The sequence below is a fragment of the Corallococcus sp. AS-1-12 genome (genome assembly GCF_020036995.1).
GTDB lineage: Bacteria > Myxococcota > Myxococcia > Myxococcales > Myxococcaceae > Corallococcus.
Genome location: NZ_JAIQDD010000021.1, coordinates 1 through 57,671, shown reverse-complemented (window position 1 = coordinate 57,671; position 57,671 = coordinate 1). Strand labels below are relative to the sequence as shown.

The following is a 57,671-nucleotide window of genomic DNA, read 5'->3' as shown; positions in this document are numbered from 1 at the left end:
CCTGGCGTGCCTCAACCCGCTGTGCCCCACGGACATCATGCTGATCGCCGGGGCCGCGAGCGGCGCGCGCTTCTGGCCGTCCGTGCTGGGCGTGGTGCTGGGCACCATCCCGGGCACCTTCCTCACCGCGCAGTTCGGCAGCGGCCTGGCGCAGGGCCGCACGGTGATGACCGTGGTGTCCGCGGTGGGCATGGTGGTGTCGCTGGTGCTGGGCGTCATCTTCGGCCGCCGGTTCTACAAGGAGGTCCACGAGGCGTCGGTGGAGTCCAACACCTCCGAAGCCGAGGCCACGCGCGGGCTGCCCGCCACGAAGCAGGCGCTCACCACGCCGTGACGCGAGGGGACGCAACTTCCGGGGCCGGATGGGGATAACCTCCCCAGACCCACTTCCCCCGGTGGTTGGAGGTTCCCATGAGCACGATCGACCGCACCCGCTCCCTCGCCGTGCCGTCCTCCACCCCGAAGACGGCCGCGGAGCCGCTCGGGAAGAAGCCGGCGGCGCATCAGCCCGCGTTCCAGAAGTCCTCCTTCGAGCAGCCGGCGCAGCGGAAGAACCTGCTGGGCGGCCTCATCGACGCGGCGGTGGGCGGCATCAAGGACATCCCCCGCTTCGTGGAGATGGGCGCGAACGTCTTCAACGCCACCACGGTGCGGGAGATCACCAGCCTCTTTGGCGGCGCGAAGCCGGACCGCGCGCAGGACGGCATGTTCGTGGGCGCGGGCGGCAAGGTGCTCCCGCCGACGACGAAGCCAGGCGACGTGCCGGGCGTCACGCCGAAGAACGACCCGAACCCGGACAAGACGATCCTCTACGTCAACGGCATCATGACGCCCACGTCGGGGCAGTTGAACGAGATGCAGGCGCTGGCGGACAGCTCCGGCGCGAAGGTGGTGGGCATCCACAACGCGACGGAAGGCCTGGTGAAGGACCTGGGCCAGTGCGTGACGGACAAGCTGGACAAGGGCCGCAACCCCGCCGTGGACACGCTGGCGGACACGCTCTACTCGGAGCTGAAGGCCGGCCGTGACGTGCACCTGGTGGGCTACAGCCAGGGCGGCCTCATCACGGCGCGCGCGCTGAACGACGTGGCGAAGCGGCTGCGCGTGGAGGACGGGCTGTCCCCGGCGCAGGTGGAGGCGAAGCTGAGCCACCTGCAGGTGGAGACCTTCGGCGCCGCGTCCACGAAGTACCCGGACGGCCCCCAGTACGTGCACTACGTCAACAACGCGGACCCCGTGCCCACGCTCACCGGCCTGGGCGGCGACGTGGATCCGCTGGCCTTCCTGAAGGACGCGGGCAAGGGCGCGGTGGTGCACCGCTTCACCGACGGAAACCTGAACCCCATCAGCAACCACATGCTGGACACGCTCTACCTGAAGCACCGCGTGGACTTCGACCAGGCCCGGCAGAACCGCTTCTAGTTCCAGGGTCGCGTGCGCCGGGGCGCGGCTAGGATGCCGCGCCCATGAAGCCCTTCCCTGTCGCAACCGCCCTCACCATCGCCGGCTCGGACAGCGGCGGCGGCGCGGGCATCCAGGCCGACCTCCGCACCTTCTCCTTCCACCGCGTGCACGGCACCAGCGCCGTGACGGCCATCACCGCGCAGAACACGCGGGGCGTCACCCGCGTGGACCTGCTGCCGCCCGAGTCCGTCACCGCGCAGGTGGACGCCGTCGCGTCGGACATGCGCGTGGACGCGGTGAAGGTGGGCATGCTGGCCCAGCGCCCGCTGATTGAAGCCGTGGCGAGTCAACTGGCCCGCGTGTCGCTGGGGCCCATCGTGGTGGACCCGGTGATGGTGTCCCGCGCGGGCTCGCAGCTCATCGACGACGAGGCCGTGGAGGCGCTGCGCACGCGCATGCTGCCTTTGGCGGCCATCCTCACGCCCAACCGCCATGAAGCGAAGCTGCTCGCGGGCATGGACATCCAGACGCTGGAGGACATGCGCGAGGCGGCCCGGCGCATCCACGCCCTGGGCTCCCGCGTGGTGCTGGTGAAGGGCGGCGGCATGCCCGGCGCGCTGCGCGGCACGGACGTGTGGTTCGACGGCACGCGCATGGAGACGCTGTCCGTGGCGCCCGTGGACACGCCGAACACGCACGGCACCGGCTGCACGCTGTCGGCGGCGATCGCCGCGAGGCTCGCGCTGGGGACCGCGCCGCTGGAGGCCGTGCGGCTGGCGAAGGAGTACGTCACCTCCGCCCTGCGCTACCCGCTCGCCGTGGGCCACGGGAACGGCCCGATCGGCCACTTCTTCCCGCTGATTCACGGCTGAAACACAGGCATCAAATGCAATCAATTGCATTTAATGGTAGATGCCCCAAAGTGAAACATGTATTTTATTGATACATGTTTCATTGGGTGGGTTGCGACCCGCTGAAAGCGCGATCATGTGGGCATGGCGCTCCTGATCTGGCGGGTGTGTCCACCGAAAGACGGCGCGCCCCTCCCACCTGATCACTGTTTCATGTAGGCATGACCGATCAGGAACCTGGGACTGCTCGACCGTTCAGTTCGCCGCGTGGCGGAAATGGCTAAAATTCTGTTCAGTGCCCGTTCAGGCGCACGAACGCCCCCGCGAAAAACCACGGAAAGAGCGTTCAGTGCTTCGTCGCGTCGGAATCGAGCCCGTCGATGCCCGGCAGCCGCTGCGCGAGCAACCCGAGCAGCTCCTGGGTGGACAGGCGGGCCGCGGCGTCCTTGCCCTCCAGCACGCCGGCCACCAGGGCCCGCTTCTGCTCATGGAGGGAGAGCATCTGTTCTTCAATCGTCCCGCGTGCCACCAGCCGGTAGACGGTGACGGGGCGCTGCTGGCCGATGCGGTGGGCGCGATCGGAGGCCTGATCCTCCACGGCGGGGTTCCACCAGGGGTCCAGGTGGATGACGCTGGTCGCGGCCGTCAGGTTGAGGCCGAAGCCGCCCGCCTTGAGTGAGATCAGGAACAGGGGCGCGTCGCCCTCCTGGAAGGCGCGCACGCACTCCGCCCGTTCGCCGGCCGGCGTCGAGCCGTCCAGGTACTCGTAGGCGACGCCCTGGGCGTCCAGCACCTCGCGGATCAGCGCCAGGTGGGACGTGAACTGGCTGAACACCAGTGCACGGTGGCCCTCCTCTCGCAGCTCCTGGACGAGCTCCAGGAAGCGCTCCAGCTTGGAGGACTCCAGCTTGGACGTCTTGTCGTACAGGCGCGGGTGCGACGCGAGCAGCCGCAGCCGCGTCAGCGCCGCCAGGACCTCGATGCGCCGCTCCTGGTCCTTCATCTTCGACTTGCGGATCTCCAGGTCGGACAGGGCCGCCAGGCGCGCGTCCTCGTAGAGCGTCCACTCCGGCGGGGACAGGATGACGGGGACGTGCACGTCCGTGCGCGGCGGCAACTGCGCCTCCACCTGGGCCTTGGTGCGGCGCAGGAGGAAGGGCTGGATCACCCGGGCCAGCGCGGGCCCCGCCGTCGGGTCCACCTGCTTCTCGATCGGCACGGCGAAGCGGCTGCGGAACGCCTCCAGGCTGCCCAGCAGCCCCGGGAAGACGACGCCGAAGACGGCCCACAGCTCGCCCAGGTGGTTCTCCATGGGCGTGCCGGACAGCGCGAACTTGAAGTCGCCCTGGAGCGCCCGCGCCGCGCGGAAGCGCTGCGTGGCCGCGTTCTTCAGCGCCTGGGCCTCGTCGAAGACGATGGTGGAGAAGCGCAGCGCGGCCAGCCGCTCGATGTCGCGAACGAGCAGGCCGTAGCTGAGCACCAGCACGTCCCGCGGCCCCAGCCGCTCCAGCGTGCCGCCCCGGTCGTCCGAGTCGGAGAAGAGGGTCACCTTCAGCGACGGCGCGAAGCGCTTCGCCTCATCCCGCCAGTTGAAGGCCACCGACGTGGGGGCCAGCACCAGCGCGGGCCCGTGCTTCGCGCGCTCCAGCAGCACGGCCAGGGCCTGCACCGTCTTGCCCAGCCCCATGTCGTCCGCGAGCACCCCACCCGCGTTCCACGACGCCAGCCGCGCAAGCCAGCGGAAGCCCTCCAACTGGTAGTCGCGCAACTGCGTCTTGAGCGTCGCGGGCACCCGGGGCTTCAGGTCCTTCGCCGCGAAGATGCGCTCGACCAGCGACTTCCAGGACACGTCCGCGTCGATGTGCGCGCCCGCGGTGCCCAGCGCCGTCAGGGCCTCCGCCGCGGACGGGCCCACCTCCAGCCCGTGACGGGACAGGTACGCGTGATCCGCCAGCCGCTCCAGGTGCTCGCGCAGCGCCGCTTCGATCTCCACCCAGGTGCGCGCGTCCACCTGGACGAAGCGCTCCCTGCGCCGGGCCGAGTCCAGCAGCCGCGCCAGCTCCACCCGCTCGCCCTCCACGGACAGGCCGCCCATCACGCCGAACCACTCGCGCTTGCGCTCCAGGACGACCTTCAGGTCGGCCGCGCCCCGGCTGGGCATGAGCCGCATGGACGCGCCCACCCACTCCAGCTCCGGCCGGGGCTCCATGTCCGCGCACGCGGCCAGCACCGCCAGCCCGCCCTGCGCGCTGTGGAAGAGGAAGCAGAACGGCAGCTCCTGCGGCTCCGCCGTCTTCAAGGGAAGCTGGGACTGGAGCGCCTCGGCCACCGCCAGCTCGCGCGCGAAGTCGCGCACCGCGTGGAAGGACCGCGTGTCGCGCCGCACGTGCACGTCGCGCGCCCCGTTGCCGGGCAGGAGCGCGGGGGCGTCCGGCAGCGCGCGCAGCCGCAGCTCCAGCCGCACCGCGCCGCCGGGTTGTCCCTCCAGCCGCAGCACCGGGAGCTGCTGCGGCGCGATGGACTCCCCCATCACGCTGCGGGGCATGGACACCGGCAGGCGTCCGGAGAGCTTCGACAGGTGCTCCAGCAGCGCCCCGTGGCTCTCCGGGGGGAACGCGTTGCCGTGCCGCTGGAGCACCGTCGCCATGGCGCGCACCTCCGGGCTCACGTCCAGCACCGTGAGCACGTGCGCTCCGTCGTCCCAGAGGAACACCGCGTCCTCCGGTTTCGCCTTGCGCACGCGCTCCAGCAGCGGCGTGGGCAGCACGGTGCCGTCCACGCCCGCGTTCACCACCACGGTGCCGCTCCGGTCCTCGGCGACCAGGCCCACCTTCTCGCGCTCGATGCGCACGGGGATGTCCTGCGTGCCCTCCAGCGACAGGCGCGGGTGATCCATCAGCTCGAACAGCAGCGCGCGTGACGCGGGGGCCGTGCTGTCCGGGAGCAGCGCGGCGATGCGCGAGTCCGCGGGGCTCAACTGCGAGCCGTACTCCTGGAGCAGCTTGCGCCGGCCGACCTTCGTCCCCGGCGTGCGCTGGCCCTTCTTCGTGCGCCGGTGCACGTAGGGCGCGACCTCCACGCCGTACCCTTCGATGACGTCCAGCCGCCAGGAGATCTCCACGCCTCCGCCGCCGCCCGGGCTCTCCTCCACCGCCCGCTCCAGCGCGCGCAGCGTCCGCGCCCACGCGGGCCGGACCAGCTCCTCCAGCGTCTCGCCGAAGGCCTCCGTCCAGCGCTGCCGCAGCCACAGGAGCGCCGTGTCCGCCGCCGCCAACTGGTGCACGCAGAACGTGGCGCCGCACGTGCAGTCCGCCGTCACGCTGGACGGGCTGAACGTCAGCCGCGCCTCCGCGAGGATGAAGCCCGAGCCCGCCGGGGACACGGGCAGCTCGGAGATGCGCGTCTCCTTGAGGCGGAAGCCCGGCAGGTCCGGCTCCTCCACCAGCGCCTCCAGCGGCAGCGCGCGCTCCGGACGCGGCGCGACGCTGGACGGCACCCGGGCGCGCCACGCGAGGAGCAGCCCGTGGACCGCGTGCGTGCGGATGTCGGCCGGGGGCTCCAGCCGCTCCGCCACGGAGGCCCGGGCCTCGATGGCGCCCTGCCGCTCGTCCTCCACGTAGCGCCAGGCGAGCCTCGGCAGCAGGTCCCGCATGCGCGGCGTGGGCAGCATCTCCGCCGTCCAGCGGTCGAGCGAGTCCTGCGCCAGCAGCTCCACCAGCCTGCGGCGGGAGATGACCGCGCGCACCTGCGGCAGGTACGCGGCCTCCACGCGGGGCGTGAGCAGCGCCAGGCTCAGGCGGCCCAGGTGCTCCAGGCCCTCCGCCTGCAGCCACGCGCGCAGCTCCGCCTCCGTCTGGAACGGGGGCGCGTGGGGGGCCGGCGAGGGCCTGGGGCTGGACGGAGGGGACTGCTCGGCCATGGGGACTGACGACGACGAACGCGTCAATCTACCTTGGCCACGCGGCGGCGATCACCGAGGAACTCTTCCACTCCCAGCACGATGTTCTTCGCCACCTCGTCCTGGTAGCGCTCGGACGCCAGGCGCTTCTCCTCCTCCGAGTGCGACAGGAAGGACGTCTCCACCAGGATGGCGGGCATCTTCGCGCCCAGGAGCACGTAGAACAGCGCCTCCTTGTGGCCCAGGTCCTTGATGCCGTCGTACTTGCCGGACAGGCCCGTCACCAGGTTGTGCTGCACGGCGCTCGCCAGCCGGCTCGACTCCTCCGTGTTCGCCTTGGTGGCCAGGTCCGCGAGGATGAACTGGAGGTCGCTGATGCCCTTCTCCGAGGACGCGTTCTCGCGAGCGGCCAGCCGGATGGAGTAGCGGTCCGCGGACGTGTTGAGCGTGTACGTCTCGATGCCGCGCAGCTTGTGCGTCGCCGCCGAGTTGCAGTGCACCGAGATGAACAGGTCGCCGTGCGCCTCGTTGGCCAGCTTCGCGCGGTCCTCCAGGCGGATGAACGTGTCGTCGTCGCGGGTGAGCACCACCTCCAGGCCCTTCTCCCGCAGGCCGTCCGCGACCTTCTTGGAGATGGCCAGCGCCACGTCCTTCTCCTTCGTCCCCGCCTTGCCGATGGCGCCGGAGTCATGGCCGCCGTGGCCCGCGTCGATGACCACGCGGCGCACCTTCAGCCCCAGTTGCTCCGCCAGCGTCAGCTCCGCGTGGCGGGACTGCTTCGCCACCGCCTTGAGCCGCGCCTGCGCCACCTGCGCGTCCACCGGCGCAGTCACCGGGCGCGGCGCCTCCGGAGCGGGCGACGCCGGACGCGCCGTCTTCGACGAGGCCACGGCCTCCGGAGCGGCGGGCTTCGGCGCCACCGGGGCGCTGTCCACCAGCGGAGCGGGCGCCTTCGACGCCACGGCCGCGACCTCCACGCGGACCTCCGGCTTCGGGGGCTGCGACGTCCCGGACGCCACCGCCTCCGGAGCCTTCGCGGAGTCCTTCACGTCATTGGCGCGGTCGGCGACGGTGGGCGCGTCCACGATGTTCGCCGTGGCGTCCTTCGCGGCGGTGTCGGGGGCCGGGACCGGGGTGGTGTGCGGCACCGGCGACGGCTCGCGGGCGAGCTTGGAGATGGCGTCCACCAGCGGCGAGCTGGGGGGCGCGGCGGCGACGGCGGTGTCCGGCGTGGGCTTCAGCACCGGGGGCAGCGGCTTCACCGTGGGCTTCGCGGGCGGCGTCTTGCTGGGCGGCGGCAGCGAGGCCAGCAGCGACTTGAGCTCCTTGACCTGGTCGCCCTTGGGGTTGGTGGCCAGGGACTCGTTGAGGATCTTCCGGGCCGCCTCCGGCTTGTCCAGGCGGTTGACGTGGATGCGCGCCAGCGCCAGCGCCGCGTCGTCCGCGAGCCGGTGCTTCGGGTGCGCCTCCACCAGCTTCGAGTAGTCCGTGATGGCCGCCTGCAGGTCCTCGTCCACGAAGGAGATGCGGCTCAGCTCCTGGAGCAGGTCACCCGCGGTGAAGAGGGCATCGGGGGCGCGGTCGCTCTTGGGGAAGCGCGTGGCCACGGACTCGAAGCGGTGCACCACGTTGAGCCAGTGGTGGCGCAGCTTGCGGCGGGACGCGTCGTCCTTCAGCGCGTAGTAGGCGCGGCGGGCCTGCTGGTACGCCTCCTCCGCTTCGTTGCGCTTGGCGGCTCCGACGGCGCTCGGGGCCGTGAGGAGCAGCACGGGCAGCACGAAGTGGGAGAAGCGAACGCGCATGAGAGCCTCCGGACGTTGCAGCTACAGGCGTGTGTCACACGGCCTCCGGGGGCCAGCAACTTTTCAACCCCACCTGTCCGTCCGTCAGCGCACCCAGCCCAGCGTCCGCGCCAGCTCCTCGTCGATGACGCGGCACCAGCCCGGCTCGGAGGGCACCACGGCCGCCAGCACCTTGCCGCCGTTGCGCACCGGGGCCCGCTGGGGGCGGCAGCGCGCCCGCACGGCGTGTTTCACGTCCTGGCGGAAGAAGTGCGCGGGGAAGACGGCCTCGCCCTTCCCTTCCGGCAGGTAGCCGTCATCCGGGGTGAGCCACACCAGCGCGCCCAGGCGCAGGGGCACCACCTCCCGGCGCCACAGCCGCCGCACCTCCCAAACGAAGCCGCCCAGGGCCACCAGCGCGCCCAGGCCCAGTCCCCAGGGCAGCAGGCCCACCCGGGCCGCCTGGGCCCGCGCGTGGGTCGCCTCGCGGGGGCGCCCCGGCTGGGACGGATCCACCAGCAACTGCACCCTGGCGCCGTGGCCCAGGCCCGCCGCGTGGTCCGCGCTCGTGCGCACCCCTGACACGGAGTGAGCCTCGTTGGCGAACGTGTAGAGGACGTCCAGCGTGCCCTCCGCGTCCTCGCGCTCATGCACGGGCGGCGCGTGGCTGGCGCCCACCACCGCGTCCACAAGCTCCGCGCGGGACGTGAAGCGCTGCTCCTCGATGAAGTACCGGCCGACGTAGCTGGCGCCCAGGCCCAGCACCGCGATGATCGCCAGGCCCAGCACCACCCCGCGCACCAGACGTGCCACCGCCCCGGGCACCTGGGAGAGCCGGACACCGCGAGGGGCATGGGGGATGGCGAGCTGCATGGCGGGAGCGAAGCCTACTTCACGCCCGGGGCCCGCGCTTCATTCGTGCCCGGGTTCAAGTCAGTCGCGGTGCCGCTCCGCCTCCCGGAAGAACTGCGTGAGCGAGCAGTCCAGCAGTGACTGACAGGACTGCATGTAGCGGCGGGCGCGGAGGAACGGAAGCCAGACACGCTGGCCCACACGTACCTGCGACTGCTCCAGCCTTTGCCGAAGCACCCACGTCCCGCCCAGCCGACGCACCAGCGTGCGTCCGAGGTAGGCCCCCAGGGCCGGCGCGGTATGTCCGTCGATGAGGTCGCGCGTGTACCGCTCCGGGAAGCGCTCCCTCCAGAAGTAGAAGTCGAGGTCCGTGAGGGCCTCAGGCGTCTCATCGAAGATGCTGGGCACCTGGGTGTGCAGCGCCGCCACGAGGCCTTCTGACAGGTCATCGTAGTCACTGAGGATGCGCTCCGGGTCCTCGACGTCCGACGGGAGTGCGGCCGGGAGCCATTCCTCCGGCACGGGCGGCCGGAAGTCGTTGAGCTCGGCGATCTTCCTCTGCCGCTCGCTGATGGGGACTTCGTACGGCATCCGGGAGAGGAGCGGTGCCAGGTCGGGGTCATAGCGTGGCGCTACCGGAGCGAGCGCGGCACTGCGCTCTCGCAGGGCCCGCAGTACCGTGTCGAAATCAAGCTCCGGCCGGAGGTGCACATGGGCGCGGGCCTGGGCGATGCGCGCCTCCTCATTGGCGAAGTCAGCGGCGGTGGGCCGCAGCACCAGGAGGACGGAGCCGTTGGGGAGTTCTTCCACGAGATGCGCGGGCGTCGAGAGCATCCGCTCGCGGCCTACCGTCTCCACCAGCTTCGTGCCGAAGACATTGAGCCAGGACAGCTCATAGACTTTATCGAAACCATCCCTCCAGACGGCTTCGTTGTCCCTGCCAAAATGGGGAGCACCCGACAGTTGGCTATCGGCGGAACTGTGGGCCGATGCGTATGACGTCGGGTAGCGCGAGGCCCACGCACGAACCATCCCAACAAGGCGAACGCACGGCGCCTCTTCGGAAAACAGCGGGAGCGAATCAATGTGAGCCAAGACGGAAATGCCACAAGGCAGCGGAGGGAGCCGAAGGCTCAACGACATATCCAACGCAGGTTCTCGCGTTCGATAAAACCCCATGAACGTGACCCCGCCCCTACGCCTTTCCTTCAGCGCCCTCCAGACCGCATCCCGGGAGTATTTGCGGTCACGATTCCCTCCGGCGACATCCGGCATCCACTCGCCCGCATGTTCCTCCAGGATTTCGAGCATCGGTGCCAGCGCATCCTCACACGGAGCAGCGCCGTCAAAGGCCGCTTCAAATGACAACACGAGATGGTCCGCCGACCTTGACTCCCAAAGATTCAGATGCCTCATTGGAACACGACCTCCACTCCCGTGATCGCATCACGTGTATTCATCAAGGCCCGGACCAGGTCTCCCGTGTCTCTGGGCTTGAGTCTTCCTCCCTCATAAATCAAGCGAACCTTCTGAACCCGCACATCCATCTGCATGCCAGGGCGGCGAATGTTCAAGGTCTCGCCGTAGTACCTCAATGCAGCGCTCGCGTCCTCGAACATTTGAGCCGTGATGGCGTCTGTTCCGAACCGTGAAAGGTCCCGGCTCTTGAAGCTGAAGGTCTCAACGCGAGGAGAAGTACCAGGAGCAGGTCGTTCCTCGATGACGAGCACGTCCGCGAAGCGCAGGTCCGACTTCATCACTCCCACGTGCGTCTCGATGCGAGGTTGGTCGAAGTCCCTGAGCCATCGGCGCTGCGCCTGAGGGCGGGCTGCATCCTCCTCAAGGAGGGCAACCATGGCTTTCTCGAAGGCCATGCCCCGGGAGTAGTGGGCGAACATCTCCTGGTAGCCCGCCCACTTCAGGGGGCCCTTGACGTCCGCACCGCCCTGAATCTCCTGGAGCCGCCGCTCCCGGTAGGTGACGTAGTCGCGCCAGAGGCTCGCCCCCTTCTCAACTCCTGCCGGAGGTGCATCCAGCTTGGGAGCCAGTTGCTTGAGCAGCCCCGCGTCCTTGGGAAGGCGCAGGCCCGAAGCCTCCAGCTCCGCCTGGATCAGTTTGGCTTTCGCCGCCTCCACCGCGGACACGCCGGCATCCTGCGTTGGCAACGCGGAGCCGCCGGCCCTCCCGGCCACGCTTTTCGTCGCGGCAGCTCGGGTGGAATCGCGACGCGCCTCGGCCAGCACCGCGTGCGCCTTCGCAGGATTTCCGCGCGCCTCGTACAGCGCCAGCAGCCCCGCCTCCCCCCATTCAGCGGCGACCCGCGCGCCCTCTCGGCTCGCCTGGAGGTAGCGCAGCAGATCGCGAGCGGCGTTGACGCCCAGTTGCTCCTCCAGGCGTTCGAGCAGCAGCTTCGTTCGCTCGAAGTCCAGCGCGGGCACCTGGAGTCGCCTCAACCCTCCGCGCGCCTCCACAAGGGCCCTTGCGCCCTTGCCCCCTGCATACAGGGCCACCGCCAGTGCCGCCGGTGCCAGCTCCCGGCTGGCCTGTTCGTACCTGCCCTGCGCCAGCGAGTACGCCCCGTGCCCCGTCTCCGACACCAGGTGGTAGACGCCCAGCGGCACTCCGAACGTCAGGTGATCGAAGGCGCCCGCGGAGAGACTTCCGGGCGAGTAGTGCCGTTCCAGCAAGGCCTTCCGCACTTCGTCGAGGGCCGCCTGGTAGGGCGCCGGCATCTGCTCCCGCAGCGCCATGAGCTCCGTGAACCGGGCCTCGCCACTCACGGAAGTGCTGGAGAGCATGTCCCGGCCCGCGCGCCCCAGCCCACGCAGCACGTCCCGGGCCTGCTCGCCTCGCTCAGGAAAGCCCTCCAGCGACAGGCCCCGCCGCTTCAGCTCCTCGCGGACCGTGGCCATGCTCCCCAGCGTCTCTTCCAACTGCTTGTCGCGCGCCAGCAGCCGCACCAACTCGCGCAGCTCGTCGTCGAAGGCCGAATGAAGAACGAAGAGGGCAAGAACCTCTGCGTACGGCACGCCATACTTCTCAGTGGCGGCGACGAGGAACGCAGCGCGCTGACGGCCGAGGACCTCCGATGCCCGCGCATCGAGAGGCCCCAGGGCGCCCAGCCGGACGGCGTCCCAGCCCTCCATCGACTCCACCAGCGAGGCCATGTCCACTCCGCGCTGCATGGCCACGAACTCGGCTGGAGATGCACACGCGAGGAAGGGCGCCAGCACTTCCTCGCTGGAGTCCAGGTGGGGCCAACCGGAAGGCACGGCCTTGGCACCGCAAGCGAAGGCGATATCGCTCACCTCTCCCGGGCCGCGCGCCCCCGGCCTTTCGGCGGCTTCCGTCAAGGGGCCGCGTCGAAAGCCAAGGGGAGCCATCACGCGCTCCCCAGTCGGGGCACCCGCGTCCTCCTCCTGGTACACGCCTGCCGCCGTGCGGTTCGCCGTCTGGGCGACCGCGAACAAGGGACTGAAAGCCAGGCTCGCTACAGGGCGCGACTTCGCGGGGAGTGGCACGCAGCCCGAAGCGAGGAGGGCCGCCATCAGTACGAGGCAGGGTCCGACGTGCAGCCGATTCTCAGCGCACATGATCCACCCCCAGCCCCACGGCCGCGAACACTCCCGGCCGCAGCGTTCCCTCTGGAGTGGGAAACAGCAGCGTTCCGCCCTGCCCCACCGCATAGAGCGCCCCGCTCAGGAACCGCCACCGCGCCTCGCTCGACACGAGGTAGCGGGCTCCCCGCTGGCCCATTCCCATCGCCATACCGCCTGCCGCCACGGAGAGGTTCCGCTGGAACACCTGCGCCTCCAGGCGCCCCTCCACGTCCACGCGCCCCCAGTTGAAGCCCTCGGCCCCCAGGGTCAGGCGGAGGTGGCGCTTCCCCAGCGTGCCCAGGCCCACCGCGTCCCAACTGAGAATCACCTCGCCATGGACCGAGGCCCCGTCCGGGAAGGGGGCCTCCGCTTGCGGCAGGGCGGACGGCCCCGCCACCTGGAAGCGCGCAAGCTCATAGTCCGGACCGAAGGCGCCCTGGCGGAAGCCGCCCCGTTGCAGGCGCCCTTCCAGACGCGCCCGCAGGTCCAACGTCGGGGAGACGGACTCCACCCCCAGGCCTGCCACCGCGCCCCAGGCACCTCCTTCGCCGGGACGCCCACCCCAGCCCCCCGTCGCCTGCAACTCGAAGCCGCCCTCGGGATTGGCGCGCCGTACGAGAATGGCTGTCCCATCCATGTGGGCCAGCGTCATCGGCGCCGAAGGTCCTCCGGCCTTCCCCCAGTCATGCACCGCGGACAGCGACAGCATGTACCGCAAGGGATTGCGAGGGCGTCCGAAGAGCAGGTGCTGTGCATCCAGGACGACTTCCGTGCCCATCAGCCGCGCACCGAGCACGTCCGAGGCGAAAGCCTCCACGTATACGGGTGCCATCAGGCCCGTCACCACCGCCCCGGCGGGGTGATAGTTGGGATTGCCCCGGTTGTTGTATCGACGCACCAGATGCCCGGACAGTAGGGTGTATGACTCCAGGGCGCCCATCCACAGCGAGTTCGGTGCATCCCCTCCCACCGTGAGGATTCGCACGACCTGGCCCCAGTCGGACAGCGTGTCCCAGTCCTCCTTCCGTACCAGGCCGGCACCTGCCTCACCGCCCCACATCCGCAGCCGCACCGGGGCCCCCAGGCCCAGGTGAAGCACTCCGGGTCTGGCCAGCACCCACCTGGGCGTCACCTGCAGGTAGCCTTCGTCCCCTACCGCCGTCCTCCGGGGAAGCAACGTCCACGTCGTGGCCTCCAGGCTCATGAGGCTTGCCCAACGCGATCTCGAATCGGGCAAGGCTGGCGGCGGAGGCTCATCCGAGTCCTGGGACCCGGCTCTCTCCTCCGCCCAAGCCGCTCCGGATGACAACAGCAGTGACAGGATGGCCAGGCTCCAACGCACGAACATCGACGCCTCCCGAGTAGTCCCCGACAGGGGCAACACGGGGGAGCTTCCCTGTTGGGTCCGACAGGGAATGGCGAGCCGCGGGCGAATGGTTCCCGCGGCGGTCACGGCGGCAGGATGCACGGGCAATGGCTGCTGGCCATTGATCACATCGGGAAGGGGATGGGAGGTACGGCGCCGCGGAGCCAGCCGGGTGTTGGCGCAGGGCCCTCAGGGAAACGTCACGTTCCCGAGTGTGATGCTCCGAGGACCGTCCGCCTCCCAGAGCTTGAGTGAGAACGGCCCGTGGACAGCAGTCGCCGGAGCCTCGGCCTCCACGATCACGCGTCCCTCGGGGCCTCCTGGCAGGATTGGCGTTGCTTGCCACACGCGCAGGATCTTCAACTCCTGGCCAGACTTGTCCTTGAGCGTCGCCCCCTCCGCCGTCCACGGATGTGTCCCTGTCTTCACATCAATCCAGGCATCCACGGCCACCAGCTTGCTTGAGCGGTAGCTTTTGACAACGGGTGCCCCCAGTCCATTGGCAGCCATTCTCGCGACAGTCTTGGCCAGGACCTGCCCCTCGACACCGTTCAGGTCCAATCCGTCGTTGAAGAGGATCCCCGACAATCCACCCGGCGCCTTGTGTTCGGATACAACCCGCGTCAGATCGTCCTGGCAACGCAGGAGTTCCGCGCGGGCATCGCGGATTTCTTGTTGATACGTCTCAATCGTCCGCTGTTCGCGGTAGACCTCGATGGTGGCCTCCGCTTTCGCCGGATGCACCTTCAGCAGGAACATCGCGCTCGATGGCGCCGCACCATCCCGGAATCGCACCCTCAGCCTGAACCATTCACCTGGGGTGGCACTCGCCGAGGGCACGAGTCTGAGGGTCGCCTGCCCCACATCGATCAGGGAAAAGCGCTGCCGGTTCTCCAGCTCGATGCTCTCCCGCTGCAACTCCGAGTCGAAAAGAAGCATCGTGGAGAGGCCCGGGCTGATCATGACTTCACTGACGAGTTCAGCTCGCTCCGGGCTCAATTCGATGCGCCGCGAACCTGGCACTGAAGACGAGGCTTCTGGCTGCGCGACCACCGCCGTCCCGAAGAGAAGCATCCCCAGGAGGACGGCCCATGTTGAAGAAGGCACTCGATGTTCTTTCCGTTGGAGCCGCTATTCGAACTCAGCGACCGCCTTCACGTCGCCAATCGTCCAGATGCGGGCTCGAGAGGGAGAGTCGTCACCTGCCTCTCGCGCCATGCCCCGTGGCCCCTCTTCGGCATGGACATCAAAGCACACAGGGAAGCTGTCTCCCTGGGGTGTCGTCGCCCAGTTGAAGCGAACGTAGACACGGTCCCGGACGATGCTCCGCCCAGACAAGACGCTCTTGCCCGGCAACCCGACCCAGTGCCCGATGAGGCGGACTTCGACGGGGCCCTCGCCGATTGAAATGATCCGGGGATCTCCCATCGCGAAGCGCGCCGGCTGCTTGTCTCCGATATCGACTCCCCGCTTCTCCATGGCCGTCACCGCTCCCACCGGACACGGCTCCGGCGGCGGGGGCTGACGCACCTGCGGTCCAGGACACGCGAGCGCCGTGCATGCCGCCGCCGTGCTCACCGCACGGGCCATGACGCCCATGCCCTTCTTCGCGGGCTTCAAGGGGAGCTGAAGGGGCTGCGTGTCTTTCGGCGGCGTCGTCACGGTGGCTGATTCCTCCTGGAGCGTCGCGGGGAACGCGACGGCCGCGGCAGTGGCCTCCGGCCCGGTGGGAGCCGCGGCGCGGGCAGCTTGAGGCGACTTGCCAGAAGCCGCTACTTCCTGACGGACCCGTGACACCCCGGGACTTCGTGACGGCCAAAGCCACAGCGCCACGGCCAGCACCAGCAGCAGCGTCACGGCAATCCCCCACGGCGAACCGTGCGTGCGCGACGTCGGCTCCGGCTCGGTCCCCGGCGCTGACGGCGTCGCACGGGCAGGCGGCACCCGCCTCCCCCGGCGCGGCCGGTGCAGCGGCGCATGCATCCACCGGTCCTCGCTGTCCCTGCCCCCTTCCGTCGTCGCGGTGTCCTCACCGTAGGCGTCGCAGAGCGGCACGTCCCACGTCGCGTCCGCGTCCGCCAACACCCGCTCCAGCTCCGTCACGGCGGCCAGGGCGCTCATCGTGCGCGTCTCCGGCGTCTTCTCCAGGAGGCGCATGCACACGTCGCCCAGCGCACGCGGCGCCCGTGGATTCTCCTCGTGGGGCGGCACGGGCTCACGGCTCACCACGGCCTCGATGAAGCCGGGCTCGTCGGCCCCATCGAACGGCTGCCGCGCCGTCAGCAGCGAGTAGAGGACCAGGCCCAGCGCCCACAAATCATCCGACGGCCCGGCTTCGTACCGGGCGCCAGGTACGCGGACATGCTGCCGGAAGAAGCGCCACGCCTCCGGGGCGCGGTACTCCGGTGTCCCCGGCGGGAGGATGTCCACCGTCAGGCTCCGCGCGCCCTCGTAGTCGCCGATGCCGAAGTCCACCAGCTTCGCCACGCCGTCCGAGGCCCGCACCATGACGTTGGCCTCCTTCACGTCCCGGTGCAGCACCCCCACGGCGTGCGAGGCCCCCAGCGCCCGCGCCACGTCGAGCACCACGCGCGCCACCTGCCTCGCCGTGGGGTTCTCCTCCTCCGCCCAGACGTCCAGCCTGCGCCCGTCCACGTACTCCATGACGATGACGGCGAACCGCGGCGCCCCGGGCGGCCACAGGCCATACCCCTGGAGCCCCACCACATGGGGGTGGCGCAGCTTCAAGAGGATGGAGACCTCGCGCTCCACCCGCTCGCCCACGCGTGGCAGGTGCAGCAGCTTCAAGGCGAACGGCTGCCCCGCGTTGCGCGCGAGGTACACCGTGCCGAAGCCGCCCTGCCCCAGTGGGTGCTCCACCGTGTAGCCCAGCACCTCGGCGCCCGGTGACAGGATGGCGGGCGGCGGCATCATGACGTCCTCGCTTGGGGACTTCGGACCACTCGCATGCGCTCCTCCGCGCGACGCTGGGATGAACAGCCGCCGCGCCTTGCCGGTGGATGAAGGACACCCGGCCGGGTGTCGTCTGATACACCTCGCGCGGCACCTGGGACGTCCAGGTGTGCCTCCGGAACCACCAGCTCCCGAGCCGGTCCCATGAATGAAGAACTGGCCATCACCATCGGCAGAATCGCCCGCGCCGCCCGCGAAGAGCAGGGCCTGACCCAGGCCGAGGTGGGCCCTCGCGTCGGCCTGCTCTCCACCGTCTACAGCCGTCTGGAGCGCGGGAAGATGCTGCCCAGCGTCCCGACGCTCTACCGGCTGTGCACGGAGCTGAAGGTGTCCCCGGAGGACCTGCTGGGCCTCACCGGTCTGGTGCGAGGCCGCAAGGGCCAGCGCCCGCGCCCGCGTGAGGACGAGACCCCCGCCCTGCGGCGGCTGCTCTACCTGGCGCGCAAGCTGGACGCGGAGAAGCTGGAGGCGCTCCTCCACGTCGCCACCGTCCTGACCCGCTGAAGGCCGCTACCGCCTTGGAGGCGAGACGCCGAGCTCGTGCTCCTCCAGCCCTTCCGGGAAGAGGCCTCCCTCGCCGAACTCCACCGCGTCCCGCAGGCAGCTTCCCTCGGCCAGCACGACGCCCACCTCCTCGGACGCCTCGTGACGCCCGAAGCCCGGGGGGCGTTTCACCAGCGCGGTCCGCAGCGCGGCGCCCATCTCCGCCGCCGTGGCGAAGCGCTCCGTCGGGTCGGCGCGCAGGGCCGTGTGCAGCAGCGCCTTCACGTCCGGCGAAAGCCCCGCCACCGCCGCCTCGACGTCCGCCGGACCGAACCTGGCGAGCAGGATGCGCATCTGCGTGAGCGGCAGGGAGGGGAGGATTTCAATCCGCAGGGGCGCCAGTCCGCTGGCGGTGAACCGCACGTCCTGCACGTCGAAGAGGTGCTTGCCGGTGAGCAGCTCCACCAGCAGCACGCCCAGGCTGAAGACATCGGAGCGCGGCGACAGCGGCTGCTTCTCCAGGTACTCGGGTGAGGCATAGGCCACGTCCCCCCGGACGAGGTTCATGGGGGACTCCTCGCGCCCCACCATCACCGAGTACGCCGCGCCGAAGTTCGTCAGCTTCACGCCGCCGTGCGCGCCCACGTAGACGTGCCGGGGGTTGACGTCGCGGTGGATGATGCCGAGCGGCCGGCCCGCCGCGTCCGTCAGGGTGTGCGCGTGGTGCAGCGCCTCCGCGAGCTCCGCGCCCACGTAGAGGCCGAAGGCCTCGGAGACAGGCCTGCCGCGCGCGACTCCGGCGCTGATCAGGGTCTCCAGCGAAGGCCCGTCCACGTGCTCCATGACGACGTGCAGGAAGTCCTCGTGCACCTTCCGGAAGTAGACCTGGGCGATGCCGGGGTGATTGAGGTGGAAGGCCAACCGCACCTCCTCCATCAGGCGCTTGCGGCGCAGGTAGGTGGAGGGGTTGGGCAGCCGGCGCACGAGACACAGGCCCGCCAATGCGCCGTCCGCTTCCAGTCGCCGACGGACCAGCATCAGCAGCTCCGCGGTCTGCATCCGCGCCAGCTCGCGGATGGCCTCGTACCGGATGCCATCGACGGAGAAGAGGAAGCGCGGCGCCTCGGGCGTCGGCGGAGGCAGGCGCCGCGCGGGCTGGGGGCTACTTCCGCTGTCGGGGGTGGACGGGGACATGACTCCTCCGGGCATGAGCAGGGCGCGAGCGCGCCGCCCAGGGAGTCTCTATCGACAAGGCCTTTGAAGTCTACTGGGATGGACCTTTCAGGTTCACACCCGACCTGCGGTTCGCGCTCCCCTTCAGGCCGGATCCAGGTTCCAGGCACCCTCCTCCCAGCGCTTCAGTACCTCTGAGGCCTCGAACGCCGCCAACCCCTCCCCGCCCGCGGCATGCTCCAGAACGGCCTTCGCTTCGTCGGTTCTGTAGCGGAGCAGATACGCCGCCGCCGCGACTCGAACGTCCATTCTTGGGTGCTTCAGCAGAGCCGTGAGTGCCTCGCGACCTTCATCGCCGATCTCCCGGAGCTTCCTCATCGCGGCCTGGTACTTCTTCGCGTGCTTGTTCCCTGTCTTGGCGTCTCCCCGGAAGATTGCGTCAGTCTGCGCCTCCACGTGCGAGGCGAACTCATCGACGAGTGCCGCAGGCGTCATCGCCAGATTCCCTTCTTGATGTTCTCGATGCTGCGCAGGCCGAATGCCCGTTGTGCGTCAAGCGTCTGAGCACTCAGCCACTGCCTCACGGTCAGCGATTCCGAGCCGGTGATGAACGGACGTTTGGACGAAAAGAATGCGCTCACCAGGTTATGAAGTGCCTTGTCGAGGGAAACGACGTTCTCCGTATTGTGGAGCGACTGCGGCCCGAAGCGCGCCACGTTCCCGTTCGTTTGCTCCACGATTTGATGCCACTCCTTGCCCTCTCCTGCGGGCCCCATGGCTCGCTTGAACGACTTGAAGGACGAGTAGCCTTTCGGACCGCCTCCGCTCCCTCCGCCTGAGCCTGCCGCGTCGCCGGCCCGTTGGAGGATGATCGCCCCAGGCCCCGTGCTCAACACCGACGCCGCACGGCCCACTGGAACAACGACGCGCTCCAGCGCCAGAACTCCGTCCGCGGACAGTACGAGCACTGGCACCGCGGCCTCTACCCCCGCCGACAGGCCCGTCACCGTGCGTGTCGTTGCCGATGCCGCTCCCCAGGTAGCGAAGATGCTCGTCGTCAGCCGTGCCACCTCGCGAATCTGCTCTCCTTCCGTCATGTACTGGAAGCGCTCCCAATAAGCGGGCGACGATGAGATGAGCGCGGCCAGGCCGGTCGGCAGGTTGCTCAATGCCGCAAGGCTGTCCATGGGGCGGGAAAGCGCGTGTCCCAGTGCATGGTACAGATCCACAAAGGCGTCCTCGGCCCCGTCCACTGAGCGGTTGATGACGTCCGAGTCGTCGTACACCTCCGCAAGGGGCAGATGCTCCGACGCCTCAAGCCGCGCGTTCACGGCGCGGAAGACCCCATCCTTTCCGCTGTAGAAGCGCCCCAATTCGAAGCCGTTCGCGCGGAAGGCGCCGTCCCGCCGCACAACGGGCGCCACCTTTTGCTGAGTGCGTCCAGTAAGGGCCCAGGCGAGGTAGCCATCCGGCCGGAGCACTGCCAATTGCTCTCGGGCCATCCTCGCCACCTTGCGAGCCAACTCCTCACGAGAGACCTCGCCTTGCTCCAGCACCTCCTGCAGGAGGAGGCCGGCCGCCATGCGTGGCGGAAAGGTGCCAAGGGTTACTGGTTTCTCCATCAACCGGCCCAGCACCTCCACCGCGTCATCCGGAGTGAAAGGGTTGCGGTGCAGTGGAAGCTCATCCGGCTCGTCCAGCCCAGCTCGGATCAGCAGCTCCTCGAAGGGCTCCAAGTGCAGCAGGCCCATATCCAGTGCCTGCCGCGAAACCTTCCCGGAAGGAGCAATAAGGACCGTACCCACGGGTACACGCTGTCGAAGGACTCGCGAGCCTCGTCTTCCTGAGGCCGATTCCACACCAGCACAGCCTGCCAGCAGCAAGGCACAGCCCAGAACCGCGACACCTGCAAATCGCATCATCCACTCCAGGGCCGTTGCAATCATCGGAAAGGGGCTTTGGTGATGACGTTGGAGCAGCTTGTCGAACAGTTCGCACAGAACGTGGTCGCGCAGAACGAGGCCATCTTCCGGGGAGACGCCAAGGCAGGGAACAAGCACGTCAGGAAATACGGGGCCGCTGTCGACAGGCTCTTCGCGCACGGCGATGCCGGACGCGACGCGCTCACCGTGCTGCTCAAGCATGAGCGAATGGACGTGCGCGTGATGGCCGCCGCCCATCTGCTCCGATATCGGACAGCCGAAGCCAAGGCGGTCCTGGAAGATGCCGCCAAGGGACAGGGAATGGTCCCGTTCGGAGCGCAGCAGGCCTTGAAGCGTTGGGAGGAAGGGACCTGGGCGCTCGATCCGGGTTAGCTCGCCTCACCCCAGCGTCTGCTTCAACTTCGCCAGCAGGTTGAGCGCGTCCAACGGGGTCATCCGGTCGATGGAGGCAGTCCGGAGCGACTCCAGCACCTCCGCGTGCGCGGGAGGCACGGGTGGCGCGGCCACGGGAGCCGGCGGGGGCGCGCCCCCGAACAACCCCAATTGCCCCGCGTTCGCCGGAGCCGCGCGCTTCGTGGAGCGCACCGCCACGCGCGGACGGCCCGCGTCATCCAGCTCGCCGGACTCCAGGTTCAGGAGCAGCTCGCGGGCCCGCGACACCACCTCCGGCGGCAGGCCGGCGAGCTTCGCGACTTCGATGCCGTAGGAGCGGCTGGCCCCGCCGGGCACCAGCTTGCGCAGGAAGATGACCTTGCCGCCCTGCTCCTTCACCGCGATGCACAGGTTCTTCACCCGGGGCCGCTCGCGCGCCAGGTCCACCAGCTCGTGGTAGTGCGTGGCGAAGAGCGCTCGCGCCCCCACCTTGTCGTGGATGTGCTCCGCCACCGCCCACGCGATGGACAAGCCGTCGAACGTGGACGTGCCACGGCCAATCTCATCCAGGATGACCAGGCTCTTTCGCGTGGCGTGATGGAGGATGTGGCTGGTCTCCGTCATCTCCACCATGAACGTGGACTGCCCGCGCGCCAGGTTGTCCGCCGCGCCCACGCGCGTGAAGATGCGGTCGCACAGGCCAATGCGCGCCGCCTTCGCCGGCACGAACGAGCCCGCCTGCGCCATCAGCGCTGTCAGCGCCACCTGCCGCATCACCGTGCTCTTGCCCGCCATGTTCGGGCCGGTGATGACCAGGAGCTGCGCGTCCTCCGGATCCAGCCGCACGTCGTTGGGGACGAAGGACTCGCCCGAGCCCAGCATCCGCTCCACCACCGGGTGCCGGCCGCCGGTGATGGTCAGCCCCTCCCCTGCGTCCACCTGGGGCCGCGTGTAGCCGTACTCCGCCGCGCACCGCGCGAACGACACCAGCGCGTCCGCCGTGGCCACCGCCTCCGCCGCGGAGCGGATCCGCGGCGCCGCGGCGATGACCTTCGCGCGCAGCTCCTCGAACAACTGGAGCTCCAGCACCACGCGGCGCTCCTCCGCCGTGAGGACCTTCTCCTCGTACTCCTTCAGCTCCTCGGTGACGAAGCGCTCCGCGCCCACCGTGGTCTGCTTGCGGATGTAGTCCTTGGGCACCGCGTGGAGGTTCGCCTTCGTCACCTCCAGGTAGTAGCCGAACACCTTGTTGTAGCGGATCTTCAGCGAGGAGATGCCCGTGCGTTCCTTCTCCCGCTGCTCCAGCTTGAGCAGGTAGTCCTTGCCCGTGGTGGACAGCGCCACCAGGTCGTCCAGCTCCGCGTGGAAGCCCTGCCGGATGAAGCCGCCCTCGCGGATGACCACCGGCGGCTCGTCCGTCACCGCGCGCATCAACAGATCCGCCAGCTCCGGCAGCGCGCCCAGCGGCCCGGCCAGCGCCTTCAAGAGCCCCGCGTCACACCGCGCGAGCGCCGCGCCCAGCTTGGGCAACTGCGTCAGCGACAGCCCCAGCGCGCGCAGGTCGCGTGCGTTGCCCGCGCCCAGCGACAGCCGGCCGCACAGCCGCTCCAGGTCGCCCACCTCCTTGAGCGTGGCCACCAGCTCCTCGCGCCACACGCTCTTGCCGGACAGCTCCTCCACGGCGTCCAGCCGCGCTTCGATCTCCGGCAGCGAGCACAGCGGCGCGGACAGCCAGCGCGCCAGCTTGCGCGCGCCCAGGCCCGTGGCCGTGCGGTCCAGCACGCCCAGCAGCGACCCCTTGCGTCCGCCGTCCCGCAGGCTCTTGAGGACCTCCAGGTTGCCCCGCGAGGACTCGTCCATCACCAGGCAGCCCGCGCGCTCCTGCCGAGACAGCCGGTCCACGTGCGCCGCCGGCGTCTTCTGCGTGTCCTTGAGGTAGCGCAGCGCCGCCCCCGCCGCCCCGGTGGCCAGCGGCGAGCCGTCCAACCCGAACGCGGACAGCGACTGCACGTTGAAGTGCGAGCGCAGGAACGCGGCCGCCCGGGTCTGCTCGAAGGCCGCGCCCTCGCCCTCCGCCACGGCCGGCGCGCGCGACAGCCGCTGGCACACCTGCGCCACCTCCGGCGCGTCCCGCATGCCCTGCGGCACCAGCAGCTCGCGCGGCTCCACGCGCGACAGGCCCTCCACCAGCTCCGACAGGCCCTGCGCCTCGAAGGTGTAGAACTCGCCGGTGGACGCCTCCAGCAGCGCCGCGCCGAAGCCCGTCTCGTTCCAGCACACGGCCGCGAGGAAGTTGCTGGCCTGCGGCTCCAGCACCTCGTCGTCCAGCACCATGCCGGGGGTGATGACCCGCGTCACCTCGCGCTGCACGATGCCCGGCCCCGCGCCCGGCTCCGTCACCTGCTCGCAGATGGCGACCTTGAGGCCGTGCTCCACCAGCTTCGCGATGTACCGGCGCGAGGAGTGGTACGGCACCCCGCACATGGGGATCTTGTCCGAGCCCTTGGCCCGGGCCGTGAGGGTGATCTGGAGCAGCTCCGAGGCCTTCACCGCGTCCTCGAAGAACATCTCGTAGAAGTCACCCAGCCGGAAGAAGAGCACCGTGTCCGGATGGAGCGCCTTCACCTCCAGGTACTGGCGCATCATCGGCGTCAGGGAGGCGATCTCCCGCGCACCCGCGGGGGCCTCACCCGTTCCGACTTCCGGAGTCGTGTCCTCGTCGGGCGGCATCACGTCCGCCGCCTTGCCTGTCTTCGTCTGCTGCGTCACCGCCATCCCCGACCTTCTCTCACGGCCTTACCCCCGGATCAACGAACCGGCGTCCCTACCTGGCGCGTATGCCTACCACCGGCGTCCGACATTTCGGCGGGCCCGTTTCCGAAAACGGTTTGCAGGCCCCGCGCCCCCCGGCAGGCTGCCCGGCGACATGGCGACCCCTCCTCAGACAACGTCCCGTCCTCCCGTCCCCGCCCTGTTCAAGGTGGCCCTGGCCCCCGTGCAGGCCTTCTTCCGGTTGGAGGCCAGCAGCGGCATCCTCCTGGCGCTCTGCGCGGTGGCCGCGCTCGCCTGGGCCAACTCCCCCTGGGGCGCCACCTACGCCGCCGTCTTCGACGCGCCCCTGCACCTGGAGGTGGTGGGCCACGGCGGCCACTTCACCTTCCGTGAGTTCATCAACGATGGGCTGATGACGCTCTTCTTCTTCCTCGTGGGGATGGAGATCAAGCGCGAGCTGTCCGCGGGCGAGCTGCGCACCTTCTCCCGCGCGCTGCTGCCGCTCATCGCCGCGCTGGGCGGCATGGTGGTCCCCGCCGCGCTCTACCTCTTCTTCACCCGGGGCACGCCCGCGCAGGGCGGCTGGGCCATCCCCATGGCCACGGACATCGCGTTCGCCATTGGCTGCCTCACGCTGGTGAAGGCGCGCGTGAGCCAGGGGCTGGTGGTGTTCCTCACCGCGCTCGCCATCTTCGACGACATCGGCGGCATCCTCGTCATCGCGCTCTTCTATGGCACGGGCCTGCACCTGGAGTGGCTCGCGGTGGCCGCGGGCCTGGTCGCGGTGCTCTGGGGCCTCAACCGCTTCTACGTGCGCAACGGGCTGGCCTACGCCGCCGCGGGCGCGGCGCTCTGGTACGCCATGCACCACGGCGGCATCCACGCCACGCTGTCCGGCGTGGTGCTGGGCCTGTGCATCCCCGCGCTGCCCACCCGCCCGGGCCGCGAGGTGCTGGAGGAGCTGGCGGAGTACATCCGGGGGCTGGTGTCCCAGCCGGACGACGAGAGCGCGCGCGGCGCGCAGCTCCTCCACATCGAGGAGGCGCTGGAGGACATCGAGCCGCCGCTCAACCGCTTCGTGCACCTGTGGCACGGGTACGTGGCCTACGGCATCGTGCCGCTGTTCGCGCTGGCCAACTCCGGCGTGGACGTGTCCGGCATGGCGCTGTCGGACCTGCTCAAGCCCCTGCCGCTGGGCATCATCATGGGCCTCTTCGTGGGCAAGCAGTTGGGCATCTTCCTGTTCACCTGGGCGGCGGTGCGGGCGGGCGTGTCCCCGCTGCCCTCGGGCGGCAGCGTGGCGCAGTTGCACGGGGTGGCGGTGGTGGCCGGCATCGGCTTCACGGTGGCCCTCTTCGTGGCCGGGCTGGCGTTCGCGCAAGAGCCGGCCCTGCTGGCGGAGGCCAAGCTGGGCATCCTGGTGGGCTCGCTGCTCTCCGCCGTCGTGGGTTACGTCCTCTTGCGCTACGTGGCTCATCCGCCCCAGGCTTCCGCTCAGGCCTCGCCATGAACCTCCAGGACCTCAACCGCATCCGGCAGATCGCCCTCATCGCCGCCCGCCACGGCTTCGGTGAGGTGACCGAGCGCGCGGGCGTCTGGCGCATGCTCGGCGGCCGCAAGGAGAAGGTGGAGGTCTCCGAGGAGGCCCGCCGCGAGTCCACCGCGCGCCGCTTCCGACTCTTCCTGGCGGAGCTGGGGCCCACGTTCATCAAGCTGGGGCAGGTGCTCTCCACCCGCGCGGACCTGCTGCCCGCGGAGTTCGTGGACGAGCTGGCCACGCTCCAGGACGACGTGGAGGCCATCCCCCTGGAGCAGGTCCACGCGCAGATCCGCGACGCGCTGGGCAAGGACGTGCAGGAGCTGTTCGCCCAGGTGGATCCGGAGCCGCTCGCCGCCGCGTCCATCGCCCAGGTGCACCGCGCGGTGACGCTGGACGGCGAGGAGGTCGTCATCAAGGTGCAGCGCCCCGGCATCGCCCAGCGCATCGACGCGGACCTGGGCGTGCTGCGCTCGCTGGCGCGCCTGCTGGAGGCCGTGGTGGAGGAGACGGGCATCTACTCGCCCTCCGGCATCGTGGACGAGTTCGACCGGGCCATCCACGAGGAGCTGGACTTCATCAACGAGGCCACGAACATCCGCGCGTTCCTGGAGAACCACAAGGACCGCCCGTACCTCAAGATTCCGCGCGTGCACGCGGCGCTCTCCAGCCGCACCGTGCTCACCATGGAGTTCATCCGCGGGGAGAAGATCAACCCAGCCGCGCTGCCGGAGGCGGACCGCAAGCAGATCGCCCAGCACATCCTGGAGGCCAGCTTCCGCCAGCTCTTCGACGACGGCCTGTTCCACGGAGACCCGCACCCCGGCAACGTGCTGCTCATGGAGGGCAACCGGCTGGCGCTGCTGGACTTCGGCGTGGTGGGCCGGCTCACCCGCCCCATGCAGGAGACGCTGGTGATGCTGTGCCTGGCGGTGGCGCTCAAGGACAGCGACTCCGTGGCGCGCATCCTCTACCGCGTGGGCGTGCCGGACGCGCGCGCCAACCTGATGGGCTTCCGCAACGACATCGACTCCATCCTGGGCCAGCACCTGCCCACCACGCTGGGCCAGGTGGACGCGCGCACGCTCCTGCGCGACCTGCTGGACCTGGCGGTGAAGTACCGCATCCGCATCCCCAAGGAGTACGCGCTGCTGTCGCGCGCCTCCGTCTCCACCGAGGGCATGCTGCGCGGGCTCTACCCGGAGCTGAACATCCTGGAGGTCGCGCTGCCGTACGCGAAGGAGCTGATGGCGGGCCGCTATGATCCCACGCAGCTCCAGGGCGGCCTGATGCGCACGCTCCTGCGCTTCCAGTCCATGGCGCAGGACCTGCCCACCCAGTTGTCGCAGATTTTGTTGGACCTGGAGACGGGCAAGTTCAGCGTCACGGTGCGCGCGGAGCAGTTCGACAAGCTCAACGAGAACCTGCGCAGCGTGGCCGTCATCGCCTTCCTGGGGCTGTGCGCGTGCGGCTTCATCGTGGGCGCGTTCATCGCCTTCGCGCCCCGGCCGCCCATGTACGGGAACGTGCCGGTGCTGGGCATCGTCGGCATCGCGCTGGCGGCGGCCCTCTTCGGCGCGGTGCTCACCTGGTACCTGTTCGGCGGCCGGTTCGGGAAGGTCAGCGTGGCCCGCTTCCTCAAGAAGCGCAGGTAGCCCGGGTGTGACAACACCCCACCCTGGGAGCAGGCGGGGCGGGGAGCGCGTGTCACGCGAGCGCGAACGGATCCGTTGAGGGGTGCACAGTCAGGCGCGGCCCGGGTAGTCTGCGGGGCTTGTCGCTCCCCCCTCTTGCCCCCGTGCTCGACTTGTTCGCGAACCCATCCGCCGCCCGTCGTCCGTCCCGCGCCCCGCTGGCCACGTTGTTCGCGGCCGCGCTCCTCGCCACCACCGCCGGCTGCGCTGGCGGGCTCGATGACCCCGAGCGCTTCACCGGGGGCTCCAACGCCTGCGCCACCGGCACCACCGGCGCGAGCGTCATCCAGGCGCAGTGCTTGTCGTGCCACTCCACGGACGCCAACGGTTCGGCGGGCGGGGGCCTGGACCTCCAGGCGGCCGGCCTCCCCGGGCGGCTCTACACCACCAACGCGGCGTGCAACGCCAAGCCGCTGGCGGACAGCGCCAACCCGTCCCAGTCCTTCTTCCTGAAGAAGCTCACGTCGTCGCCGGGCTGCGGCGCGCAGATGCCGCTGGGCTCGGCGCTCAACGCCGCGGACACCGCTTGCGTCACCGAGTGGCTGGTCGCCGGAAAGCCGAGCTCCCCGTGATGACGCGCACCCGATACGCCTCCGCCGCGGCCCTGCTGGGCGCGGCCCTGCTGCTCGCCCCCGCCGTGGACGCCGCGCCGAAGAAGGCGTCCGCCAGGACGGCGCAGTCCTCGAAGAAGAAGGCCCAGCCCGCGGAGGCGCGCCGCGTGGCGGTGCTCGCCTCCGGTCCGCACGCGGACGCCGCGCGCGACGCGCTGGAGGCGGAGCTCCAGCGCCGTCCGGCCCGCTACGAGGTCGTCCCCGAGTCCGCGGTGCGCGCCGCCGCCTCGCGCCTGGGCAGGGATCCGACGCAGCCCGCGGGCGCCGCCGCCGTGGCGAGCGAGCTGGGCCTGAGCGCGGTGCTGGTGGCGGACACGTCCACCGTGGGCAAGAAGCCGCAGGTGCGCGTCACCGTGCGCAACGGCAGGGACGGCAAGGCGCTGGCCTCGCCCGCCGCCGCGAAGCCCGCCACGCCGAAGCTGGTGCCCGTGGCGGTGAAGCGCCAGTGGACGGCGCTGGAGCGCGGCCTGCAGAAGTCCCGCGCGCCGGAGGCCGCCCCGGTGGCCCCCGCGCAGCCCGCCGCGCCGGTGGAGCCGGAGCCGGCGGTGACGCCGGCGGCGCCCATCGCGCAGACGCCCGCGCCCGCGAAGACGCCGGACCCGGAGCCCATCCGCAAGCCGGTGGCCCCGAAGCCCCGGGAGGACAGGGCCCCGGAGAAGACGGAGGACGCCCCCTCCACGGAGCCGGCGCTGGCCTCCTCCGCGCCCATCGTGGAGGGCGCGCTGGGCCTGAAGCTCCTCGGCCGGTCGCTGCGCTACAAGGACGACGTGTTCGGCGTGCTGCGCCCGTACACGCTGGGGCCGGACGTGGGCGGCTTCGCGCTGCCAGGCGCGCCCCAGGTGGCGGGGGACGTGACGGTCTACCCGCTCGCGGCCTTCCAGAAGGGCGCGCTGGCGCGGCTGGGCATCACGGGCTCCATCGATCAGTCCTTCGGGCTGAAGTCCACGGGCTCCACGGCCGCGGTCTCCTACCCCACCACGGCGCGCGAGTGGCAGGCGGGCCTGCGCTACGTCATCCCCTTCGGCGCGGCACAGCAGCACGGCTTCGAGCTCACCGGCACGTACGGGATGAACACGTTCCGCATCGACGCGGTGGACGGCGAGCGGCCGTTGGATCTGCCCAACGTGGAGTACAAGACGGCGGGCCTGGGGCTGGGCGTGCGGGCGGCGCTGTCGGAGAAGTTCGACTTCAACTTCCGCCTGGGCTACCAGCACCCGCTGGACTCCGGCGAGCTGTCCTCGGACGCGTGGTTCCCGCGCATGTCCGCGGGCGCCGTCACGGGCAGCGCCACGCTGGCGTACCGGCTCAACCGCATCCTGGACGTGAGGCTGAAGGCGGACCTGCGCCGCTACTTCTTCAAGTTCAACCCGGAGCCGGGCGATCCGTACGTCGCCGGTGGCGCCGTGGACCAGTACCCCGGCCTGTCACTGCAGGTGGGCTTCCGCTACTGACCAGGTCGTTGCAACGCCAGGCGTTTCGCCCGATGCTGTCATACCGTGCGTGAAGTCGGCGCCGCCGGAGACCGGATGTCCAACCCTGTACGCGTCGTCTTTCGCAACCAGGCCAACGCGCCTGTGACCGTCATCATCAACGGCTATCAGAGCGCCGGCGGCGCCCCGACCCGCGTCTATTCGGGGCAGGTCACCGGGATGAGCGGGGTCTTCCAGGTGTCGGGTTACGCCACCTACTCCTGCTCCGCCTACGCGACGACGATGGTGTCCCCCGCGCTGGCCCCCCAGACGGACGTGTCCATCGTCTTCACCTCGGAGCAGACGCCATGAGCGGGATGCGAGTCGTCTTCACGCCGTTGCCGGGGCAGACCTATCAGGCGAGCATCAGGAAGCTCTCCCAGGGGCAGCCGCCCACCCAGGTGAAGGACGTGCAGGTCTCCAAATCCGCGTCCACCGACGTCACCACGACGTTCTCCGGCGGCGCGGGTGAGAGCTACTTCATGCAGCTCTTCCCCTCCGGAGGGGCGCGGGCCATCTCCGGGACGGCGACCTTCTCCTCGGACGTCACCCTCACCTTCGGCGCGCTCTACACCGTCTTCGACGAGGGATGAGCGCGCCGCCGGCTCCAGAGACGCCGTCGCTGTTCCTGGTGTCGCTGCCCCGCTCCCTGTCCTCCACGACCTGGCAGTGGGCGCGCGAGCTGTTGCGCCTCTCCTCCCCCGGCTGGGTGACGGACGGCGAGGTGCTCAACCTGGAGCGCTTCGGCTTCGCGTCCAACCCCGCGGCGGTGCACTTCCTGCGCCCGTCGGACGGCCCCGCCTTCGAGGCCGCCCGCGAGCACCTGACGCACCTGGTGCGCCCCACGGGCTGGGCCTACAAGGACGTCACCCAGCCCTTCGTCGTCTCCGCCGCGCTCCGCCAACCCGGCGCCCTCCGGGTGCTGAGGATCCACCGCTCCATCGCGGACGTCGCGCTCGCCATGGGGGACCGGGGCTGGACCTATCCCGCGCGAGGCGTGCGCCGCGACGACCCGGATGAGGCCCTCATCGAGGGCCTGCTCGACGCCCAGGAGGCGCTGGAGTCCATCCCCGGCCTGGTCGTGGACTTCGACGACCTGGTGATGGACGAGCTGGCGCTGCCCGCGTCGCTGCGGAGCCTCTATCCCGGGCTCGCCCTGCCCGACACCGTCACCTTCGACGAGGCGTTCCTCCGGGCGCGCGACGAGGTCCTCACGCGGCGCCGGAGCGAGCGCCACCGGGTCCTGGGAGATCGCGTGCTGGAGGCCGTGCGGCGGCGCGCGGAGGAGCGCCGTGCGGGCGCCGCGGACGCGCCCGGGACTTCCCTGCCGGCCGCCGGTCGCCGGAGCCGCCCGCGCATCCTCGTGGTGGGTGACGCCGTGGCCCCCACCGGCTTCAGCCGGGTCACCGAGAGCATCTTCCGGCGCCTCGCGCACGACTACGACGTGCACCAGCTCGGCATCAAGTACGCGGGCGGGGACCACGACCTGCCCTGGACGCTCCACCCGGCCATCGACGCGCGCGGCGTCAGCCAGTTGCCGGAGCTGTGCGCCCGCCTGGAGCCGGACCTCGTCTTCCTCGTCAACGACATCTGGGTGCTCGGGGACCATGTCCGCGCGCTCGGCCGCGTGCCCGGACGCCACCGGCTGGTGGCCTACTGCCCCGTGGACTCCGGGCCGCTGAGCCCGGCCTTCCTCGCGGGGCTCCAGGGCGTCCACCGGCTGGTCGCGTACACCGCGTTCGGCCAGGGCGAGCTGAGCGCCGCCGCCGCCAGGCTCACCCCCGCGCCCACCTGGCCCCGGGTGGACGTCATCCCCCACGGCGTCGACACGGACGTCTTCCGCCCGCTGACGCCCGCGGGGCCGTCGCTCGTCGCGTCCCGCCGCGCCAGCCGCGCCGCGCTGTTCGGGACGGACGCGCTGGACGACGCCTTCATCGTCCTGAACGCCAACCGCAACCAGCCGCGCAAGCTCATCGACCTCACCGTGCGGGGCTTCGCCGCGTTCGCGCGGGAGCGCCCCGACGCCCGGCTCTACCTGCACATGGGCACCGAGGACGTGGGCTGGGACGTGCGCGGCCTGGGGGCGCGCTTCGGCGTCACCGACCGCCTCATCATCAGCACGGACCAGCGCTTCGCGCCCCGGCTGTCGCTCGCCCAGCTCAACCACGTCTACAACGCGTGCGACGTGGGCGTGAACACCTCCAGCAGCGAGGGGTGGGGGCTCGTCGCCTTCGAGCACGCCGCCACCGGCGCCGCGCAGGTGGTGCCCGGCCACACCGCGCCCGGGGAGCTCTGGGCGGGCAGCGCCGAGCTGCTCGACGTCGCGTTGACCTTGTGCCAGCCCCGCATCCTCACCGACGCCCACGTGCCGTCCGTGGACTCGCTGACGGCGGCGCTGACCCGGCTGTACGAAGACCGTGCGCACCTGGAGGCCCGCTCCCGGGCCGCCCATGCGCTCGCCACCCGTCCCACGCTCCGGTGGGACACCATTGCCCTGCAGTGGGCGCGCCTCTTCGAGGACGCGCTCTCCCAGGGCGGAGGCCGTCCATGAACACCCTCTACCAGCAGGCCCTCGCGGGAACCCTGGCTTCGGCCCCCACCGGCGGCATGCGCTCGCTGCGCTTCTGGAACAACCTGCCCGTGGACGCGCAGCTCTTCTACCTGGCCGAGGACGCGTCCCGCTGCCCCATGGGCGTCGTCCCCGCGGGCTACGCGGTCAACTTCTGGGTGGCCAACGGGGACTACATCAGTTGGTCCTGCCGCCACACGGGCTCGTTCATCGGCCTGTGCTCCATCACCTCCAGCACGCCCAGCGTCTTCTTCGGCCCCAACTCCATGGTGGCCCCCAACGACGTCGGCCTGCCTCCGCAGCCCACCTCCGAGGTCATCATCCCGCCGGACTCCCCGCGCGTCCTCGTGGCCGCGGGCCTGCTGCAGAACCGCAACCGCACCATCCGGGAGCAGTACTGGCGGCGGCTGCCCGAGTCCTACACCATCGCCCCGGGCGAGACGCAGACGGTCAGCACCACGTCCACGTCGAACATGCAGCAGACGTCCTCGAGCACGGAGACCGTCTCCGCCTCGCTCGGCGCCAGCGCGAGCGCGGGCTGGGGGCCCATGTCCGTGGGCCTCTCCGCCAGCCTCTCCGCCAGCTCCACCAGCTTCCAGGAGGTCTCGCTCAGCACCGAGTACACCGCGTACGTCTCCGACACGCTGACGGCCACCGAGAGCTACACGCAGATGGTCATCAAGTGGCAGTTGATGGACATCGTCAGCGTGCTCTCTCCGGACGGCGTGGTGCTCTCGAGCATCGTCAACGGGCTGTCGCCGGTGGTGATGCAGGGGCCCTACAACGTCTCCGACCCTGCGACGCTGGGCGCCGCGAAGAAGGCCCTCAACCCGGCGCGCCCGGGCTTCCCCCGCACGCGCGTCGCCGCCCGCCCCTTCCAGCCCCGGGCCATGGCGGGCCGCGGGTGATCGTCGCGTACTGGAATACGCAGCGGGCCAGCGGTCTGCGGTCCCGAAACCTGGAACCCCAGGCCCGCTGCATGTGGTGCTGCCAGCAGATCCTCCAGTGGATCATCGCGACCGCCAACGCCCACCAGGCCCTGCCCTCGCTCATCTTCCTGTCGGAGGTGTCGCAGGGAGGAGGCGCGCTGGCCGAGTACCTCGGCTCGGCCGGCGGCTACCGGGCGCGCTACATCGCCGCGGGAGACCGGAACGACAACGCCAGCCCGTGCTCCTTCATCGTCATGTGGCAGGAGGAGCTGAACCCGGAGATCGAGATCGTCGGCGTCAGCCAGCGCCGGCCCATGGTGCGCGTGCGGCTGCGGGACCTCACCGTGGGGGGCGTCCACATCATCGCGAACTCCGACAAGGCCCCCGAGGAGATCTTCGGCGACATCACCGAGCTGCACACGGAGCCCAACCCCGCGGTGCTCATCGGCGACATGAACTTCCCCTGGACCCGCCTCGACAAGGCGCAGCCCGGCGACTCCCAGAGCCTGGAGGACGAGATCGCGGACCTCTACGACTGGGAGCCGGTCCACCCCCGGCTCCAGGCCACCTTCGGAAAGGTCTCGGAGACGGGCGGGTTCCGGACCCAGATCCTCGACTACCTGTGGAAGTCCGAGGACATCAGCCGCATCGACGCCATGCCCCCGTTCCCCGGCTACAACCAGTGGACGATGATCGACCACGCGCCCATCGCCTACCGCATCCACCTGAACGACGAGGACGAACTGATGTCCGACGGCGAGGATGAGATGGGCGACGACGCGGCGGGCGCGTCCGCTCCCTGAGCGGCGCTCAGCCGCGCGCCGGGGCGTGACGGCGCAGCCACTCCACCACCGTGGGCCAGAGCGTGGCGGCGTGGTGCTCGCGGAAGAAGCCCAGGTGGCAGATGCCCTGGCCGGCGCTGTCCGCGGGCGAGAACTGCCGGCGCTCCACGGCGCAGCCGGTGAGGTGCTCGCACACCAGGTCGATGGATTCGGGCGGCCCCCAGGCGTCGTCGTCCAGGCCAATGGACAGCACCGGCATGCTCAGCCGCCGGAAGCGGGCCGCGGCGTCCACGCCCGGATCATCGAAGTAGAAGCGGGGCAGCGACGCCCAGCGGCTCCACTCCAGGGCGGCCCGGGCGGGGACGTCCTCCCCAAGCCCCAGCCGTGCATAGGGCATGTAGCCCAGGAACCGCGCGCACAGCGGCCCGATGAGCTTGAGGTACATCCTCACCAGCAGCCGCTCCCGCAGGCACCGGATGAACCGCAGGCTCCCGGCCTGGGTCGCCACCATCACCGCCGCGGTGAGCCGCTGGCTGCTCGCGCTCAGCCCAATGGCGTGGCCGCCGAAGCTGTGTCCCACGGCCAGCAGCGGCAGCCCCGGGTAGCGCTCCGCCGCCCAGTCCGTCACCGCGCCCACGTCCTCATCCGCCCAGGTGAGGAACCCGGCGCGCGTCCGCTTCGCCACGCCCGAGGGGTGCACGCCCCGGTAGTTGTAGGTCACCACCGCGAAGCCGTCGTCCGTCAGCCGCGCGGCGAACGCGAAATACATGTTCGCGGGCATGGCCGTCGCGGGATGCACCAGCACCGCGCCTCGGACAGGCCCTTCGGGGGTGTGCAGCGTGGCGTGCAGCTCGAAGCCATCGGCGCAGCGGATGCGATGCGGAGTCGAGCGTGCCATGGCCCTCGGGAGCTGCTTCGCCTGAAAACCTATCGGCTAGCATGTACCTCCGTACCGGGCAAGGACGTGCCTTGTGGGGACCGGCGCGGGTGCTGGCCCGCATCTCCCCTGCGACCTCCGTGCAGCAGGCGCATAGGCTGGGGACCTTTCTGGACCCAGAGGAGTCACGTGATGCCCCTGTCCTCCGCCGAGCCGTCCTCGCACGTCGACGTGTTGATCATCGGCGCGGGCCTGTCGGGCATCGGCGCCGCGTACCATCTGCAGACGCGCTGCCCCACCCTGAGCTACGCCATCCTGGAGGGGCGCGGGGCCATGGGCGGCACGTGGGATTTGTTCCGCTACCCGGGCATCCGCTCGGACTCGGACATGTACACGCTGGGCTACCGGTTCCGGCCGTGGCTGGGGGGCAAGGCCATCGCGGATGGGCCGTCCATCAAGGCGTACATCGAGGAGACCGCGGCGGAGTACGGCATCGACCAGCGGATCCGCTACCACCACCGCGTGACGCGCGCGGAGTGGTCCTCCGAGCACGCGCGCTGGACCGTGGACGTGGAGGTGGGCCCCGAGCGCGCACCCGTCCGCATGACGTGCGGCTTCCTCTACGCCTGCACCGGCTACTACGACTACGCGAGCGGCTACACGCCCACGTGGCCCGGCACCGAGCGCTTCCGGGGCCGCGTCGTGCACCCGCAGCACTGGCCGGAGGACCTGGACTACGGCGGCAAGCGCGTGGTCGTCATCGGCAGTGGCGCGACGGCGGTGACGCTGGTCCCCGCGATGGCCGGGCGCGCCGCGCACGTCACCATGTTGCAGCGCTCGCCCACGTACATCGCGGACCAGCCGGCCGAGGACGGCGTCGCCCGGGCGCTGAGGGCCGTGCTCCCCGGGCGCGCGGCCTACGCGGTCGCGCGTTGGAAGAACGTCGTGCGCGGCATGCTCCTCTATCGCCTCGCGCGCAGCCGGCCGCGGCTGTTCAAGTGGCTCCTGCGCCTGGGCGTGCGGCGCGCGCTCGGCAAGGCGTACGACGTGGATACGCACTTCGCGCCCCGCTACAACCCGTGGGACGAGCGGCTGTGCGTCGCCCCGGACGGCGACCTCTTCCGCGCCATCCGCGAGGGGCGCGCCTCCGTGGTGACGGACCACATCGAGTCCTTCACCGAGACGGGCCTCAAGCTGCGCTCGGGCGCGCACCTGGACGCGGACCTCATCGTCACGGCCACGGGGCTGAACGTGAAGATCCTCAGCGGCCTGGCGCTGACCGTGGACGGCGAGCCTGTCCAGGTGTCGCGGACGCTCGCCTACAAGGGGATGATGTTCAGCGACGTGCCCAACCTGGTCGCGGCCTTCGGGTACACCAACGCGTCGTGGACCCTGAAGTGCGACCTGGTGGCCGAGTACACCTGCCGCCTGCTCAACCACATGAAGCAGCATGGCTACACGCAATGCGTGCCCCGCTTGACGGGGCCTGCGATGACGCCGGAGCCGGTGCTCGACTTCAGCTCCGGCTACGTGCAGCGCGCGCTGGACGCCCTGCCCCGCCAGGGCACGCGCGCCCCGTGGCGCCTGTACCAGAACTACGTGCGCGACCTGGTGATGATGCGCTACGGCCGCGTGGACGACGAAGCCATGGAGTTCAAGCGTCCCGGAAGCGCCGCCCCGGGACAGGCGCTGCTCCCGGGGTCGGCCCGCGGCTGAGCGCACGCGGCTTCACGGAGGCTGCTCGCCTCGCGCTCCTGAAACCTGTCCGACGGTCAGACGGGCCTTCGGAACAGGTCGCCCAGGTCCGCGGGCAACTGCGACGCCACGGCGGCGACCTCCTCTTCCGGGATGCGGTCGCGCACGGCGGTGAACACCGCGGTGACGACGCGGAAGGCCTGGTCCGGCTTGATGTTCAGGTGGTCCGCCACGTCGGTGATGAACTCGTCGCGGCCGATCCGCTTGGCGCGCGACGGACCCCGGTGCACCGAGCAGGCCCCCAGGATGGCGCCGATGCCTCCGGGCAGCGCGCGGTAGAGCTTCACGTCCTCCCCGTCCGACAGCCGCCGGGCGAGCGAGCAGAACACCGCGCTCGCCGCCTCCCGGGCCTCCAGGCCCTGGGTGTGCATGACGGCGTCGCCCTGGATCTCGTCCAGGAACGGCTGGAGCTCGAGCGACTCGTCGCGCTCCTTGACGGGCACGGCGTGGGTGTCGGGAGGAACAGTCGAGGCCATGGCAGCGTCTCCGAAGGTTCAGGGCCCCGGGACGGGGCCGTGGTTCCGAAGAGGCTGCGCATGTGCCAGCGCGCCTGCATCGTCCACCGGCGCCAGGGGCGCGCGGGCGGGCGGGCCACCGCTGCGACTCCCCGTCACCGGCAGGACGGGCCCGTGGGCTCGCTGGGGCGCTCGAGCGCGGGGGTGGGCTGGCCGGGCGTGAGGTTCAGCGCCGTGTTGATGAGCCCCACGTGGGAGAAGGCCTGGGGCACGTTGCCGAGCAGCCGCCGGCCCACCGGATCATACTCCTCGGACAAGAGCCCCACGTCGTTGCGCACCGCGAGCAACCGCTCGAACAGGGCGCGCGCGTCCGCTTCGCGGCCCATGAGCACGTAGCAGTCCGCCAGCCAGAACGAGCACGCCAGGAAGGCCCCCTCGCCCCCGGGCAGCCCATCCCCGCTGTCCTCGGAGTCCGTCGCGTAGCGCCGCACGAAGCCGTCGCGCAGCAGGTCGCGCTCGATGGCCGCCACGGTGTCGCGCATGCGCGGATCCGTCACCGGCAGGAAGCCCACCTGCGGCATCAGCAGCAGGCTCGCGTCCAGCTTCCGCGAGCCGTAGGCCTGGGTGAAGGCGCGCCGGTGGTCATCCCAGGCCCGGGCGCAGACCTCCGCGTGGATGCGATCACACAGGCGCCGCCACCGCGCCACCGGTCCGTCCAGGCCGAAGGACGCCACCCCCTTGAGCGCCCGGTCGAAGGCCACCCACGCCATGACCTTGGAGAAGGTGAAGTGCTGGCGGTGGCCACGCACCTCCCAGAGCCCCTCGTCGGGGCGCTCCCAGTTCCCCTCGAGGAACCGCAGCAGCGCCCGCTGCATCGACCACGCGACGTCCTCCGGCGCCAGGCCGCCCCGGCGCGTCTGGTGGAGGGCGTCCATCACCTCGCCGGGGACGTCCAACTGCAACTGGTGGACGGCGGCGTTGCCCAGGCGCACGGGAGCGGAGCCCTCGTAGCCTGGCAGCCAGGGCGCCTCGGCCTCCGTCAGCCGCCGCTCTCCGGCGACGCCGTACATGATCTGCAGCTTCGACGGGTCGCCCGCCACGGAGCGCAGCAGCCAGTCCCGCCAGGCCGCGGCCTCGTCCCGGTAGCCGGCGTGCAGGAGCGCCTGGAGCGTGAACGTCGCGTCCCGCAGCCAGCAGTAGCGGTAGTCCCAGTTGCGCACCCCGCCGGGCCACTCGGGCAGGGACGTTGTCGCCGCCGCGACGATGCCGCCCGTGGGCGCGTACGTCAGCGCCTTGAGCACCATGAGCGACGACAGCACCGCGTCCCGCCACTCCCCCTGATAGGTGCAGCGGGCGGACCACTCGCGCCACCACGCGGTGGTGTCCTCCACCTCCCGGGCCGCGTCGAGCCTCGGCGGCGGCTCCTCGTGCGACGGGAACCAGGTCAGCACGAAGGGGACGCGCTGCCCCTTCGCCACGGTGAAGTCCGCCACGGTGGTGAGCCCCTCGCCGCGCGTCGCCACGGGCGTGTCGAGCGTCACCGCGTCGGGCCCCGCCACCGCCAGCAGCCCTCCGCCCGGCCGCTTGCGGACCCAGGGCACCACGGAGCCGGAGTCGAAGCGCAGGACGAGCTCCATGCGCATGGGCACCCGCCCCTCCACGCCCTCCACCAGGCGGACGACGTCCGGCGTGCGCCCGCGCGGCGGCATGCAGTCGACGAGGCGCACGGTGCCCTCGGGCGTGGTGAACGTCGTCTCCAGGACGAGCGTCCCCTCGCGGTAGCGGCGGCACGACCGGACAGCGCCCCCATTCACGGGAGCGATCAACCAGCGCCCGTGCTCCGGCGTCCCCAGGAGCGCCGCGAAGCACGCCCCCGAGTCGAAGCGCGGAAGGCACAGCCAGTCCAGCGACCCGTCCCGCCCCACCAGCCCCACGGCCTGGGTGTCACCTACCAGTGCGTAGTCCTCGATGCGCAGGGCCATGGTCGTCCGATGGGAAGATGGACATCCCCGGAGGACGCGCCCCGGAGCGGGAGCGCCCCCCGGCGGCCACGGATGCGCTCCGCGCCGGACGCCGGTTGGACTATGAGGGGGGCGATGACCCCGGGAATCACCGAATCGCTGGGCCTCTTCGCCGCGGGCGTGGTGCTGCTGCTGCTGGGAGGAGACCTGCTCGTCAGGGGGGCGGTGGCGCTCGCCGAGCGCCACGGCGTTCCGCCCCTCACCGTCGGGCTCACGCTGGTGGCCTTCGGCACGTCCGCGCCGGAGCTGGCGCTCAACGTGGCCGCGGCGTCCAGCGGGGCAACGGCCCTGACGTTCGGCAACATGACGGGCTCGTCGCTCACCAACGTCGGGCTGGTGCTGGGCCTGTCCGCGATGGTGCGCCCGGTGAAGGTGCAATCGTCGCTCCTGCGGCGAGAGCTGCCCGTGCTCCTGGGCACCGTGTGCCTGCTGCTGGCGCTGTGCTGGCTGCCAGGCGCCCTGGGCCAGAAGGGACCGCTGGGGCTGACGCGCATGGATGGAGCGGTGCTGCTGTGCGGCTTCGCGGGCTTCGTCGGGATGCTGCTGCGCGCGGCGAGGCAGCCCGTGCGCGTGGGGGCGCCGCTCGCGGAGGAGGTCTCGGAGGCGGCGCGGCGCGAACCCTTGATGTCCTGGCCGCTGGCGACGGTGATGGTGCTGGGCGGGCTGGCGCTGCTGGGGTTCGGGGGCAACCTGGGCGAGGAGGGCGCGGTGGGGGCGGCCCTGTCGCTGGGCCTGTCCCAGCAACTGGTGGGGCTCACCGTCGTGTCCGTGGCCACCACGCTGCCGGAGCTCGTCACCAGCCTCATGGCCGTGCGCCGTGGCCAGTCGGACATGGCCCTGGGCAACATCGTGGGCTCCAACATCTTCAACCTGCTCTTCATCCTGGGCACCGCGGCGCTCATCCGCACCGTGCCGCTGCCGCCGGGCGGGACCGTCATCCTGCTGGCGGTGCTGGGCTTCACCCTGCTGCTCTTCCCGCTGTCCATCACCTTCGACTGGACCATCACCCGGCCCGAGGGCCTGCTGCTGTTCGTGCTGTACCTGGCCTTCATGGGCTGGCAGCTCTGGCTGGGGCTCGCCGCCCCGGCGGCCCTCCCCTGACGCCGGGCGGTTGGCGGGACCACGGCCGGTGGGTACCTGCAATGGATGCTCCGCATCCGCCTGCGCGCCAAACTGACGTTGGGTGTCTGTCTGGTCCTGGTGCCGCTGCTGGGACTGCTGCTGTTGGGCATCGAGGAAGGGTATGAGATGCGCCGGGCCTCACTGCTCAACAGCATGGGGCAGACGGCGACCATGGCCGGGCTGCTCATCGACGCGTCGCTGGGTGACGCCATGCGCCTGGCGGAGACGCTCGCCGTGGGGGCGGCAGGGCAGGACCTGCGCGCGGGCGAGTTCCGGCGCTCCCTGGCGGACCTGGTGCGCCTGCGCGAGGACCTGCTCAACGTGGCCGTGTTCGACGTCTCCGGCCAGCCCATCACCTCCGCCATGCCCTGGCCGGAGACAGCGGAGGGCATCCTGGACCGCCCCTACTTCCAGCACGTCCTCCAGACCAAGGAGGCAGGCGTCTCCCCGCTCATCGTCGGCCGGCGCACGAAGCAGCCCACGGTGATCGCCGCCGCGCCCATCCTCGACGCGACCCGCAAGCTGGTGGGCGTGGTCACCGTCAGCCTGCGCCTGGACCGGGTCTCCCAGCGGATGCTCGACATCGAGCTGCGCCCCGGTCAGGCCCTGTTCGTCACGGACTCGCTCGGCCGGCTCGTCCTCCACACGGGGCGCCTGGAGTCCTCCTGGCCGGAGCGGGACCTCTCCGGCATGCCGCGCATCCAGGAGGCCCTCTCCGCCGGGACGCCGGTCCTCACGACGGACTTCCAGGGCATCTTCCTGAAGGACTCGCGGATCGCCGCGCTCGTCCCCACCCCACGGCAGGGCTGGCTCGTCGGCGTCACGTGGGGCACGCAGGAGGCCTTCGAGGAGCTGGCCGGCGTGCGCCGGCTCCAGCTCGCGGCCTTCACCGCCATCGCGCTGCTGGTGCTCGCGGGGGCGTACACGCTGGCCGCCTACCTCAGCGGGCGGGCATCCCGGCTGGTGGAGCACGCCCGGGCCCTTGGGCGGGGGGAATGGACGCCCATCCCGCCGTCGCGCCTGGGCACCGGGGACGAGCTGGACGAGCTCACCCACGCCTTCAACCACATGGCGGCGGAGCTGAAGTCGGAGCGCGAGCGGCGGGAGCGGTTCATCTCCGCCGTCGCCCATGACCTGAAGAACCTCATCACGCCGCTCACGCTGGCCACCCAACTGCTGGGCTCCCCCTCGCGGCAGACGCCGGAGGCCCGGGAGCGGATGCTCGCGCGGCTGGGCCGGCAGACGGCGGGCATCGAGCGGCTGGTGTCGGACCTGCTGGACGTGTCCCGGCTGCAGACAGGCCACTTCACCCTGTTCCGGCAGCCCAGCGACGTGGCGAAGGTGGTGCGCGACGTCCTGGAGGAACAGCAGGAGGGGGCGGCCGGCCATGTGCTCGTGTACGAGGGGCCGGAGCACCTGGGGGCGGAGATTGATCCGGACCGCGTCGGGCAGGTGCTCACCAACCTGGTGGGCAACGGCATCAAGTACAGCCCGGAGGGCGGGACGGTGACGGTGGCGTTGAGCCAGACCGCGGACACGGTGGACTTGCGCGTCGTGGACCAGGGCATCGGGCTGCAGCCCCAGGAGCTCCAGGAGGTGTTCGCGCCCTACTCGCGCGCGGTGGAGGCCCGGAGCATCCGGGGGTTGGGGCTGGGGCTCTACATCTGCCGTGCCATCGTGGAGGCCCACGGCGGCACCATCGAGGCGCGCAGCGAGGGGCGCGGCCGGGGGACCACCTTCCTCGTCAGCCTCCCCCGTCACCCGCCCGGCGGCGCCGCCACGTAGCGGGGGCCGCGACCCGGGCTGGCTACCCGTGCGGCACCGGCCGGGGCGCGTCGTGGACGGCCTGCGCGTCGTCGTCCCCGCCCTTCCCCCTGCGCAGCCGGTCGCCCAGCCGCGTCTTGATGCGGTCCGCGACGACGTAGAACGCGGGCACCACGAGCAGGCTCAAGACGGTGGACACGGACAGGCCGCCCAGCACCGCGATGGACATGGGGGCGCGCGTCTCGCTGCCCGCGCCCAGCGCCAGCGCCGCCGGCACCGCGGACATCATCGTCGCGGTGGACGTCATCAGGATGGGCCGCAGGCGCACCGGGCCCGCGCGCAGCATGGCCTGCATCGCGTCCGCGCCCAGTTCGCGCTGCTGGAGCGCGTAGTCCACCAGGATGATGGAGTTCTTCTTCACGATGCCCATGAGCAGCAGCAGGCCGATCATGCTGAAGATGTTCAGCGTGTTCCCCGTGACGAGCAGCGCGAACGACGCGCCCGCCACCGACAGGGGGAGGATGGTCAGCACCGTCACCGGGTGCAGGAACGAATTGAACTGCGCGCCCAGCACCATGTACGCGACGGCGATGCCCAGGAAGAGCGCGAAGATGAGGCTGCTCATCGAGTCGCGGAACGCCACGCTCGCGCCGCCCGCCACCACGCGGATGCCGCCGGGCAGGTCCTTGCCCAGCGACTCCACCGTGGCCAGCGCCTCCTCCTGGTTCGACCCCGGCGCCACGTTGGCGAAGAGGCTGATGGCGCGCTCACGGTCGCGGCGGGTGATGGCCTGCAGCGCGGGCAGCTCCTCCTGCGTCACCAGCGAAGACAGCGGCACCAGCGCGTTGTTCGCCGTGCGGACCTTCAAGAGCGACAGGTCCTCCGGCCGCGAGCGCTGGTTCGCGAGCAGCCGCATGCGCACGTCGATGCGCCGCCCGCCGCTGCTGTACTTGCCCACGCGCACGCCGCCCACCAGCGCGTTCACCGTGGACGCCACCGCCTGGATGGGCACGCCCAGGTCCGCCGCGCGAGCGCGGTCCGGGGTGATGCGCAGCTCCGGCTGACCCAACTGGTAGTCCGTGTCCAGGTCCACCACCTTGCCGGACGCCTGGAGCTGCTCGCGCAGGGACTGGCTCGCCTCCACCAGCTTGTCCCAGTCCGACCCGCGCACGCTGAACTCCACCGGGAAGCCGCGCTGCGCGGTGAAGCCCGCCTGGGACAGGTCCTGCACCACCGCGCGCAGGCCCGGGTAGCTGTTCAGCTCCTTGCGCAGCACCTGCGCGAACTCCGCCTGCGTCATGCGCTGGTCCGCCGGCACCAGCGTCAGGTTCATGTTGCCGGAGTTCACGGCGGAGCCGCTGCCGCCGCCGCCCACCACCACGAACACGCGGGTCACCTCCGGACGGCTGGCGACGAACGCCTCCGCGCGCTTGAACAGGCGGTTGGTCTCCTCCAGGCTGCTGCCCACCGCCGTCTGCAGGCGCACGGACATGCGCCCCTGGTCCTGCGACGGGACGAACTCGCCCGGCAGCGCCTTGAACGCGAACGCGCTCAGGAACAGCATGGCCACCGCCACCAGCAGCACGCGCCAGGGCCGCACCAGCCCCCAGCCCAGCGCCCGCGCGTAGAGCGCCTCCAGCTTGGAGAAGGCCTTGTCCACCACCACGCCCACCCGGCTGCGGTGCTCGCGTGACGTCTTGAGCAACTGCGCGCATCTCGCGGGCGCCAGGGTGATGGCCTCCACGTAGGACAGCAGCACCGCCACGCACAGCGTGACGCCGAACTGGAGGAAGAACCGGCCGATGATGCCCTTCATGAAGACGACGGGCAGGAAGATGGCCACCACCGCCAGCGTCGCCGCCAGGGCCGCGAAGGTGATCTCCGCCGTGCCCTCGCGCGCGGCGCTCACCCGGTCCTTGCTCTCCTCCGCGTGCCGGAAGATGTTCTCCAGCACCATGATGGCGTCGTCCACCACGATGCCCACCGCCAGGGCCAGACCCAGCAGCGTGAACGTGTTGAGCGTGAAGCCCAGGAAGTAGATGACCGCCACCGTCCCCAAGAGCGACATGGGGATGGCGAGCACCACGTTGAGCGTGCTGGACAAGGACCCCAGGAACACCCAGCAGACGAACGCGGTGAGGATGCACGCGAGCAGCAGCTCGAACTCAATCTCGTGCACGCTCTCCTCGATGAACTGCGTCGAGTCGAAGTTGATGCTCGCGCTCATGCCCTCCGGCAGCTCCTTCTGGAGCTGCGCCAGTTGCTCGCGCACCGCCTGGGCCACCGCCACCGCGTTCGCGCCGCGCTGCTTCTTGATGCCCATGGCCTGGGCGGGCTCGCCGTTCACGCGCGCCAGGCGGCGCTCGTCCTCGAAGCCGTCCTCCACGATGGCCACGTCGTGCAGGTACACCGTGCGCCCGTTCTCCTCGCGCACCGCCACGTTCGCCAGGGTCTCCAGGTCCAGCGCCTCGCCCATGAAGCGCACGTTGACCTCGCGGCCCTGCGTCTCGATGCGGCCGGCGGGCAGCTCCACGTGCTCGCGCTGGAGCGCGGCGATGACGTCCGTCACGGTGAGCCCGTGCGCGTCCAGCTTCTGCGCGTCCACCCAGATGCGCACGTTGCGCTCCAGGAGGCCGCCCAGGATGACCTCGCCCACGCCGGGCACCGTCTGCAGGCGCTCCTTCACGCGGTAGCGGGCGAAGTCGCTCACCACCTGCTGGGAGAAGGGCCCGGCCACGCCCAGCCACATGATGGGCTGGTCCTCCGGGTTGGACTTGGAGACGACGGGCGGATCGATGTCCAGCGGCAGCCGGCGCTGGGCCTGGCTCACCTTGGTCTGCACGTCCTGCAGCGCCAGGTCCACGTTGCGCGACAGGTCCAGCTCCACCGTGATGTTGGCGCTGCCCTGACGCGCGGAGGACGTGATGCTCTTGACGCCCTCCACCTGCGTCACGGCCTCCTCGATGAACTCGACGACGTCCGACTCCACCGCCTCCGGGTTGGCGCCCTCCCACGACACGGAGATGTTGATGGTGGGGAAGTCCACGTCCGGGAACTGGCTGATGCCGATGCGCTGGGCCGCCACCAGTCCGAAGATGATGGTCGCCGCCATGATCATCCAGGCGAACACCGGCTTCTTGATGCAGACGTCGGTGATGCTCATGGCCGGCCCCCCGCGCCCGCCTTGGTGTTCGCGTCGCTGCGCGGCTCGGCCGGGGGCTGCTCGCCGCCCACCTTCGGCTTCGGGCGGGCCTCCTCCACGCGCACGGCCACGCCGTCGCGCAGGGCCTCCGCGCCGCGCACCACCAGCGTCTCACCGGGCTTGAGCCCCTCCTTCACCTCCACCCGCCCGTCCGGCGTGCGCAGCCCCAGCTCCAGGATGCGCTCGCGGGCCTTGTTGTCCGTCACCACGAACGCCAGGAAGCCGCGCTCGCTGGGGCGGATGGCCGTCTGGGGAATCACCGGGCTGTCCCCGCGCGACTCCACCGGCACGCTCACCGTGGCGAAGGCGCCCGGGCGCAGCTTCCGGGCGGCCTCGCCCGTCACCTCCGCGGTCACCGCCACCATGCGGCTCTGCGTGTCCGCGCTCGCGGACACGTAGGTGATCTTCGCCTCGTACGAACCGCCGTCCGAGCGCACCGTGAAGCGCGCGGGCATCCCCGGCTGGATGCGCGTCACGTCCGCCGCGGGCACGTTGAAGCGCAGGAGCAGCGGCTCGCGGCGCAGCAGCGTGGCCAGCACCACGCCCGGCTGCACGTACTGGCCCGTCTGCACGGTGCGCGTCTGGAGGACGCCGTCCATGGGGGCGCGCACGTAGGCGTCGCGCTGGTTGAGCTGCGCCTGATCCAGGGCCGCCTTCGCGGCCGCCACGTCCGCCTGGGCGGTGGCGGCGCGGGCCTGGTACGTCTCCAGTTGCTCCGCGGGCAGGAGGCCCGGGCTCTGCGCGTTGACCTCCGCGCGGCGCTGGGCGCCGGCCCTGGCCTCCACCAGCGCGGCCTGGGCCTTCTGCAGCGCGGCCTCCGCGGCGCGCACGGCGATGGCGTAGCGCGCGGGTTCGATCTCCGCGAGCGTGTCGCCCTTCTTCACCGTCTGGCCCTCCGCGAAGGACACCCGCTCCAGGGCGCCCGGGACGCGCGCGGTGATCTGCACGCTCTCGAAGGCCTCCACCGCGCCCACGGCGCTGACGGCGTACTCCACGTCGCGCGCCTCCACGGGCGCGACCTCCACGGGGAACTGGGTGGGGCCCCGCCCCGCGCCCTTGCCGCCTTGCGCGGGCGCGTCCTTCTTGCAGCCAGGGGCCAGGGCCAGCACGGCCAGCGACAGGGCCAGCACTCCAGTGCGTTGCATTGCCTTCACGGTTCCTTCCCCAATGGATTCAGTCCGACAGCGGCCCGCAGGCCCAACAGCGCCACGCCCAGCCCGTAGCGGTTCTGGGCGAGCGCCACCTCCGCCTCGAAGAGGCTGAGCGACGCGTCCGCCAGGGTGAGCGCGGTGGACAGGCCCTGGCGGTAGAGGATGCCTGTTTCCGCGGCGTTCTTCCGCGCCGCCTTCGCCGCCTGCTCGCTCTGCGCCAGCGCGGCCCGTGCCGTCTCCAGGTTCACCCTCGCCTGCTCGATGTCCACCGGCACGCGGCGCGTCGCGGCCTGGGTGTTCAGCTCCGCCACGTTGGCGATGGCCACGCGCTCGTCGCGGTCGGCGTAGCGGGCGCCGCCGTCGAAGAGGGTCCAGGTGAGGTCCAGGGCGAGGAAGCCGTCACCGACGTTGCCGTTGAGGCCCGCCTCGTTGGTGAGGCGGTATTGGGCGCTCGCCCCCAGTGACGGCAGCAGGCGCGCGAGCGGCTCCTTCGCGCTCTCCCGCAGCGAGCGCACGCGCAGCCGGGCGGAGAGGATGTCCGGCCGCCGGTCCGTGGCCCCCTGGGTGAGCAGATCCAGGGGCGGCGTGGGCCGCGCGGCGTCCGCGAGCAGCGGCTCCGGCGGCGCGAGCTCCCCGTCCACGGGCTCCACGAGCAGGTAGCCCAGCTCCAGGCGGCTCGTCTCCGCGGTGCCCAGGGCGGCGGCGAGGTTGGACTCGGCCGTGGCCAGCTCCAGCTCCGCTCGGGTGACGTCGTTGGTGCTGGCGAGCCCGGCGCTGGCGCGGGCCTGCGCGTCCGCCAGGCTCTGCTTCGCGTAGGCCAGGCGCTGCTCGGCGGCCTGGTACACCTGCTGGTTGGCCAGGGTGACGAGGAAGGCGTTGGCGGCGCTGAAGGCCACCTGGCGGCGCGTCTCCACGGCGTCCAGCTTGGACGCTTCACTCTCCAGCTTCGCGGCCTTGTAGAGCGGGAAGCCGCGCGCGTCGAGCAGGGCGACCCGGCCGGAGAAGACCGCGCCCAGGGCGTTGAACTTCTGGAGCACGACGGTCTGTCCGCCGACCTCGCGCGTGGACTCGCGCAGGCGCCGCGTGTAGGTGCCGGTCGCCGTGAGGGTGGGCAGGAAGAAGGCGCGGGCGCGGGCGACGCGGGCCTGGGCGGCCTCGGCGGACTGCCCCGCCGCGAGCACGGCCTCGTTCTGCCGCGAGGCCAGCTCCACGGCACGCTCCAGGGTCAGCGGCGCGGCCGACGCGTCCGGCTTCGGCGGCTTGGGGAAGGCGCTGGCGGGGGACTCGGTGGCGGGCGCGGGAGACGGGGCTGGCGGCGTCTGGGCGGAGGCGTCCGGGGCCAGCGCGCAGAGGCAGGCACCCAGGGGCGCGGCGAGGAGGGCACGGCGGACGGTGGGCATAAGGCAGGTGCGGTGGAGCGGGCCAGTGTTGAAAGGTCAGCGGCCCCTATACACGGAAGCCGTCATCCCGGGGCTGATGAGCGGAGCGTGTCTGGACGATGCCTCGCGCGGCGGACTAAGGGTCGGGGAAGAAGGCTGTCGGGTTGAAATGTCGACGGGTGGCGACATCGCCCTACTCGGGGTGCGGGCGCGCCCCAGAATGCGTGTCCGATGCGTTTATTCCTGGTCGCTGTGCTCGCGAGCGTCCTCGCGGGGTGCTCCAAGGGTGATGGGCTCAAGTCCGCGGCCCTGAGCGTGAAGCTTCATTACGAAGGATTTCGGCCGGGGTGCGTGACCCTGACGGTCACGGATCAGACGGAGGTTTCCCGGCATGTCACGAAGACCGTGAACGTGTCCGCCGGTGCGCCTCCGGGGACGCTGTCCGTGGCGGTGTTCCGGCAGGCCGGCTGGAGCCACGAGGTGACGCTCCTGGCCCGCGCGTACGAGCAGTCCTGCGAGGGCGCCCAGGTGGCGACCGCGGAGGCCGCCGCGAGCCTCGCGAAGGACGGCATCACGCCGGTGGAGCTGCTGCTGGGCGCCATGGACGCGGACGGCGACGGCTTCGTGCGCAGGGAGGACCAGGGCACGGACTGCGACGACACCGACCCCGCCCGCAAGGGCCCCACGCCCTGGTACGCGGACGATGATGGCGACGGCTACGGCAACGGGCTTTTGCCGCCCCGCAGGGTGGCCTGCGAGGGGCCCGCGCTGACCGCTTCCCGCGCGGGCGACTGCAACGACCGGGACCTGAACGTCCACCCGGATCAGGCGGAGTTCCGCTGCGATGGCCAGGACGACAACTGCGATGGCGTGAAGGACGAGTCGTTCGACGTGGGCGGGACGTGCGTCGACGCGCTCGACTGCCAGGGCGTGAAGGCCTGCGACGGTGCGGGCGCCGTCGCCTGCACCAGCACCGCCACGCCGCCCGTCTACTACGTGGACACGGACGGGGACGGAAAGGCCGGCACGGAGGTGCGCGGGAGGTGCGGCCCCATTCCCGAGGGCGCGAGCCCCCAGTCCTCCGACTGTGACGAGAGCTCCCGCTTCCGCGCCTCCGGCCTGACGGAGGTCTGCGACCGCATCGACAACGATTGCAGCGGCGGGGCCGACAATGGCCTGGCGTGCAACCTGGATTGGCGGACGCCCGTGGTGACGGACGGAACGAACTGGAAGGCGACCGCGACGGATGGAACGGCGAACCTCTGGGTCGCGGGGGACGGCGGCAAGCTGGCCCTGTCCCAGATGGACTTCACGGGGGCACGGCTCATCCCCTGCGACGGGGACTGGAAGGCCGCGTGGGTCGCGGCCTCCGGGGAGCTGTTCCTCGCGGGCGGCAAGGGCACCGCCGGCCGCTTCGCGCGGGTGACCCCCAGCGCGACCGAGTGCACGACGGAGACCCACAACGTCCCCCAGGTGATGAACGGCCTGGTCGGCATCGAGAACCCCTCGGGACCGCCGACCCTCTACGGCGTGACGGGGGGCGGCAGGAGCTTCCGGTGGACCCCACCCGCCGCTCCGGAGCAGACGCAGCCGAACGCCGTGGCCGCGAGCCTGCGCGCCATCAGCGCCGCGGGCCGCCTGGACACGCTCCTGGCCGTGGGGAGCAGGAACGCGAGCACGCCCGTCGCGTTCCGGTTCGACGTGGCGAGCTCCACCTGGAGCGAGGAGGCGCTGCCCGCGGCGCTCACGGGCGAGCTGCGAGGCGTCCACGTCGTGAACGCGAGCTACGCCTATGCCGTGGGCGACAACGGAATGGCGCTCGAGCGGGTCAACGGCGTATGGAGCGCGATGAAGCCCGTGCCCGCGGCCTATTCGACCCGCAGCCTCCAGGACGTCGTGGCCTTTGGGAGGACGGCGGTCTACGTGGCGACCACCGAGGCGGGCGCCAACGGAGGCTCCGTCCTCTTCTTCAACGGCAGCGACTGGAGCGTCGTCTACACCGACGTGAGCGCCCCGGCCCGGGCGCTGCGGTCGCTGGACGGGAAGACGCCCACGGGCGTCGTCACCACGGGAGACCGCGGCGCGGCGGCGAGCTTCGTCACGACGCGCTGAGCGCCCACCATGGACCTGCGCGCCGAAGCCCTGACCCTCCGCTACGGCACGCGGACCGTGCTGGAGCCCACGGACTGCCACCTCCCGCCCGGCACGCAGGCGCTGGTGCTGGGGCGCTCGGGGTCGGGCAAGACGACGCTGCTGAAGGCCTTCGCGGGGCTGCTGCGCCCCTCCTCCGGACGGGTGACCTGGGACGGGCAGGACGTCGCGGGGCTCTCGGCGCCAGAGCGGCGTGCGCGGCAGGCGTCGTTCGGCTTCGTGTTCCAGACGGACGCGCTCTTCGACTCGCTGACGGTGCGGCAGAACGTGATGCAGCCGCTGCTCCGCCGTCGCGTGCCGCACGACGAGGCCCGCGAGCGGACGGACGCGGTGCTGCGCTCGGTGGGGCTGGCGGACGCGGCGGACACGCTGCCGGAGCGGCTGTCCGGCGGCATGAAGAAGCGCGCGGGGCTCGCGAGGGCCATCGCGGCGAGGCCGGCGGTGCTGCTGGCGGATGATCCGTTCGCGGGGCTGGATCCCGGCACGGCGCGTCAGGTGGCGAGGGTGCTCCTGGAGGTCGCGGGCCAGGGGACGCTGCTGGTGGCGGCGCCGGAAGCGCCGGTGGACCTTCCCCTGCCCCGCTGGCTGTACCTGCGAAGCGGCGGACTGGTGCACGATGGGGCCCCGGCGCCGGAGCTCGAGCGCGCGCCGGACGAGGCCCTCGCATGACTCCGCGGTTTCTTCACCCGTGAGCACCGCCGCCCTGTCGTGGCTGGGACGCTCGGCGATGCGGGCGGTGGGCGGCGTGGGGGCGCTGGCCCTGGTCGCGGGCCGCACGGCCTGGGGGCTGCGCAAGCTGGAGCGGCGCGAGCTGGCGCGGGGGCTGGTGCAGTTCGGCTACGGGTCGCTGCCCCTGGCATTGGCGACGGCGGCGCTGGCGGGCGTCATCGTGGTGGTGCAGGCGGCGCTCTACATCCAGCGCTTCGGGGCCCGGGCCTTCCTGGGGTGGGCCGCGGGCTACGGCGTGCTGTGGGAGTTCGGCCCGCTGCTGCTGGGGCTGATCATGTCGGCGCGCATCGGCGCGAGGAACGCGGCGGAGCTGGCCACGCTGAAGGTGGGCGGACAGATTGAAGGCCTGAGAGGCATTGGCCTGGATCCGTTCGCGCTGCTGGTGGCACCCCGGGTGGTGGCGATGGAGCTGAGCATGCTCGCGCTGAGCACGTTCACGTTCCTGGTGTCCATCCTCTGCGAGGCGGTGGCGGCGAAGCTGACGCTGGACCTGCCGGTGCGGGTGTTCTTCGGGACGTTCGCGCAGATGCTGAGCCCCTCCGACCTGCTGGGGGGCGTGGTGAAGACGGGGGCGTTCGGGCTGGCCATCTCGCTGGTATCCACGGCGGTGGGCCTGCGGGCGAAGGGAGGCGCCCGCGCCGTGGGCGAGGCCGCGGCGAGCGCGGTCGTGCTGGGCTGCGCGGCCATCTTCCTGTTGGACTTCGTGCTGACGACGCTGCTGTCCCGGTGGCTGGCATGAAGCGGGTGCTGACCTTCTTCGGGGCGCCGGGGGTGATGCTGGCGCGCACGGTGCGGGCGGGCGCGCGGGAGGGCATCTCGTGGCGCGAAACGCTGGCGCAGGTGCACGAACTGGGCGGGCGCAGCGTGTGGCTGGTGACGTCCGGCATGGCCTTCTTCGGCGCGGTGCTGGTGATGATCGCCAACGCGCAGGCGAAGAAGTTGATCGGCAACGTGGCGGTGCTGGGCCCGGCCTACTTCGAGATGCTCATCCGGGAGCTGGGCCCCGCGGTGTCGGCCTTGCTGACGGCGTCGCGAGCGGGGGCCAGCCACTCCGCGGAGCTGGCCACGATGAGCGTGAACGAGCAGGTGGAGGCGCTGGAGATGTCCGCGGGGGATCCGTACGCGGACCTCGTGGCGCCCCGGGTGGTGGCGGGCCTGGTCGGGGTGCCGCTCTTGAGCGTGCTGGGGACGATCGCGGCGACGGCGTCCGCGGTGGGGGTGGCGAGCGTGGCGTTGAACATCGACGGCCGGGCGTTCATGGATGCGAGGTACGTGGATGGGTGGGACCTGCTGGTGGGAGGGCTGAAGGTCGTGGGCTGCGGGCTGTACATCCCGCTGGCGGCGGCGGTGGCGGGGCTGAACGCCCGGGGTGGCGCGGAGGCGGTGGGAGAAGCGACGACGCAGGGCGTGGTGGCGGCCAGTCTGGGATGTCTGTTGATTGACCTGACGGTGTCGCTTGCGTTCCAGTTCGTGCGCCTGTGAATGACACCGGTCCGGACACGCTGCTCTTCGAGGACGTGGCGATCGCCTTCGAGCCGGGCCGCCGCGTCCTGGACGGCTTGAGCGCGCAGGTCTCCACGAGGGAACTGACCTTCATCGCGGGAGCGAGCGGCTCCGGCAAGAGCGTGCTGTGCCGGCTGGCGGTGGGGCTGCTGAAGCCGGAGGCCGGCAAGGTGACGCTGTTCGGGGAGCGGGTGGACACGCAGCCGGAGCGGGCGCTGGTGACGCTGCGCCGCCGGGCGCCGTACCTCGTGCAGGGCCCCGCGCTGCTGGACTGGAGGACGCTGCGGGAGAACGTGCGCCTCGCGGATCCGAGCGCCCCGGAGGAAGCCGTGGAGACGGCGCTGGAGAAGGTGGGCCTGAAGGAGTGGGCGGACCGGCTGCCACCGGAGCTGGGGCCCGGGGCGAAGAAGCGGGCGGCCATCGCGAGGGCGCTGGTGCTCAAGCCTCGCTACCTGCTGTTGGACGAGCCGACGACGGGGTTGGACCGGAGGGCGGCGATGCAGGTGGAGGCGGTGTTGGCGTCGTTGAAGGAGCAGGGCCTGGGGGCGCTGGTGGTGTCGCACGACTACCGGCAGTTGAGAGGCATCGCGGACCGGGTGTTGGTGGTGGCGAAGGGGCGCAGCGCGTACCTGGGGAGCCCGGAGGGCTTCCTGGAGTCCCCTGCCCCGGAGCTGCGGACGCTGACAGCGCCGTTCATGGAGGGCGCGACGGATGGATGAGCAACGGCTGGAGTTGAAGGTCGGGGCGCTGGTGCTCGCGACGCTGGTGGGAGTGCTGGTGTTGCTCTGGTTGATGGGAGAGCTGACGCTGGGCCAGGGCGCCAGGCTGGAGGTGGACTTCGCGCACACGGGCAACGTTGTGCAGGGGGCCCCGGTGAAGCTGGGAGGCGTCCAGGTGGGCAAGGTGGACACCATCCACCTCCTGGCGGACCGAAGGGACGCGAAGGGCCGTCCCCTCCCCGTCCGTATGGACCTGTCCGTGGAGCCTGCGGCGAGGAGCGCCCTGCGCCAGGACGCCAGGGTGACGGTGGGGACGGTGGGCCTCTTGGGTGAACCCTATCTGGAGTTGAACCCAGGCAACGCGGACGCGCCGCTGCCGGAGAAAGAAGCGCTCCGGGGCGTGGATGCGCCGCGTCTGGACCTCCTGTCGGAACAGCTCTCCAAGTTCGTGACGCTGTTGTCGGACATGCTGGAGAAGGACCCGGAGGCCGTGACGGGCCTGGCCGCCAACGTGTCCAGGTTGGCGAGGACGTTGGACGAGGTCCTCACGGAGAACAAAGGCGACGTGAAGGTCCTGGCCACGGAGCTGGCGGCGGCGTCAAAGGACCTGCGTCAACTGGCCCAATTGGCCAAGGAATCCATGCAGCCCGGAGGCAAGGGCGCGAGGCTCCTGGATGACGCCTCCGCGGTGGCGGCCCTGATGCGAAAGGACCTCCCCGGCCTGACGAAGTCCGCGGGAACGACCCTGGACGGCTTGGCGGCGGTGACAGGCCCGCTGACACCCGAGGACGGCCAACAGGTGAAGCTGGCCCTCCAGCGCTTCACGGCAGCGGCGGGACAGTTGGAGCAGATCGCCACCAAGGCGGACAGGATCCTCGGACAGCTAGACTCTGGCCAGGGAACCGGCGGCGCGCTGCTCAAGGACCCGGCGCTCTATGATGAGCTTCGTACGCTGGTCACCGAGTTGAGAAAGCACCCCTGGAAGATCCTCTGGAAAGACTAAAGCAACCAGAACCGAATCGCCGCCCCCAAAAAAGAAAGACACGAAAATGCTATTCACCTCAAACTCAGAACTCATTCTCAAGAGAGTATCACACGCATTGAGAGAGAGTCCCAGCCAGAGCGAAATACTAAATAATTTCGGACTCATACTAACCCTCGCAGATCGAACACTATGTTCGTGCAACGGCGACCCTACTTTCGGAGATCTTCCACGAAGGTTTGAACGAATCTTCACCCAAACAAACCAATCAAGCATTGAATCCGCTGGGACAGACGCAATTAAGGATTGCTGCGAATCTTTCCTAAAGGCTGTATTCCATCGCTCGTACCCACAAAAATACACATCCACTCATGATGCAAATCCAAGCAAATTCACGCTATTTCCCGTCATGAAGGAATTGCAGTTACTCACGCAACAGGAACTCGAACTTCCGCTCGCTAGCGCCGCAACATTGGGCGACCGCGCCAAAACGGCAATACTGTTAGTTAGGCATATGCGAAATGCCGTATCTCATGAAGCGCCCCATTTCGATCCAACATCCGCAGAGACATACTTCCAGGCAGCACTCATAACTCTCCTGGTCTCAATTAACAAACACAGAGCGCCGCTGCGACATGGACTCTCCAACCTAATAACGGCAAGGCTGAAAACATCAACAATACAGAGCGATGCCTTGCGCATAGCCAGAAGCGAAAGAGAAAGCCATTTGCGCAAGTTCAAAGGGCGCGAGTCCTTAATTGCCGACACTGTCACTCATCTAAAAAGCCAAGCACAAGTCGGCGGCTACACACTTCTCACCGCGCCCGAGGGGTTTGGCAAATCGGCGATGGCCGCACAACTCACGGAGTCCCTGCAAACAACAGTAAGCTTGTTTGGCAGCGACAGCCAAGAGACAGCCAAGGCCTGCCCTTGGCTCCCGTTTGCAATCTACTTCACAGGAAAGCAAGCCAACAGCATTTACCAGTTGGTGGAAATATTAATACTCCAAATCAACAGCCTACTAATGCAGCCCGTCGCAAGCTTGACAATTGGCGATTGGGAGTTGTCGCGAACCGCCACAAACCTTATCGCCAACACGAGCGACAAGGCAGACACCGTTCGAAGCTCAACGACTCCCGGAGATCTCCCCCAAAAACCCATACCGCGCAAGTCGGAGTCCACAGAACTTCGCCAAGTGCTAAGAGCAACGCTATATACGTGCCTCGAGCGACTAGCCGAAGAGCGCGGCGAAACATACATAATCATCGATTCACTCGATGAACTCAACTTGTCCTCTGGCGATACGTCAATTCTCCCCCAAACCCTGCCGCCAGGAATTTCCGTACTGCTTACCTCGCGCGATGAGAAGTCAACATCCGACATCCGCAGTCACCTTCGTCCTGCGGAGAGGATTCTAACCGGGCTTACTCTTCAAGAGGTCGCACAATTAACGCAGGTGACTGACCAGCGCTGGAACGAAGTTGCCCTAAAGAGCAGCAGAGGCGCCCCGCTCTTTATTCTGACATTGGCTGAAGCAGTCAGGAAGGCAGCAGGAGACCACACGCAGGTTGATCCATCTCTCGGACCATCTGAAATACTGAATCGACAGGTCCAGAAATGGCGCACACCAAACTTGCCAGAGCAAGACGACCCTCTCTACCAGTCGATGCTTTTGCTCTCTGTGCTCGAGCCCGTGTCCGCAGTTGATCTTGACCTAATAAAAGGCTTTCTTGCTGACTCCGGAATTCCAGTCTCAAGAAACAGTCTGCACGAAATCCTCTCAACGGTCTCAAGTCAAATTGACGGACTTGCCGACGGGAAAATCAAACTCTCTGTCAGGGCCTTTGCCTCCCATGTTTTTCTTAGCATATGCGGAAAGAAAGATTTGCGGCATTTGGTGCTGCGAGTAAGCACATGGCTTGCTCGCGAAATAGATGCAGACGTATCGCTTCATGCAGCCTACCTGAAACACTGGACAGATCCGACGCTAACAGCGGACCCTGTTCAGCGCGAAAGCGCACTCAAGCTAATAGAACTCCTCGAAAAAGATGGAAATTACAGCCTCTTGTTTAACATATACACACTTCGACCAAAAGACGAAGAAAACATTCCCGAAGGGTTTCGCCGAAGTCTCAGGGCGGCTGCCGAGGGGGACCACAAAGCTGCTGCCAGAGAGCTTGCACAACTGCTTCTCACTGAGAATAATTACGGCGATCAACTATACAAGGAAGGAGAGCAATGGCTTCGAAAAGCAATTTCGCTCGGTGACGCAGTAGCTCCCACATTTTTGGGATTTTATTTGATGGAGTCAGACCAGGATGACGAGGAGAGACTCAGAGAGGGAGAGCGACTCCTGTTGGATGAAGCCGAGCACGCCAATCCTATTGCGGCCTTCTATCTCGGCGAATTCTACCTCTCTGGCGACGGCCCTCTTGGCAACCCTTCAGAGGGAGAACGACTGCTTTGCTTGGCATCGACAAGCGACGACGGTGCAAAACTGAGCCTAGGAATTCGCCTGCTTGATGGCAGGGTTCTTCCTAAGGATGCGGCGAGAGGTGAAGCGCTGCTTCGAGAGGCAGCAAATGCGAACCACAGGTCCGCAATGCTAATTCTCGGAAACCGCCTTATTGACGGACGGGGCATCGAACAAAATTCCTCAGAGGGTGAGGCCTGGATCAGGCGCGCAATAGATGCTGGAGAGGTATCAGCCATGCTCGACCTGGGATTGCGTTTCTTGGAAGGCAAGGGCCTCCCTCAGTCCGAATCGGAAGGCGAGAACTGGTATAAAAAGGCCGTCGACACTGGCGACACCGCAGCAATGATTGAACTTGGAAGAAGATATATCGACGGAGCAGGCTTCTCGGTCAAGAATCCCGAAGCTGGATTGTTGCTTTATAAAAAAGCCATTGCAGAGGGCGACAAGTCCGCAATGCTCGATCTTGGTAGTCGATATCTAGACTCAAAGGGCTTGGGAAAGAACACCGTAGAGGGGGAGCGATTGCTTAGGGAGGCATCGCAGAAAAACTATGCCCCAGCCATGCTTGACCTAGCACTCAGACTGATGGACGGGCGAGGCCTCAAAAAGTCAACGGTCGAGGGTCGACAACTGCTTTTTAAGGCTGCCCAAAAGGGCCACCCTCCATCAATGGAGGCATATGCATATCGGCTTTTTACTGGAAACGGCTATCAAAGAGATTCAAAGGAGGGCCAAAGATGGCTAACCATGGCGGCCAAAAAGAACCTTACCTCCGCCATGATCAATCTAGGCATACGCTTTGTTGAGGGGGATCATGTCGTTCAGAATCGAGAAACTGGAGAACGATGGCTTCGTAAGGCAGTTCGCTTAGGCAGCATATATGCTCAAAGTCAACTCGCCACGCTGGCGCTCGATGGCAAGATTGACATTGAAAAAGAGGAAGCGCTCTCCATGCTCGACAAGGCTGCCTCCGCCGGCGATGCATCTGCGATTGGCGAACTGGCGTTTCGATTGAGACTGGGACTGGGACAGAGCAGGGACAAGGAGAAGGCCGACCATTGGCTTCGGGAGGCAGAGCGTCGAAATCGAATGAACACGCTTGTTGCCATGGGACACTACGCACGCGGTCGCGCAGAAAACAGCCCTGGAGACTTCGCCATTGCCGCAAAGCACTTTAAATCCGAATCTCATGACGACACAAACTCCGCTGCGAACTTGGCTTACATGATTCGACGCGGAGAAACAGGAGGTCTTGCTGATTTGCCCGCACTGGAAAAACTATTGAATCCAGGTGTTACGGAAGGTGAGCCTGGGGCGATAATTAACGAGGCGCTTCGTCGTGCCCAAGGAGCTGATTGCATTGTTGATTGGAGAAGGGCAGATGAGTTGATTGCTCTTCTGCATAGGGGTAAGGGATCGGCAGAGGTAAGATTGATTTCAAACTGGTGGCTTACGATGGCCCAAGCATTTGACGACGGCGAGGGGCATCTCGTTCTTGGTTGGCTGGCTAGGCATCGGCTCATTGTCGACCCGCAGGGCCTCACAGTTGCGCAGCGGATGGAACTGGCTCGCGAGCGCTTTTGGATAGTTCCTGAATGGATGAATCTGCCAAAGCCAGTCTGAGGAGAGTTTCGAATGGTGAAGGGACTGTAGAAGTCTTCGAGTGCTGCTGGAACAAGCCAGTTGCCATACCGTCTAGCGTTCGCAGGCCCTTTGACGATCCAGCGCCCAGGTTCCTTCCGCCTACCACGGTGATCACGACGGTTGAGGCGGGTAGCCGCAGTAGGCGAACCAGGCCGTTGCGTCCTGCGGGCGCACGGTGGCCAGAGCCTCTCGCATCGCTTCGCGGAGGGCCACATGCGTGCGGGCGCCGATGGCCCGCATGCGCGTCTTTACCTTCAACCAGCACGATTCGATGTATCCGTCCGGCCAGTGACGTGCTGGAAGGATTGAAGACGGACCACAACCGTGCTCGGCGGGCGCCGCGAGGAGCGAGCTGTTTAGCGACTGAGCTGGAGGGGCGACTTGAGCAACTCGGGCGGGTCGGCAGCGCGTCGCCGCATCCACTCGTGGGGTAGCAGCTCACCGATGCGCGAGTGGGGGTGTGTCTGCACGCGCAGCAGCACGTCAGCCAGGTACTCCTCGGGATTGACCTGGTTGGCCTCGCAGGTGGCGACGAGGGCATAGAGGCCGGCGAGGTTTTCCCCCGCGGCCTCGTGGCCGACGAAGAGGAAATTCTTTCGGCCCAGCGCAACGGGGGTTTCATTGTGCGTCACCTCTTCGGGATGTTGTCGGCTTCCGGCCGCCACGGCGGCAGTTCTTGGGTG

Annotated in this window: 43 protein-coding genes (1 of these 43 running past the window's edge); 24 read left to right on the top strand and 19 right to left on the bottom strand. The window is 69.5% G+C overall.

Annotated elements, in window-relative coordinates; all coding sequences use genetic code 11:
* The 3 genes from K8556_RS27225 to thiD all read left to right on the top strand — a co-directional run.
* A protein-coding gene (locus K8556_RS27225) for a TVP38/TMEM64 family protein (protein WP_223743026.1) crosses the window boundary here: on the top strand, positions 1-334 show its final stretch. It extends 377 nt beyond the left edge of the window; only the last 334 of its 711 coding nucleotides appear in the window; its start codon lies off the left edge, out of view; it ends in the stop codon at positions 332-334.
* Positions 335-411: 77 nt separating this feature from the next.
* Positions 412-1,422, top strand: coding sequence for a hypothetical protein (locus tag K8556_RS27220; RefSeq protein ID WP_223743025.1), 1,011 nt, complete (start codon positions 412-414; stop codon positions 1,420-1,422).
* Between the two features lie 44 nt (positions 1,423-1,466).
* Positions 1,467-2,276, top strand: coding sequence for a bifunctional hydroxymethylpyrimidine kinase/phosphomethylpyrimidine kinase (thiD, locus tag K8556_RS27215; RefSeq protein WP_223743024.1), 810 nt, complete (start codon positions 1,467-1,469; stop codon positions 2,274-2,276).
* A 325-nt stretch (positions 2,277-2,601) separates the two neighbouring features.
* On the opposite strand, the gene K8556_RS27210 is transcribed toward thiD, so the two are convergent.
* The 8 genes from K8556_RS27210 to K8556_RS27175 form a co-directional block, all read right to left on the bottom strand.
* On the bottom strand, positions 2,602-6,174 hold the full coding sequence (locus K8556_RS27210; protein WP_223743023.1) for a DEAD/DEAH box helicase: 3,573 nt from the start codon (positions 6,172-6,174) through the stop codon (positions 2,602-2,604).
* A 23-nt stretch (positions 6,175-6,197) separates the two neighbouring features.
* Positions 6,198-7,955 (bottom strand): N-acetylmuramoyl-L-alanine amidase, encoded by a 1,758-nt coding sequence (locus tag K8556_RS27205; RefSeq protein ID WP_223743022.1) that lies wholly within the window; start codon positions 7,953-7,955, stop codon positions 6,198-6,200.
* A gap of 84 nt (positions 7,956-8,039) precedes the next feature.
* Positions 8,040-8,807: a DUF3592 domain-containing protein gene (locus tag K8556_RS27200; RefSeq protein ID WP_223743021.1), complete on the bottom strand. Its 768-nt coding sequence runs from the start codon at positions 8,805-8,807 to the stop codon at positions 8,040-8,042.
* A gap of 60 nt (positions 8,808-8,867) precedes the next feature.
* The gene (locus K8556_RS27195) at positions 8,868-10,202 is read right to left on the bottom strand and encodes a hypothetical protein (protein WP_223743020.1); all 1,335 of its coding nucleotides are present in this window, start codon (positions 10,200-10,202) and stop codon (positions 8,868-8,870) included.
* The gene (locus K8556_RS27190) at positions 10,199-12,379 is read right to left on the bottom strand and encodes a hypothetical protein (protein WP_223743106.1); all 2,181 of its coding nucleotides are present in this window, start codon (positions 12,377-12,379) and stop codon (positions 10,199-10,201) included. Before K8556_RS27190 ends, K8556_RS27195 begins: the two co-directional genes overlap by 4 nt.
* On the bottom strand, positions 12,369-13,733 hold the full coding sequence (locus K8556_RS27185) for a hypothetical protein (RefSeq protein ID WP_223743019.1): 1,365 nt from the start codon (positions 13,731-13,733) through the stop codon (positions 12,369-12,371). Before K8556_RS27185 ends, K8556_RS27190 begins: the two co-directional genes overlap by 11 nt.
* Positions 13,734-13,940: 207 nt before the next feature.
* On the bottom strand, positions 13,941-14,825 hold the full coding sequence (locus K8556_RS27180) for a DUF2381 family protein (RefSeq protein WP_223743018.1): 885 nt from the start codon (positions 14,823-14,825) through the stop codon (positions 13,941-13,943).
* A 57-nt stretch (positions 14,826-14,882) separates the two neighbouring features.
* Positions 14,883-16,685 carry a serine/threonine-protein kinase gene (locus K8556_RS27175; protein ID WP_223743017.1) on the bottom strand — a complete coding sequence of 601 codons (1,803 nt, stop codon included), beginning with the start codon at positions 16,683-16,685 and terminating at the stop codon, positions 14,883-14,885.
* Between the two features lie 183 nt (positions 16,686-16,868).
* Here K8556_RS27175 and K8556_RS27170 point away from each other — a divergent pair, with 183 nt between their 5' ends.
* Positions 16,869-17,228, top strand: a complete 360-nt coding sequence (locus K8556_RS27170; protein ID WP_223743016.1) for a helix-turn-helix domain-containing protein — start codon at positions 16,869-16,871, stop codon at positions 17,226-17,228.
* A gap of 6 nt (positions 17,229-17,234) precedes the next feature.
* Here K8556_RS27170 and K8556_RS27165 read toward each other — a convergent pair whose 3' ends face one another.
* From K8556_RS27165 to K8556_RS27155, 3 genes are all read right to left on the bottom strand, one after another.
* Positions 17,235-18,401, bottom strand: a complete 1,167-nt coding sequence (locus tag K8556_RS27165) for a serine/threonine-protein kinase (RefSeq protein WP_223743015.1) — start codon at positions 18,399-18,401, stop codon at positions 17,235-17,237.
* 123 nt (positions 18,402-18,524) lie between these two features.
* Positions 18,525-18,875, bottom strand: a complete 351-nt coding sequence (locus tag K8556_RS27160; RefSeq protein ID WP_223743014.1) for a HEAT repeat domain-containing protein — start codon at positions 18,873-18,875, stop codon at positions 18,525-18,527.
* Positions 18,872-20,131: a hypothetical protein gene (locus K8556_RS27155; RefSeq protein WP_223743013.1), complete on the bottom strand. Its 1,260-nt coding sequence runs from the start codon at positions 20,129-20,131 to the stop codon at positions 18,872-18,874. Before K8556_RS27155 ends, K8556_RS27160 begins: the two co-directional genes overlap by 4 nt.
* Before the next feature lie 213 nt (positions 20,132-20,344).
* On the opposite strand from K8556_RS27155, the gene K8556_RS27150 reads away from it, so the two are divergent.
* On the top strand, positions 20,345-20,695 hold the full coding sequence (locus K8556_RS27150; protein ID WP_223743012.1) for a DUF2019 domain-containing protein: 351 nt from the start codon (positions 20,345-20,347) through the stop codon (positions 20,693-20,695).
* 6 nt (positions 20,696-20,701) lie between these two features.
* On the opposite strand, the gene mutS is transcribed toward K8556_RS27150, so the two are convergent.
* Positions 20,702-23,470 (bottom strand): DNA mismatch repair protein MutS, encoded by a 2,769-nt coding sequence (gene mutS, locus K8556_RS27145; RefSeq protein WP_223743011.1) that lies wholly within the window; start codon positions 23,468-23,470, stop codon positions 20,702-20,704.
* A 151-nt stretch (positions 23,471-23,621) separates the two neighbouring features.
* Between mutS and nhaA the strand changes: the two genes are divergently transcribed.
* From nhaA to K8556_RS27100, 9 genes are all read left to right on the top strand, one after another.
* Positions 23,622-24,977 carry a Na+/H+ antiporter NhaA gene (gene nhaA / locus K8556_RS27140; RefSeq protein ID WP_223743010.1) on the top strand — a complete coding sequence of 452 codons (1,356 nt, stop codon included), beginning with the start codon at positions 23,622-23,624 and terminating at the stop codon, positions 24,975-24,977.
* On the top strand, positions 24,974-26,659 hold the full coding sequence (locus K8556_RS27135; RefSeq protein WP_223743009.1) for an AarF/ABC1/UbiB kinase family protein: 1,686 nt from the start codon (positions 24,974-24,976) through the stop codon (positions 26,657-26,659). The genes nhaA and K8556_RS27135 overlap by 4 nt, the downstream gene beginning before the upstream one ends.
* A gap of 119 nt (positions 26,660-26,778) precedes the next feature.
* On the top strand, positions 26,779-27,270 hold the full coding sequence (locus K8556_RS27130; protein WP_223743008.1) for a cytochrome c: 492 nt from the start codon (positions 26,779-26,781) through the stop codon (positions 27,268-27,270).
* A complete protein-coding gene (locus K8556_RS27125; protein ID WP_223743007.1) occupies positions 27,270-28,760 on the top strand; it encodes a hypothetical protein in 1,491 nt (496 codons plus the stop codon). The genes K8556_RS27130 and K8556_RS27125 overlap by 1 nt, the downstream gene beginning before the upstream one ends.
* A gap of 75 nt (positions 28,761-28,835) precedes the next feature.
* The gene (locus K8556_RS27120) at positions 28,836-29,090 is read left to right on the top strand and encodes a hypothetical protein (RefSeq protein WP_223743006.1); all 255 of its coding nucleotides are present in this window, start codon (positions 28,836-28,838) and stop codon (positions 29,088-29,090) included.
* Positions 29,087-29,371 carry a hypothetical protein gene (locus K8556_RS27115; RefSeq protein ID WP_223743005.1) on the top strand — a complete coding sequence of 95 codons (285 nt, stop codon included), beginning with the start codon at positions 29,087-29,089 and terminating at the stop codon, positions 29,369-29,371. Before K8556_RS27120 ends, K8556_RS27115 begins: the two co-directional genes overlap by 4 nt.
* Positions 29,368-31,329, top strand: coding sequence for a hypothetical protein (locus tag K8556_RS27110; protein ID WP_223743004.1), 1,962 nt, complete (start codon positions 29,368-29,370; stop codon positions 31,327-31,329). Before K8556_RS27115 ends, K8556_RS27110 begins: the two co-directional genes overlap by 4 nt.
* On the top strand, positions 31,326-32,255 hold the full coding sequence (locus K8556_RS27105; RefSeq protein ID WP_223743003.1) for a hypothetical protein: 930 nt from the start codon (positions 31,326-31,328) through the stop codon (positions 32,253-32,255). The genes K8556_RS27110 and K8556_RS27105 overlap by 4 nt, the downstream gene beginning before the upstream one ends.
* Positions 32,256-32,326: 71 nt before the next feature.
* Positions 32,327-33,079, top strand: coding sequence for a hypothetical protein (locus tag K8556_RS27100; protein WP_223743002.1), 753 nt, complete (start codon positions 32,327-32,329; stop codon positions 33,077-33,079).
* Positions 33,080-33,086: 7 nt separating this feature from the next.
* Here K8556_RS27100 and K8556_RS27095 read toward each other — a convergent pair whose 3' ends face one another.
* The gene (locus K8556_RS27095; RefSeq protein WP_223743001.1) at positions 33,087-33,956 is read right to left on the bottom strand and encodes an alpha/beta fold hydrolase; all 870 of its coding nucleotides are present in this window, start codon (positions 33,954-33,956) and stop codon (positions 33,087-33,089) included.
* A gap of 171 nt (positions 33,957-34,127) precedes the next feature.
* On the opposite strand from K8556_RS27095, the gene K8556_RS27090 reads away from it, so the two are divergent.
* Positions 34,128-35,651 carry an NAD(P)/FAD-dependent oxidoreductase gene (locus K8556_RS27090; RefSeq protein WP_223743000.1) on the top strand — a complete coding sequence of 508 codons (1,524 nt, stop codon included), beginning with the start codon at positions 34,128-34,130 and terminating at the stop codon, positions 35,649-35,651.
* A gap of 56 nt (positions 35,652-35,707) precedes the next feature.
* On the opposite strand, the gene K8556_RS27085 is transcribed toward K8556_RS27090, so the two are convergent.
* A complete protein-coding gene (locus tag K8556_RS27085) occupies positions 35,708-36,166 on the bottom strand; it encodes a DUF2267 domain-containing protein (RefSeq protein WP_223742999.1) in 459 nt (152 codons plus the stop codon).
* A gap of 134 nt (positions 36,167-36,300) precedes the next feature.
* On the bottom strand, positions 36,301-38,127 hold the full coding sequence (locus K8556_RS27080; RefSeq protein WP_223742998.1) for a glycoside hydrolase family 15 protein: 1,827 nt from the start codon (positions 38,125-38,127) through the stop codon (positions 36,301-36,303).
* Between the two features lie 114 nt (positions 38,128-38,241).
* Between K8556_RS27080 and K8556_RS27075 the strand changes: the two genes are divergently transcribed.
* Positions 38,242-39,267: a calcium/sodium antiporter gene (locus tag K8556_RS27075; RefSeq protein ID WP_223742997.1), complete on the top strand. Its 1,026-nt coding sequence runs from the start codon at positions 38,242-38,244 to the stop codon at positions 39,265-39,267.
* 45 nt (positions 39,268-39,312) lie between these two features.
* Entirely contained in the window at positions 39,313-41,073 is a 1,761-nt protein-coding gene (locus K8556_RS27070) for a sensor histidine kinase (protein WP_223742996.1), read from the top strand.
* Between the two features lie 22 nt (positions 41,074-41,095).
* Here K8556_RS27070 and K8556_RS27065 read toward each other — a convergent pair whose 3' ends face one another.
* The 3 genes from K8556_RS27065 to K8556_RS27055 are packed head-to-tail and all read right to left on the bottom strand — an operon-like array spanning position 41,096 to position 46,805.
* Complete coding sequence (locus tag K8556_RS27065) at positions 41,096-44,215, bottom strand: efflux RND transporter permease subunit (protein WP_223742995.1); 3,120 nt, start codon at positions 44,213-44,215, stop codon at positions 41,096-41,098.
* Positions 44,212-45,399, bottom strand: coding sequence for an efflux RND transporter periplasmic adaptor subunit (locus tag K8556_RS27060; protein ID WP_223742994.1), 1,188 nt, complete (start codon positions 45,397-45,399; stop codon positions 44,212-44,214). Before K8556_RS27060 ends, K8556_RS27065 begins: the two co-directional genes overlap by 4 nt.
* Positions 45,400-45,404: 5 nt before the next feature.
* Positions 45,405-46,805 (bottom strand): TolC family protein, encoded by a 1,401-nt coding sequence (locus K8556_RS27055; protein ID WP_223742993.1) that lies wholly within the window; start codon positions 46,803-46,805, stop codon positions 45,405-45,407.
* A 330-nt stretch (positions 46,806-47,135) separates the two neighbouring features.
* Here K8556_RS27055 and K8556_RS27050 point away from each other — a divergent pair, with 330 nt between their 5' ends.
* From K8556_RS27050 to K8556_RS27020, 7 genes are all read left to right on the top strand, one after another.
* Positions 47,136-48,896, top strand: a complete 1,761-nt coding sequence (locus K8556_RS27050) for a putative metal-binding motif-containing protein (protein ID WP_223742992.1) — start codon at positions 47,136-47,138, stop codon at positions 48,894-48,896.
* A 9-nt stretch (positions 48,897-48,905) separates the two neighbouring features.
* Positions 48,906-49,604 carry an ABC transporter ATP-binding protein gene (locus K8556_RS27045; protein WP_223742991.1) on the top strand — a complete coding sequence of 233 codons (699 nt, stop codon included), beginning with the start codon at positions 48,906-48,908 and terminating at the stop codon, positions 49,602-49,604.
* 19 nt (positions 49,605-49,623) lie between these two features.
* A complete protein-coding gene (locus K8556_RS27040) occupies positions 49,624-50,403 on the top strand; it encodes an ABC transporter permease (RefSeq protein ID WP_223742990.1) in 780 nt (259 codons plus the stop codon).
* Positions 50,400-51,146, top strand: a complete 747-nt coding sequence (locus K8556_RS27035; RefSeq protein ID WP_223742989.1) for an ABC transporter permease — start codon at positions 50,400-50,402, stop codon at positions 51,144-51,146. The genes K8556_RS27040 and K8556_RS27035 overlap by 4 nt, the downstream gene beginning before the upstream one ends.
* On the top strand, positions 51,143-51,886 hold the full coding sequence (locus tag K8556_RS27030; RefSeq protein ID WP_223742988.1) for an ATP-binding cassette domain-containing protein: 744 nt from the start codon (positions 51,143-51,145) through the stop codon (positions 51,884-51,886). The genes K8556_RS27035 and K8556_RS27030 overlap by 4 nt, the downstream gene beginning before the upstream one ends.
* A complete protein-coding gene (locus K8556_RS27025) occupies positions 51,879-52,889 on the top strand; it encodes an MlaD family protein (protein WP_223742987.1) in 1,011 nt (336 codons plus the stop codon). Before K8556_RS27030 ends, K8556_RS27025 begins: the two co-directional genes overlap by 8 nt.
* Before the next feature lie 388 nt (positions 52,890-53,277).
* Positions 53,278-56,967: a tetratricopeptide repeat protein gene (locus K8556_RS27020; protein ID WP_223742986.1), complete on the top strand. Its 3,690-nt coding sequence runs from the start codon at positions 53,278-53,280 to the stop codon at positions 56,965-56,967.
* A gap of 377 nt (positions 56,968-57,344) precedes the next feature.
* Here the strand turns inward: K8556_RS27020 and K8556_RS27015 are convergent.
* Positions 57,345-57,671 (bottom strand): transposase domain-containing protein (locus tag K8556_RS27015; RefSeq protein ID WP_223742985.1); only part of this gene is annotated, 327 nt, incomplete at its 5' end.

Excerpts from the sequence above, each read along its gene's own strand:
- K8556_RS27220 (WP_223743025.1), top strand. The coding sequence starts at position 412 with ATGAGCACGATCGACCGCACCCGCTCCCTCGCCGTGCCGTCCTCCACC.
- thiD (WP_223743024.1), top strand. The coding sequence starts at position 1,467 with ATGAAGCCCTTCCCTGTCGCAACCGCCCTCACCATCGCCGGCTCGGAC.
- K8556_RS27210 (WP_223743023.1), bottom strand. The coding sequence starts at position 6,174 with ATGGCCGAGCAGTCCCCTCCGTCCAGCCCCAGGCCCTCGCCGGCCCCC.
- K8556_RS27205 (WP_223743022.1), bottom strand. The coding sequence starts at position 7,955 with ATGCGCGTTCGCTTCTCCCACTTCGTGCTGCCCGTGCTGCTCCTCACG.
- K8556_RS27200 (WP_223743021.1), bottom strand. The coding sequence starts at position 8,807 with ATGCAGCTCGCCATCCCCCATGCCCCTCGCGGTGTCCGGCTCTCCCAG.
- K8556_RS27195 (WP_223743020.1), bottom strand. The coding sequence starts at position 10,202 with ATGAGGCATCTGAATCTTTGGGAGTCAAGGTCGGCGGACCATCTCGTG.
- K8556_RS27190 (WP_223743106.1), bottom strand. The coding sequence starts at position 12,379 with ATGTGCGCTGAGAATCGGCTGCACGTCGGACCCTGCCTCGTACTGATG.
- K8556_RS27185 (WP_223743019.1), bottom strand. The coding sequence starts at position 13,733 with ATGTTCGTGCGTTGGAGCCTGGCCATCCTGTCACTGCTGTTGTCATCC.
- K8556_RS27180 (WP_223743018.1), bottom strand. The coding sequence starts at position 14,825 with ATGCTTCTCTTCGGGACGGCGGTGGTCGCGCAGCCAGAAGCCTCGTCT.
- K8556_RS27175 (WP_223743017.1), bottom strand. The coding sequence starts at position 16,685 with ATGATGCCGCCGCCCGCCATCCTGTCACCGGGCGCCGAGGTGCTGGGC.
- K8556_RS27170 (WP_223743016.1), top strand. The coding sequence starts at position 16,869 with ATGAATGAAGAACTGGCCATCACCATCGGCAGAATCGCCCGCGCCGCC.
- K8556_RS27165 (WP_223743015.1), bottom strand. The coding sequence starts at position 18,401 with ATGTCCCCGTCCACCCCCGACAGCGGAAGTAGCCCCCAGCCCGCGCGG.
- K8556_RS27160 (WP_223743014.1), bottom strand. The coding sequence starts at position 18,875 with ATGACGCCTGCGGCACTCGTCGATGAGTTCGCCTCGCACGTGGAGGCG.
- K8556_RS27155 (WP_223743013.1), bottom strand. The coding sequence starts at position 20,131 with ATGGGCCTGCTGCACTTGGAGCCCTTCGAGGAGCTGCTGATCCGAGCT.
- K8556_RS27150 (WP_223743012.1), top strand. The coding sequence starts at position 20,345 with ATGACGTTGGAGCAGCTTGTCGAACAGTTCGCACAGAACGTGGTCGCG.
- mutS (WP_223743011.1), bottom strand. The coding sequence starts at position 23,470 with ATGGCGGTGACGCAGCAGACGAAGACAGGCAAGGCGGCGGACGTGATG.
- nhaA (WP_223743010.1), top strand. The coding sequence starts at position 23,622 with ATGGCGACCCCTCCTCAGACAACGTCCCGTCCTCCCGTCCCCGCCCTG.
- K8556_RS27135 (WP_223743009.1), top strand. The coding sequence starts at position 24,974 with ATGAACCTCCAGGACCTCAACCGCATCCGGCAGATCGCCCTCATCGCC.
- K8556_RS27125 (WP_223743007.1), top strand. The coding sequence starts at position 27,270 with ATGACGCGCACCCGATACGCCTCCGCCGCGGCCCTGCTGGGCGCGGCC.
- K8556_RS27120 (WP_223743006.1), top strand. The coding sequence starts at position 28,836 with ATGTCCAACCCTGTACGCGTCGTCTTTCGCAACCAGGCCAACGCGCCT.
- K8556_RS27115 (WP_223743005.1), top strand. The coding sequence starts at position 29,087 with ATGAGCGGGATGCGAGTCGTCTTCACGCCGTTGCCGGGGCAGACCTAT.
- K8556_RS27110 (WP_223743004.1), top strand. The coding sequence starts at position 29,368 with ATGAGCGCGCCGCCGGCTCCAGAGACGCCGTCGCTGTTCCTGGTGTCG.
- K8556_RS27105 (WP_223743003.1), top strand. The coding sequence starts at position 31,326 with ATGAACACCCTCTACCAGCAGGCCCTCGCGGGAACCCTGGCTTCGGCC.
- K8556_RS27100 (WP_223743002.1), top strand. The coding sequence starts at position 32,327 with ATGTGGTGCTGCCAGCAGATCCTCCAGTGGATCATCGCGACCGCCAAC.
- K8556_RS27095 (WP_223743001.1), bottom strand. The coding sequence starts at position 33,956 with ATGGCACGCTCGACTCCGCATCGCATCCGCTGCGCCGATGGCTTCGAG.
- K8556_RS27090 (WP_223743000.1), top strand. The coding sequence starts at position 34,128 with ATGCCCCTGTCCTCCGCCGAGCCGTCCTCGCACGTCGACGTGTTGATC.
- K8556_RS27085 (WP_223742999.1), bottom strand. The coding sequence starts at position 36,166 with ATGGCCTCGACTGTTCCTCCCGACACCCACGCCGTGCCCGTCAAGGAG.
- K8556_RS27080 (WP_223742998.1), bottom strand. The coding sequence starts at position 38,127 with ATGGCCCTGCGCATCGAGGACTACGCACTGGTAGGTGACACCCAGGCC.
- K8556_RS27075 (WP_223742997.1), top strand. The coding sequence starts at position 38,242 with ATGACCCCGGGAATCACCGAATCGCTGGGCCTCTTCGCCGCGGGCGTG.
- K8556_RS27070 (WP_223742996.1), top strand. The coding sequence starts at position 39,313 with ATGCTCCGCATCCGCCTGCGCGCCAAACTGACGTTGGGTGTCTGTCTG.
- K8556_RS27065 (WP_223742995.1), bottom strand. The coding sequence starts at position 44,215 with ATGAGCATCACCGACGTCTGCATCAAGAAGCCGGTGTTCGCCTGGATG.
- K8556_RS27060 (WP_223742994.1), bottom strand. The coding sequence starts at position 45,399 with ATGCAACGCACTGGAGTGCTGGCCCTGTCGCTGGCCGTGCTGGCCCTG.
- K8556_RS27055 (WP_223742993.1), bottom strand. The coding sequence starts at position 46,805 with ATGCCCACCGTCCGCCGTGCCCTCCTCGCCGCGCCCCTGGGTGCCTGC.
- K8556_RS27045 (WP_223742991.1), top strand. The coding sequence starts at position 48,906 with ATGGACCTGCGCGCCGAAGCCCTGACCCTCCGCTACGGCACGCGGACC.
- K8556_RS27035 (WP_223742989.1), top strand. The coding sequence starts at position 50,400 with ATGAAGCGGGTGCTGACCTTCTTCGGGGCGCCGGGGGTGATGCTGGCG.
- K8556_RS27025 (WP_223742987.1), top strand. The coding sequence starts at position 51,879 with ATGGATGAGCAACGGCTGGAGTTGAAGGTCGGGGCGCTGGTGCTCGCG.
- K8556_RS27020 (WP_223742986.1), top strand. The coding sequence starts at position 53,278 with ATGAAGGAATTGCAGTTACTCACGCAACAGGAACTCGAACTTCCGCTC.